Origin of the sequence: Collinsella sp. Sow4_E3 (assembly GCF_052116285.1) — a bacterium.
Taxonomy (GTDB): Bacteria; Actinomycetota; Coriobacteriia; order Coriobacteriales; family Coriobacteriaceae; genus Collinsella.
This window is the reverse complement of sequence record NZ_JBQKLJ010000002.1, coordinates 173,015-230,685: the sequence shown is the minus strand read 5'-3', so window position 1 is coordinate 230,685 and position 57,671 is coordinate 173,015. Positions and strand designations below refer to the sequence as shown.

The following is a 57,671-nucleotide window of genomic DNA, read 5'->3' as shown; positions in this document are numbered from 1 at the left end:
CTTGCCGACGAGGTTGACGACGAGGGTGAGTTCGAGAAGTTTGACGAGTTTGTCCACACGCTCTCGCCCGATGATTTCTAAATGTCGGTTGAGCACGATGCACGGCGAGCGCTGATGGGTACCAGTGTGTCGACCGAAGCAGCCGCTATCGCGCGTGAGGCCCATATGCGCGCCGAGGCATTTGAGGCCGCGCGCATTGCGTATGTGACGCAGGCTCGCACTCTTCGCGAGCGCCGTGACTCCTATATCAAGATGGTTGTTGTCTCCGCGCTTGCCGCGGTAATCTTGTCGCGGCTTCGTGGTACAGTTGGTGCGCTTGGGTTTTCGATTTCGATGGGCCTGGTGATCTGGGGCGTGGTCGATGCGGTGATGCTGACCAACCAGATCAAGGTGCTCGACAAGCGCGCGGCGGATATGGTTCGCGCCCGTGACGCTGCCGCCAGAATCGCGGCCGAGGCACAGGAGTTATAACGACGCCGAATGTGATGGGAAGGTCAAAAGATGGCACAGGATATGCAGGACGCCGGTAACGTCTCCGCCGAGCTCGACGCCATGGTGTGCGATCTGATCGGTGCGTTTTTGGACGACCTTGCCGCCGGTGAAAACCCGGGCGTTGTCGTGGCGATCGAGGATGCCGCCTCCAACCGCTATCTTGCGGCTCTCGACGAGGACGGTGAGGAGGCATGCCTGGAGGCTGCCACCAACTTTATCTCCGAGCACAAGATGGGTCTCAAGGACGAAGGCCTGGGCCGCATCGCCCGCTATGCCATCGGCTACACCGGCTGTGTGGAGATCGAGGGCGGATATCACGACGCTTTGCTCGTTAGCTTCTTCGAGACCACGCTCGAGAGCGGTTTTTCGGCATATGTGCTGTACGAGGGCATGGGCGCCGGCGATGGTTTTATGTGGAGCGACCCTGAACCTGCAGGTGAGGAAACCCCTCTCATCTAGAATCGCTAAAATAAACGAGTTTTTCGGTAAAAGGCTCAATATTCCCGCCGAGCGTTGTGTTGCTGGACGGGTCGCATACGCGTGCCGTTTGTATATAGATAGAAGATAGGGGAACTACATGCGCGTAGACAATCTGAGGAACATCGCCATTATCGCCCACGTCGATCACGGTAAGACGACGATGGTCGATAAGCTCCTGCGTGCCACGGACGCCTTCCGTGCCAACCAGCAGGTCGAGGATCGCGTCCTGGACTCCAACGACCAGGAGCGCGAGCGCGGCATCACGATTCTCGCCAAGAACATCTCTATCGAGTACAAGGACGTTAAGATCAACGTCATCGACACCCCGGGCCACGCCGACTTTGGCGGTGAGGTCGAGCGCGTGCTGCGCATGGCCGACGGCGCCCTGCTGCTGGTCGACGCCTTTGAGGGCCCCATGCCCCAGACCCGCTTTGTCCTACGTCACGCCATCGACACTGGCCTTAAGATCATGATCGTCATCAACAAGATCGACCGTCCGGGCGCCAACCCCGAGAAGGCCTACAACGACTGTCTGGACCTTATGGCCGACCTGGGCGCCACCGACGACCAGCTCGAGTTTGCCATGGAGCACGTGGTCTATGCCAGCGCCATGAATGGCTTTGCCCGCCTTGACCCCAACGACGGCAACATGGACATGTACCCGCTGCTCGACATGATCATCGACGACATGCCCGCGCCCGAGGTTGACGAGACCGCGCCGCTCGCTATGCAGTGCGTGACCATCGACCACTCCAACTTTGTCGGCCGCATCGGCATTGGCCGCGTGTACTCCGGCACCATTCGCCAGGGCGATCAGATCCTGGTCGTCAAGAACGACGGTTCCAGCGCCACCGCTACCGTCAAGCAGCTCTTTACCTTCGACTACCTGGGCCGCACCGAGTGCCAGGAAGTCGGCGCCGGCGACATTGCCGCCGTCGTGGGTATCGAGCGCACCGACATCGGCGATGTCTACACCGATCCCGAGAACCCCGTCGAACTCGAGCCTATCGAGATCGATCCGCCGACCCTGTCCATCGTCTTTGAGGCCTCGACCTCTCCGCTCGTCGGCCGCGATGGCGACATTGTGGGCGCTCGTCAGCTCAAGGAGCGCCTGTTCAATGAGGCCGAGAACAATGTGACCATGAAGATTGAGGAGCTCGAGGACAAGAGCGGCGTCGAGGTCTCGGGCCGCGGCATTCTGCACCTGTCCGTCCTGATGGAGTCCATGCGTCGCGAGGGCTTTGAGTTCCAGGTCGGCCGTCCCCGCGTTCTGTTTAAGAAGGATGAGAACGGCAACAAGATGGAGCCCGTCGAGCAGGCTGTCGTCGAGTGCCCGGACGAGTACTCGGGCAAGGTCGTCGAGGTCTTTGGCACCTCTGGCGGCATTATGACCAGCATGGACACCTCGGGCATCGTGACGCACCTTGAGTTTAAGATCCCGACCCGCGGCATCATGGGCCTTAAGAACCGCATCATGAACGTCACTCACGGCGAGGGCGTGTTCTATCACACCTTCCTGGAGTACGGTCCTTACGCCGGCGAGATCGGCAACCGTCAGAACGGCGCCATGATCTCCATGACCACCGAGAAGGCCGTTGCCTACGCTCTGGGCACGCTGCAGGAGCGCGGCCAGCTGTTTGTTGAGCCGGGTGTCGAGTGCTACGAGGGCATGATCGTGGGTGAGCGCAGCAAGGCCGGCGACATGGTCGTCAACATCGCCCGTACCAAGAACCTGGGCAACCAGCGTTCCTCGACCTCCGATATCTCCGTGCAGCTGGTGCCGCCTCGCACCTTCTCGCTGGAGGAGGCGCTGGAGTACATCGCCGATGACGAACTGGTGGAGATCACCCCCAAGAACATCCGTCTGCGCAAGCGTCTGCTCAACGCCACCGATCGCAAGAAGGCTGCCGTTCGCGCCGGTCAGGTCAACAAATAAGCGCTGCGCTCTGTAGCATTCACAAGAAAGGGCGTCGACCATCGCGGCCGGCGCCCTTTTTGTACCACCACAAAGAGGAAGGACACCTTTGCGGTGGTTGGCGGTTAGGCGGAGGGAAGGCCCGGGGTGTTGGGGGCCTGTTGCGGCTTGACGTGGGCGTTGCGCCAGATGATCTGAATGAGATAGCCCAGCGTAAAGACGAAGGCTACGCCGCTGATAAAGTTGCCCATAAGGGGAAGTGCTGTAAGGGCGCCGGCGATGGCGCCGCCCACGGCGGCCATGGCGTAGCGGTTCTGGCTGTGCCCGACCATGCGTGCGACCGCGGTGCCCGCAAAGGACGCCGAGACCAGGGCGATGCCGATGACGCCGCACATCAGGGCTCCGGCGAGCGACAGGCCGGCAATAGAGATGATGAGCAGCAAGATGGCGGGAACGGCGGCTACCGTGCCCAAAAGACCGCTCACCCACAGCGGGGCGGGGTGCTGGTGAAGCATGCCGGCCGCGCTGGCTGTTGCACGCGGAAAGACGAGCTCAAGGAGAATCGCGACAAAGCAGGTGGAAAGAGCTGCGGCAACGATGCCGCCGATGACGTCGTTGACGGTGGAGGTATCCTCGTTCTCGGTGCGGTCGATCTTGAGGGCCCCCACTTTGGCGCCGTCGGCGCGTTCGGGGTCCTGTGAGACATGAGCGTTTACGGTACCGGTGATGTTGGCGTTTTTGCCGAGCACCAGCTTGTCGGCCCAGACCTCAACATCGCCATCGACAGTGCCGTCGATGGTTACCGTATTGCCCGCGAGCGCTGCCGACTTGGCGGAGCCGCGCAGGGCAACCGTCTCACCTGCGGCATAGAAGCAATTGGCGGTACTGCCGGAGTTAAGTACGACGTGCTGAGCGGCAACTGTCACGCTTCCATCAATGGTGGTCTTGGCGATATCGATGGTGCGCGCCGCCAGGCGAACGGCGCCGCCTACGGTGCAGTCGCGAATCGACAGGCTTTCGCCGGCGGCGATGATATCGCGGTCGATGGAAGCGTCGTCCAGGCTAAGGCTTTGACCGGCCCAGTACAGATCGCCCCCGACGCCGGATGGACTGGAATCCCCGTCGGACACGAAAACATTGCCCGCGGTGTCGGTGCCGGCGAATGCCATGGAAGGCAGCGCGGTAAACGCCAGCGCGATAAGCGCGAAGGCCATAATGAGGTGTCCGCGCATGTTGTGATGTTGCGCCGCCGCGGGTTGGTTGTGAGGCATGGTGAATCCTTTGCTTGGTGATTTGCATACGCCCAATATGGTACCCATTACGCCTTCGCTCTAAAAGAAACTCGCGGTTGCAGTATTCTGCATGGGCAATTGCCTACGTAAGGCGTCGCGGGATATCGGGCCTGCGGCCGGTTGTAGATAGGCTGTCACCTAGCGATGGGCCGGGCCGTGCTATCTATTTTTTACGATGTAGGAAACGCGCGATATCGTCCTCGGTGGGGCTTTTGATGTCAAAGCGCAGCGAGAGCCAGCGCAGGCCCATGGTCACTGCGACGCAAACGACCAGCGCGACGACATTGCTGACCAAGCCGCTCATGACAAGGCAAACATAGCTTGCCGATCCAGCGATAGCCGCGATGGCATAGAAGTTGGTGCGCTGGAAAATACCCGGCACCACGCCCATAAAACCATCACGCAGCATGCCGCCGCCTACCGCGGTAAAAAAGCCCATCATGATGCACACGACCGGTGCAAATCCGTACACGAGCGCCTTATCTGCGCCGGTTGCCGCATAAATACCCACCGAGATGATGTCGAGCAGGGGGATGAGCTTGTCGGGCTTGTCGACGATGGCAGGGAAGATGTAGATGATGGCCGCCGTGGCGATGGACAGCGGCAGCGCCATGGGCTGGTTAAGGATGTAGACGTTGCCCACCTGGAGCGTCATATCGCGCAAAAGACCGCCACCCAGACCGCAGACCACGGCGAGCGCGACGGCGCCCACCAGATCGAGTTTGTGCTCGCGCGCAACCAGTACACCCGAAATCGATGCCGCGACGACAGCGAACATCTCGAGCCAAAACGGGATGGCAACCATGGCATCCGAGGCGTGTGCGGTAACGATTACAGTGGCGATGACGGGCAAGGTGGGTTCCTTTGGGTAGTTGGATTGGAAAATGCCCGTACATAGTACATGGTTGTGGGAGGTCGTGACCCCATTGCTCGGTAAACGGTCGGAACTGGGCGCGGTCACAGGTTCCAAACATGTACATCAGCATCCAAAAACGACATTTTTTGACATCTTTGGAGGGTGATGTACATGTTTGGAGATCTGGGTTGGTGTTGAACGCCCTGGCGGGTTCGAACCCCTCCTCCGCCGCCGTATTTGTTTGTAAGGGAATCAAAACAAAAAAGCTCCCTTTGCTGGGAGCTTTCTCAACCAAAATGGCGGAGGAGGAGGGATTCGAACCCTCGTGACCTTATACAGGCCAAACGGTTTTCGAGACCGCCGCATTCAACCACTCTGCCACCCCTCCGCGTGGGGTAAAAACAAAGCAGGCACAAAGGCCTGCTTTGGAATTAACTGGCGGAGAGTCAGGGATTTGAACCCTGGAGACGCTTTTGACGCCTACACGATTTCCAATCGTGCTCCTTCGGCCACTCGGACAACTCTCCGTTAAATGCGAAAGTCAGTATACACGAGGAATCGCAAAGTGCAAACCAAAAACTTGGCATTTTTTAAATTGCGTCGCTCCGTCGTTTGCCCAACCGTGCCGAAACCAATCGATGACCTGCGTAATCGGCCCAGGCGAACTGTTCAAATGAGGTAGTTACGGACGGTCGGGAATCAAGTTTAATAATTCAAAATGTCGCGTTGTACCGCTGGTATGCATTTTGCGACCGCAGCCATGCTGCGAGCGACTTGCGGTTATCTGGCAGAAAGTCGGTATGTACCCGCCCTTGTCCTCAAATCCGTCAAGCTCTTGGACGGCATTTGGTTGGAATACGCAAGAAAGGCCGTGCGAGTATGGGCATATGTGGAGGTCATGAGGTTGTAGCTGCATATTCTTGCAGCCTGGGAGGTTGAAAGATACTATTACCAAGTCTTTTCCTGCTTCAGGCGCACCTTCACGACCTGAAGCCACATTTGTCCAGAGGAGGTGACAATATGAAGGCTTATGAACTGCTGTTCTTTGTTGACCCGTCGCTCGACCCCGAGACTCGTCTCGCTGTTATGAAGCGTATCGATACCACGATCGCTGAGGGCGCTGGCAAGGTCGACTCCGTTGACGAGTGGGGCAAGCGCAAGCTCGCCTACGAGATCAACGACCTCACCGATGGTGACTACACCCTCATCAACTTCCACGCAGATCCTACCCAGATCGCCGAGCTTGATCGCGTCCTGCGCATCACCGACGCTGTGGTCCGCCACATGATCGTCCGTCGCGACGACCAGGAGTAAGACTGTCGTTTTGTACTGGGCTTGTGCCCCAAGAGGAAGTAGTGAGTAATGAGCATCAATCGAGTGAACATCACCGGTAACCTCACCCGCGATCCCGAGCTGCGCGCCACTGCCGGCGGAACCCAGGTTCTGTCCTTTGGCGTCGCCGTGAACGATCGCCGCCGCAATGCGCAGACTGGCGAGTGGGAGGACTATCCCAACTTTGTCGACTGCACTATGTTCGGCACCCGCGCCGAGGCCGTGAGCCGTTTCCTGGCAAAGGGAAACAAGGTCGCGATCGAGGGCAAGCTGCGCTACAGCTCTTGGGAGCGCGACGGTCAGCGCAGGAGCAAGCTTGAGGTCATCGTCGATGAGATTGAGTTTATGAGCTCCCGTGGTGGCCAGGGTGGCTACGATCAGGGCGGTTACGCCCCCGCAGCTCCCGCGCCCGCAGCACGTCCTGCCGCACCGGTGGCTACGCCGCCCGCGGTCGACGTCTACGATGAGGACATCCCGTTTTAAGGGTTGTTCACCTATTTTTGAGTGAGAGGCGGCTTCGGTTCGCCGAAGTTGCCAAATGAAAGGTATTTTGACATGGCTAATGATTTTTCTGCACGTCAGCCGCGTCGTAAGTACTGCCAGTTCTGCAAGGAGAACACTGAGTTCATCGACTATAAGGACACTCAGCTTCTCCGTAAGTACATGACCGACCGTGGCAAGATCAAGCCCCGTCGCGTCACTGGCGCTTGCACGCAGCATCAGCATGACATCGCCAACGCCATCAAGCGCGCCCGCGAGATGGCTCTCCTGCCGTACACCGTCCCCGTGGTTTCCTCCCGTGGCAACCGCGACCGCGGCTAAGAAGGGAGACGCATCATGAAGGTTATTCTTCTCGATGAGATCAAGGGCAAGGGCGGCGAGGGTGACGTCGTAGAGGTCGCTCAGGGTTACGCTGAGAACTTCCTGTTCCCCAAGAAGCTCGCTGTTGCCGCCACCAAGGGCAACCTCAAGCAGCTTGACGAGCGTCGCAACAACATCGCCAAGCGCGAGGCCGTCCGTCTGGCTACCGCCAACGAGACCAAGGCTGCCCTCGAGGGCAAGCAGGTCACCGTCGACGTCAAGGTCGGCGACGAGGGCATCCTCTTTGGCTCCGTCACCGCCGCTATGATCGCTGACGCCATCAAGGATCAGCTCGGTATGGACATCGACCGCAAGCGCGTCGAGCTCGGCAAGCCCATCAAGGTTGCCGGTGCCCACACCGTTGCCATCTCGCTGTACCGCGAGATCAAGGCCGAGGTTGTCGTTCTCGTCGGCGTTACCGCCGAGGAGCTCGCTGCCGAGGCTGAGGTCGAGGAGGCCGCTGAGGTCGCCGAGGCCGAGACCGCCGAGGTCGAGACCGAGGCTGCTGCCGAGTAGCATTTGCTGCAACGCAACAATCTTGTTCTAAGAAGGGCGCTCTGGGAGACCGGGGCGCCCTTTTATTTTTTTGCGCTGAGTGGGTGTCACGTCATACATTGAGATGCAGTCCCACATAAGGGACCGTTCATCCGTTTGGTTCGGTGATGATTGTTAAGGCGCGCCTCGATTTAAAGCTGTGGCTGATACTATGGATGCTCGCAAGCGATATGAATGAGGATGCTCATGGCATACGACGATAGGGAGACATGGCTGACGGTTGAGGACCGCGGCTCCAAGTTGGGTCTCCCCCAAAACCAAGATGCAGAGGCCAACGTATTGGCCGCCATGCTGCTATCGCCCGAGGTGGTCGAAGAAGCCCAGGTCGAACTGCAGCCCGACGATTTCTACCGGCCCATTCATAAGACCATCTATACCGCGATGGTCGATATGTACAACAGTCGCATCCCCATCGACTCCATCTCGCTGATCGATTACCTGCGAAGCATCAACAAGCTCGATGCCGTGGGCGGCGAGGCGTACATTTTGGAGCTGATGGGTCAGACCCTGTCGCTCGTCAACTGGCAGCACCATGCCGCCATCGTTCGTCGCGACTCGATGCTGCGTGAGCTGATTGGCGCCACCAACGAGATTAACGCGCTGGCCTATAACGCCCCCACCGATACCAAAGAGGTCGTGGAGCTGGCCGAGAGCAAGCTGCTCAAGGTTACGGCGCGCGAGGTTAAGTCGAGCTACAAGACACTGACCGAGTTTATGGTCGAGGCCTATAACGAGGCCGAGGAAGTGTGCCAGGCCGGTGGCCAGGCAGCGGGCGTTCCCACGGGCTTCCCGTCACTCGACCGCATGCTTATGGGCTTCCGCGAGGGCCAGCTCATCATTATCGGCGCCCGCCCCGCCGTGGGTAAGACCTCGTTCGCTCTAAACCTGGCGCTCAATGCCGCCGCTGCGGGCTACACCGTCGGCTTTTTCTCGCTGGAGATGTCGGGCAAGGAAATTGCCCAGCGCCTGATTTGCGCCTATGCCATGATTTCGATCAGTGATTTTCGCATGGGTCGCATTAGCCCCGAGCAGTGGGCCAATATCAACGAGGCCACGCAGACCTTGTCCAAGCTCGATATTCTGATTGACGATACGCCCGGCACCACGGTGACCGAGATTCGCGCCAAGAGCCGCCGCATGCTCCACAACAAGGAGAAGGCCATCATTATCTTGGACTACCTGCAGCTGGTGAGTCCTCCGCCGGGACGCCGTTCCGTGAGCCGCACCGTCGAGGTCTCCGAGATGTCGCGTGGCTTAAAGATTATGGCCAAGGAACTCAAGATTCCGCTGATCGCGCTGTCTCAGCTGTCGCGTCAGGTCGAATCCCGTACCGGCAAGCGCCCGCAGCTTTCCGACCTGCGCGAATCGGGCTCCATCGAGCAGGACGCCGATATCGTCATGTTCTTGGACCGTTCCGCCGACGAGGCTGAGGCCTCGCGCGACGACCGGCCCGACGAGGGCGTCACGCGTATTGTCGTGGCCAAGAACCGTTCGGGCCCGATCGGCGACGTCGACCTGATGTTCCTGCCGGCATCCACCAAGTTCTATGAGCTTGATGGGGTGCATACCGAGGAGTAGGACAGGCGCCCGTTGCACGGGTATACTGGGAATGTTTTGTGCTTCTGCCCGCCGTGTGGCGCGCAGACAGTCCATGTATGTAAGGAGTAAACATGCCGTCAACCGTTTTGGTCGGTGCCCAGTGGGGCGATGAGGGCAAGGGTAAGATCTGCGACCTGATCGCCGGCGACTTCGATGCCGTCGTGCGCTATTCGGGCGGCAACAACGCCGGGCACACCATCGTTGTCAACGGCAAGAAGTACGGCCTGCACCAGGTGCCCTCCGGCATCATGTACGCCGACCACGTGTCGGTGATTGGCAACGGCTGCGTCGTCAACCCCAAGGTTGTCCTTGAGGAGATCGACATGTTCGAGGCCGATGGCATCACCACCAAGAACCTCAAGATCAGCGGCAACGCACACGTGATCATGCCGTATCACGTCGACCTGGACGGCGCCTTTGAACAGAAGCTCGGCAAGAAGAGCATCGGTACCACCAAGCGCGGCATTGGCCCGTGCTATCAGGACAAGATGGCTCGTATTGGTCTTCGTATGCAGGACATGCTGGACGAGGAGCTCTTCCGCGACAAGCTGGAAACCGCTCTTGCCCGCGTGAATCCCGAGCTCGAGCTGCTTTACGGCCTGCCCACCTACACCGTGGACCAGATCTGTGAAGAGTACCTGCCCATGGCCGAGCGCCTGCGCCCGTACATCACCGAGACGAGCCTGCTGCTCAACAACATGATCGATGAGGGCAAGACCCTGCTCTTTGAGGGCGCCCAGGCAACATTGCTCGATATCGACCACGGCACCTATCCGTTTGTCACGTCTTCCAACTGCACCGCCGGCGGCGCGATCACCGGTTCTGGTGTTGGCATGAAAAACGTCGACCGCGTGCTGGGCGTCATGAAGGCCTACATCACCCGCGTCGGTGCAGGCCCCATGCCCACCGAGCTTTCCTACGAGTCCGAGGCCGGCCATACGCTGACCGAGGAGGGCTATGAGTACGGCGTGACCACCGGTCGCCGTCGTCGCTGCGGCTGGTTTGACGGTCCCATCGCCAACTACGCCTCGCGCGTCAACGGTCTTACCGACATCGCCCTGACCAAGCTCGACGTGCTTTCGGTCTTCGACACCATTAAGGTGTGCGTGGCCTATGACGTCGACGGCGAGCGCTACACCAGCGTGCCCGAGCACCAGGTGCGCTTTGAGCATGCCAAGCCCATCTACGAGGAGCTTCCTGGCTGGAAGTGCGATATCACCGGCTGCCGCAGCTTTGAGGAGCTGCCGCAGGAGGCTCAGGACTACGTGGCATTTGTCGAGGATCTGGCGCACACGCGCGTGACGTTTGTCGGTGTTGGCGCCGGCCGCGAGCAGATCATCAACCGATTCTGGAAGTAATCGGCGTTATTTGGTTATTGCGATATACCCCTTCGCAGCCCGGACGGGCGGCCGAGGGGTATATTTGCTTGTAATGGGCCCGCATGGTTGACGGGCCGTTAATCCATAGAGGAGGCACCCTTGAAGGCGGACACTCAAACCATCGACATCCTGTTGTTGGGCAGCGGCGGCCGCGAGCATGCTTTGGCAGCCAAGCTCGCGGCATCACCGCGCGCCGGCAGGCTCTACATCGCCCCGGGCAACGGCGGCACCGCGAGCTGCGGCGAGAACGTGGTTCTCGACGATTGCGATCCTGATGCCGTGGCGGCGTTTGCGCAGAGCCACGGATGCGGACTCGTGGTAATTGGCCCCGAGGCTCCGCTCGTGGCGGGCGTGGCCGACGCCGTGCGCGCGGCGGGTATTCCCTGCTTTGGCCCGGGTGCCGAGGGCGCTCAGATGGAGGGCTCTAAGCTGTTCTCCAAGCAGCTCATGGAGCGTGCGGGCATTCCGACGGCCGCCTACGGCTCGTTTACCGACGAGGCTTCGGCTCTCGCCTATGTGCGCGAGCAGGGCGCTCCGCTGGTCGTGAAGGCCGACGGTCTTGCCGCGGGCAAGGGCGTTATTGTGGCAACCGAGCTTTCGCAGGCCGAAGAGGCCGTGCGCGAGTGCTTTGGCGGCACCTTTGGCGACGCCGGCAACACCGTGGTTATCGAGGAGATGCTCGTTGGCCCCGAGTGCTCGCTGCTGGCCTTTACCGACGGCAAGACCGTGCGCCCCATGGCCACCTCGCAGGACCACAAGCGCGCGCTTGAGGGCGACCTTGGTCCCAACACGGGCGGCATGGGCGTCTACAGCCCGGTGCCTATCGTGACCGACGAGGAGCACGCCACCATGGTGAAGGTCATGGAGCAGACCGTGGCCGAGCTCGCCGCCGAGGGCATCGATTACCGTGGCTGCCTGTACGGCGGCTTTATGCTTACCCCCGCCGGCCCCAAGGTGCTGGAGTTTAACGCCCGCTTTGGCGACCCCGAGACGCAGGTCGTACTGCCGCGCCTTAAGAACGACCTGGTCGAGGTCATGCTTGCCTGCGCTAACTGCGAGCTCGACCAGATTGAGCTCGATTGGCGTGACGAGTGGGCGGTGGCCGTTGTCCTGACGAGCGCGGGTTATCCCGGCAGCTACGAGAAAGGCAAGGTCATCACCGGTATCGAGGATGCCGAGGCCATGGAGAACGTGACCGTGTATCACGCCGGCACCGCCGTGGTGGACGGCCAGCTCGTGACCAACGGCGGCCGCGTGCTCGCCGTGACCGCACTGGGCGACACGTTCGAGAACGCTCGCAACCTTGCCTACGAGGCTTGCGAGAAGATCGATTTTGAGGGCAAGACCCTGCGTCACGACATTGGCCTGCGCGCGCTGCGCGGCCGCGACGCCTGGGATGCTTAAAATCCGAGAGGAATGAGACGGATGGACGAGAAGAACGAAGAGCTCGTGGACGCGCAAATCGTCGAAGAGGACAGCCACATATATGGGCACGCCGAGGGCGAGCCTGGTGGCGAGGTCGCTGACGAGCCGGCGCTGGTGCTGGGCGACGACGACCCGCACGATGCCGAGCTGCACGAGAAGATTCTTTCGGAGGAGTGCGCCTGGAAGGGCAAGATCCTCGACGTCCACCGTCTTGAGGTTGAGCTGCCCAACGGTCACCGCAGCGCCCGCGATATCGTTCGCCATCCGGGTGCGGCGGCCGTTGTGGCGCTGACCGAGAGCGGCAAGATCGTACTGGTGCGTCAGTACCGCACCGCCATCGACCGCGTGACGGTTGAGATTCCCGCCGGCAAGCTCGACCCAGGCGAGGACCCGCTCGATTGTGCCAGGCGCGAGCTGCATGAGGAGACGGGCTTTAAGGCCGGGCGCATTCGCTTTTTAACGTCTATTGTCACGACCTGCGGTTTTTGCGACGAGATTATTCACATCTACCTGGCCACCAAGCTCGAGTTCGATGCGCCCAACCCCGACGATGACGAGTTTGTCAACGTTGACCTGGTGCCGCTGCACGAGCTGATCGATGCCGTGCTCGACGGCAAGATCGAGGATGCCAAGACCGTCGTGGGCGCACTTGCCTGCGACAGCATCGCGCACCGCCTTGGTGGTTCTGAGCTGTAACGAGTGGGGATAGCCCTGGGACAAGTGCTACTGATTGCTTTGTCCCAGGGTCTTACGTTGCTGATATTTCTTTGAGGATCACATGCTGAAGCGTTTTCTGTCTTACTACAAGCCCCAGATGGGGCTTTTTGTTGCCGATACCATTTGCGCCCTGGTGCTCGCCGCCATTGACCTGGCGTTTCCCATTATCCTGCGCAATCTGTGCGGCGGGCTGTTTACCCAGGGCCAGACTGCCATTATGCAGGCGCTCGGTATGATCGCGGTGGGACTGGTGCTGATGTATGCCACCCGCTGCGCCTGCCGCTACTTTGTGAGCTATTGGGGCCACGTGATGGGCGCGCGCATGGAGTCCAAGATGCGCGAGGACTTGTTCGATCAGTACGAGCGTTTTAGCTTTGCGTACTTTGATCGCAACAGCTCGGGTGACATGATGAGCCGCGTGGTCAACGACCTGTTCGATATCTGCGAGGCGGCGCACCACGTGCCCGAATGGATCATTATTTGCGGTATCGAGATCATTGGCTCGTTTGTGATTCTGTTTACCATTGCGCCGGTGCTCGCACTCGCCATGGTCGTGGTGACGGCGGTGTTCGCGGTCATTATGTTTTGGCAGAATATGCGCATGCGCGAGGTCTTTAGCGATAACCGCAAAAAGATCAGCGGCATCAATGCGCAGCTGCAGGATTCGCTGGCGGGCATGCGTGTGGTCAAAAGCTTTGCCAATGAGCAGACCGAACGCTCTAAGTTCCGTGCCTCTAACGATCGCTACCTTTCGTCCAAGGAAAACATGTATCACGCCATGGGCGTCTACACCGCGACGTATGGTCTGCTCTCGGGCGTGCTCTATGTGATCGTGGTGCTGCTGGGCGGTTGGCTCGTTGCCCAAGGCCAGCTGCAGGCGGTCGATATGGCAACCTTCGCGCTCTACATTTCGCTGTTCTGCACGCCGCTTGAGACGCTCGTCAATTCGGCCGAGACGTATCAGAAAGCCATCGCCGGCTTTAAGCGCATGGACGAGGTGCTCTCGACTGTCCCCGATATTCAGGATAAGCCGGGTGCTGCGGATCTGCAGGTGACGGCCGGCGCTGTTGAGTATCGCGACGTGTGCTTTAGCTACGAGGATGTTGAGCTGGGCGCGGGCGACGGGACGCGTCCCGTTATCGACCATATGGATCTGTCCATTAAGCCCGGTCAAACCATCGCTTTGGTTGGTCCCTCGGGCGGCGGCAAATCAACGACTTGTTCGCTGTTGCCGCGCTTTTACGACGTTGCCGCCGGCTCCATTAGCATTGACGGCCAGGATGTGCGCGACGTGACGCAGCGTAGCCTGCGCCAATCCATCGGCCTGGTGCAGCAAGATGTCTATCTGTTCGACGGAACGATTGGCGAGAACATCGCCTATGGCAAGCCGGGCGCCACGGCAGAAGAAATCGCCGAGGCGGCCCATCGCGCCAACATCGATGCTTTTATCGAGTCGCTTCCGCAGGGCTATGACACCGTGGTGGGCGAGCGCGGCAGCCGTCTTTCTGGTGGTCAAAAGCAGCGCGTCGCCATCGCGCGCGTGTTTCTCAAAAATCCCAAGATCCTTATTTTGGATGAGGCGACCAGTGCTCTGGATAACGAGAGCGAGGAGGCGGTGCAGGAGTCGCTCGAGCGCTTGGCGCGCGGCCGCACCACGATCATCATCGCTCACCGTCTCTCGACTATTAAGCATGCCGACGAGATTGCGACCGTTGAGCATGGTCGCGTTGTGGAACGTGGAACGCACGAGGAGCTTCTCGCCCGTGGCGGCACTTATGCCCGTTACTATCGAATGCAGTTCGAAGGTGCGCGTGCGCACGAGCTCGACTGATTGATATGACAGGAAGGTTATGGCTGATAAGAACCATCTGACTCCGGAAGAAGTGACGGAGTTATTCTCCGAAATCGATGCATCCGGCGTCTTGGATCCTACACTCGCCAAAAAGCGTACCGAGCGCATGCGCGAGAAAGAGTCTGCCGTCAAATGCGGTGACAAGGCGACACTGGCGCGGCTGCGCAGCGAGGATCGCGCGAGCCAGGCAAAACATATCGACCCGCTGTCCGAGGACGATCCTTCGGGTTCGCAGGTGAGCCATACCATTACGAAAACTGCCATGGTCGTGGTTATCGGCATCTTGGTGCTGATTGTGGGCATGCAGATCGGCTACGGCGTGATGCGACGCCTGAACACCGCGAACCTCTCCGAGAGCGTTTCGGTGGATACCGTCTCGACCGCGCTCAAAGGTGGACTTGAATGGGGCAACGGCTTTACGCAGTTCCCGCTCGATTTTACCGTCGACGAGGCCGACGAGGGTACGGGCACGGTTGAGGTGACGGTGCTGGACACGTCTTCTGCCAATGAACTCGAGTTGCTGTCCAACGGTCAGATTCAGGCGGCGGCGCTCGCAACCAATGCCCTGCTCAACGACAAGATTGACCGTGTGGTGTATAACGTCCACGCCTATATCGACGAGGACAGCAGGATTCAGCATGATTCCTTCTTTGGCATGTTTCCCGCCCAGGGCCACCAGAGTGCCATCATGACGTTCGTCTGGACCAAGAGCTCTTCCAACGCCACCAATATCGACTGGAAGATGCGTATCGTGAGCATGGATGACACCATTGCCGAGCGTATTCAGAAACAGGTGAACTCGGTATCGTCGCTCATCGAGGACCCGGCGGTGAGCCAGACTAAGATTGACGAGGAAAAGGCCGAACGTGACCTGGAGCACCGCCTGCACGGCCGCGAGATTTTCCGTGGCGGCAAGCTTGGCCGCACCCCGTCCGAATTACTTGAGCAGGGCAAGCAAAAGTAGTCCGCAACCACATAGGACGATGGCATCCCGCGTGAGCCGCAAGCCCACGCGGGATGATTTTTCTGGGACGGGGATTAAAAAATTATTCTGTCATGTATGCGGTTGGCGAGTAGTCAATTTGGGACGGGGCTATTTTAGCTACCCCGGCTGGTGGCACGACGGTTAGGTTGATTGACGGACGGGGTAGCTAAAATAGCCCCGTCCCAAATTGACTACTCAGCGACAAAGCTCTGCTTTCAGAATGATTTTTTAATCCCCGTCCCAGAAAAATCATTATGCATAAGAAGTCATAATTATCATTTTGTAAACAATTCTATGTAATTAACGCCATACGGCATACTTACGGTTAGAATACCGCGAGGCCTAACTACACACCTTTAAGCCGGTCCCGAGAGACCGGGAAGGAGAACTATGGCGAACAACCATATTGCGGGCGCTGCCGCCCGCACCATCGCGCCCAGCGAACTGTGCCAGCGCATGCTGGCCAAAACCAGCAAGGGTGCTTGCGGTCCCTGCATCCTGTACCTTGAGGATGGGACCATTTTTTATGGCCGTGCATGTGGTGCCGAGGGCACCGCGACCGGCGAAGTCTGCTTCAATACCTCACTCGAGGGTTACTTTGAGGTTATGACCGACCCGAGCTATGCTGGCCAGATCGTTACCATGACCTATCCGCAGATTGGCAATTATGGTATCGACGAGACCGATGTCCAGTCCGCCTTCCCCGGCGATGACGTACGCCCTGAGAGAGCTCCCGCCATGCGCGGCATGATCGTGCGCGACATGTGTGCCACGCCTTCTAACTGGCGCTCGGCCGTCAGCGTGCCGGAGTACCTGCGCGCACACGGCATCGTCGCTATCGAGGGCGTCGACACCCGAGCCCTGGTGCGCCACCTGCGCGACAATGGCTCCAAGATGGGCATTATCTCGACCGAGGTCCTCGACATCGACGAGCTTGCCGAGCGCTTGGCCTCTGCTCCCACGCTGGTGGGGGAGAACCTGGTCAAGACCGTGAGCTGCCCTGCGCCCCATTCGTTCGCCGGAAGCGATCTGCCTGCCGAGCATGGCTTTGCGCTTGCGGCCCCCGCTCCCGCCCGCCACAACGTGGTCGCGTACGACTGCGGTGTCAAGCGTGGCATCCTGGAGGGTCTGGTCCGTGCTGGCTGCGCCCTCACCGTCGTGCCGTGGGATACACCCGCGCGTCAGGTACTCGACATGAATCCCGATGGCGTCTTTTTGTCCAACGGTCCCGGCGACCCCGATGCCGTGGTAGAGACCTACGAGCAGGTGCAGCAGCTGATCGGCAAGGTGCCCGTCTTTGGCATTTGCCTGGGTCACCAGATGATCAGCTTGGCATGCGGCGCCCAGATGGAAAAACTCAAATTCGGTCACCGTGGCGGTAACCAGCCGGTTATGAACCTGGTCAGCCGCCGCGTGGAAATTACCGCGCAAAACCATGGCTTTGGCTTGCTGTTCCCTAGCTTGGGCAAGCTTGTCCCCGAACTTTCGGGCGGCGAGACCGAGCATGCGGCCGACGGCGATCTGCGCGTCTGGGTGCGCCGTGGTATCGCGCCCGTCGTGATGAACGAGCGCTTTGGCCGCATTCGCCTGACGCACGTGAACCTCAACGACGGCACCGCCGAGGGCATTCAGCTGCTCGACGCCCCGTGCTTCTCGGTCCAGTACCACCCCGAGGCCTCGCCCGGCCCCACCGATGCCCACTATCTCTTTACCGCCTTTACGCGACTCATGGACGGCGAGGAGAACTACCTGGACATCGACACCGCGAAGGACCGCCTGCAGGGCTGGAACTTTGCCGACAATGGTTCCGCCACGACCGAGACCGAGGAGAACTAACATGCCTAAACGTACTGACATCAAGCGTATCCTCGTCATTGGCTCGGGTCCCATCGTCATTGGCCAGGCCTGCGAGTTCGATTACTCCGGCGCCCAGGCCTGCAAGGTGCTCAAGGAGGATGGCTTTGAGGTCATCCTGGTCAACTCCAACCCGGCGACCATCATGACCGACCCGGGCCTGGCTGACCGCACCTATGTCGAGCCCATCACCGCCGAATTTATCGAGCGCGTGATCAAGAAGGAGCGCCCGGACGCGCTGCTGCCCACGCTGGGCGGCCAGACCGGTCTGAACGCCGCCGTCGAGCTGGCAAAGGACGGCACGCTCGACCAGTACGGCGTCGAGATGATCGGCTGCGACCTTGCCGCCATCGAGCGCGGCGAGGACCGCAAGCTCTTTAACGAGGCCATGGCTGAGATCGGCCTGGAGGTCGCGCGCTCGGGCTATGCCTACAGCGTGGCCGACGCCGAGGCCATCGCCGAGCGCGTGGGATATCCCTGCGTGCTGCGCCCGAGCTTTACCCTGGGCGGCGCCGGCGGCGGCATCGCGCACACCCACGAGGAGCTCGTCTCCATCGTGAGCCAAGGCCTTGAGCTTTCGCCCGCCCACGAGGTACTGGTCGAGGAGTCCATCGAGGGTTGGAAAGAGTACGAGATGGAGGTCATGCGCGACCACGCCGGCAACGGCATCATCGTGTGCTCCATCGAGAACCTCGACCCCATGGGCGTGCATACCGGCGACTCCATCACCGTGGCGCCGGCGCAGACCCTCTCCGACCTTGAGTATCAGCGCATGCGTGTCGCCTCGCTCGCCATTCTGGAGAAGATCGGCGTCGAGACCGGTGGCTCCAACGTGCAGTTTGCCGTGCACCCGCAGACCGGTCGCCTGATCGTCATCGAGATGAACCCGCGCGTGAGCCGTTCGTCCGCACTGGCCTCCAAGGCCACGGGCTTCCCCATCGCCAAGGCCGCCGCTCGCCTGGCCGTGGGCTACACGCTCGACGAGATCGTCAACGACATCACCAAAGCCACGCCTGCCTGCTTTGAGCCCACGATCGACTACTGTGTGGTCAAGGTGCCGCGCTTTGCCTTTGAGAAGTTCAAGGGTACCGACCCCACGCTCACAACGCGCATGAAAGCCGTGGGCGAGATCATGGCGATCGGCCGCACCTTTGAGGAGGCCTTTGGCAAGGCCATGCGCTCGCTGGAGGACGGGCATCAGGGCATTTGCGCTGGTGGCAAGGAAGGTGCCGATAAGCTGAGCGACGACGAGCTCGCTCAGGCCGTGGGCACCCCGACTGAGCACCGCATCTTCTTTGTGGTCGAGGCCCTGCGTCGTGGCTGGGATGTCGCGCGCATTCATGCCATCTGCGGCATCGATCCGTGGTATCTCAACCGTATCAACGATATGGTGCTGGTCCAGGAGAGCATTCGCGGCCTGCGCGTGGAGGACATCGACGCCGACGCGATGCGCCTGCTCAAGCAGTATGGCACGAGCGATGCCGAGATTGCCGCGCTGACCGGCTCGGACGAGCGCTTTGTTCGCGCTTACCGTAAGGGTCTGGGCGTGGTTCCCAGCATGAAGACGGTCGACACCTGCGCTGCTGAGTTCTCGAGTGCCACGGAGTATCACTACAAGACCTACGAAAACATCTACCGCACGAGCCCGGTCGCCAAGAAGTGCGTTGCCCCCGACGAGACCACGCCGGCAGATAAGCCCAAGGCGATGATTCTGGGTGCCGGCCCCAATCGTATCGGCCAGGGTATCGAGTTTGACTACTGCTGCGTGCACGCGAGCTACGCGCTGGCGGCCCGTGGCTTCGAGACCATCATGGTCAACTGCAACCCCGAGACCGTCTCGACCGACTACGACACGTCCGATCGTCTGTACTTTGAGCCGCTCACCTACGAGGACGTCATGGACGTTATCGATGTTGAGCGCCCCGACGGCGTCGTGGTGACGCTCGGCGGCCAGACCCCGCTTAAGCTGGCGCGCATGCTCGAGGAGAGCGGCGTGAACATCATGGGTACCAAGCCCGATGCCATCGATTTTGCCGAGGACCGCGAGCACTTTGCCGCCCTGCTCGACAAGCTGGGCATTATGTACCCGCCGGCGGGTCAGGCCACCTCGTTTGAGGAGGCCGAGGCTGTGGCCGCGCATATCGGCTACCCGCTGCTGGTTCGTCCGAGCTATGTGTTGGGCGGCCGCGGCATGATGATCGCCTACGATGCCGAGCATCTGCACGATTACATGGCCGAGGCTGCTCGCATTAGCCCCGACTACCCGGTGTACCTCGACCGCTTCCTGGAGGGCGCGATCGAGTCCGATGTCGATGCCCTGTGCGACGGCGAGGAGGTCTACATCGGCGGTATTCTGGAGCATATCGAGGAGGCCGGTATCCACTCCGGTGACTCCGCGACTTGCATTCCGCCGTTTAGCTTTAGCGAGAGTCTGCAGGCGAAGCTCCGCGAGACCACGCGCCGCATCGCGATGGCGCTGGGAGTTCGCGGCCTGGTCAATGTGCAGTATGCCATCAAGGGCGAGACCGTCTACGTGATCGAGGCCAACCCGCGTGCCAGCCGTACCGTGCCGTTTATCTCCAAGGCCACCGGCGTGCCGCTGGCCAAGTGCGCGGCGCGCATCATGGCGGGCGATTCCATCGCGAGCCTGGGCCTGCCGAGCGACGAGCGCCAGCTGGACTGCTTCTGCATGAAGGAAGCCGTTATGCCCTGGGGTCGTTTCCCGGGAGCCGACGTTATCCTGGGGCCCGAGATGAAGTCGACGGGCGAGGTCATGGGTGTCGCCAAGAGCTATCCCGAGGCATACGCCAAGACACAGCTGGCGATTGACTACAAGCTGCCCGATCCGAGCGCTGGCAAGGTGTTCATTAGCGTGTGCGATCGCGACAAGCGCCATATCCTTTCGGTCGCCCGTATCCTGCGCTATCTGGGCTTTGACATCTGCTCTACCGAGGGTACGGCGCGCGTGCTGCGCGGAGGCAACGTGACGTGCGAGGTCGTGGAAAAGATCAGCGGCCCGCACGACGGCGAGCGCCCCAACATCGGTGACCTTATCGCCGATGGCAAGATCGCGGTGATCATCAATACGCCGTACGGCCCGGGCTCGCGCGGCGACGGCTATCTGTTGCGCACCGAGGCGGTGCGCCGCGGCGTGACCTGTGTGACGGCGATGTCTGCCGCCAATACCTACGTGAGTGCTATCGAGGCGGTGCGCGAGGACCAGCAGGGCCACGGCAGCGCCAACGACATGGGCATGGACGTCATCGCCCTGCAGGACCTGCCGCAGTACACGGTGTAATGTGACCTGGCCGGCCGGGGCGGGAGGGGCCGAGATTTCCCCCTTTCGCTCCGGCTGCAAGCAGAGTCGCTCAGGAGGAAACTCGGCCCCTCCCGCCCCGGCCTGCGGTGACTTTGCTGCACCGTGTGCTGTCGAAGGGACTTTGCGCGATGATTAGGGCTGAATAAAAAGTGAGCGTGGGATCTGCCGTTCGAATGAACGGCAGATCCCACGTTAATATTTCAGCCAACGTACGTCATAGCAATTCCCGGTAGGTCGCAGGGCGCTTCGCGGGCGGGCCAGTCTTTATCTGAACGACTTTGCGAAGCAACCGGAGTGAAGATAAAGCCTGGCCCGCCCGCGAAGCGCCACAAAGACCGCAGGGACGGGAGCAGCTATACTACTCTCAGTAGTTAAGGGTCGCGGATTGGCCGCGTCACCGCTCTCAACAGGAGGTCTTTGTTTATGGCAGATCAAAAGCCGGTTGTCGGGATCATCATGGGTTCCAAGTCCGATCTGGGCGTTATGGAAGGCTGCACCGCCGAGCTCGAGGCGCTCGGTGTGCCCTATGAGCTCGTGATTGCCAGCGCGCACCGTACGCCGGCGAAGGTCCACGAGTGGGCTTCGACTGCCGCCGACCGTGGCATCAAGGTGATTATCGCCGCAGCCGGCAAGGCCGCGCACCTGGGCGGTGTCGTGGCTGCCTTTACGCCGCTGCCGGTTATCGGCGTGCCTATGAAGACGAGTGATCTGGGCGGCATGGATTCGCTGCTGTCGATGGTGCAGATGCCTTCGGGCGTGCCTGTGGCATGCGTTGCCATCAACGGCGCCAAGAACGCCGCCATCTACGCCACGCAGATTCTGGGTGCTTGCGATCCCGAGTATCGCGCAATTATCGAGAAGATGAAGCAGGAGATGGCTGACGCTTAAGCGGCTTGCCGTTCCGTTGTAATCATAGGGAGAGTCATGTCCGACTATCAGGGAAAACGTTTCTCGGCTTCTCAGATCACCGATCCATCCAAGTCGGGATCGGCCCGCTCCATGCAGCAGGGTCGGGCATCCTCTCCTCAACAGGCTCGTGCGCCGCGCCCCGTAATGCCGACGTCCCATCGCCGTCAGGATACGCCGGCTGCGTATCGTCCCTCGTCATATGGCACGGCAAAGAAGCAGGCCCGGTCGACGAGGCAACCGAGCGGCGCTCCGTCCAGCTACACCGAGCCGCCGCGTAAGAAGCGCCGCTCCATCATCCCCATTCTGCTCATCATCGTGGGCATCGGTCTGATCGTTGCCGCTGCCGCCATCTTTATCAATGCACAGATTGGCTACAAGCAGGCGAGCGATTCGTACCAAAAGATCGAGAAGCAGTACGTGAGCGATAAGGATGCGAGCGGCGTGCCGATTGTCGATTTTGACGCTCTTGCTAAGGCAAATCCCGAGATCGTGGGATGGATTTATGTGCCGGATACCAACATCAACTATCCCGTGGTGCAGGCCAAGGACAACTCTAAATACCTCAACACGCTGTTTGACGGTACGTCCAATGCATCGGGTGCGATTTTCTTGGACTTCGAAGATGTCGCGCCGGGCATGGTGGACCAGCAGACGACAATCTACGGCCACCATATGAACGACGGATCGATGTTTAATGTGATTTCGGACACCACCGACCAGGCGACGTTCGACAGCATCGAGTACGTGTACTACATCACGCGCGATGGCACGTATAAGCTGAGACCGCTGGCGACCAAGGTGGTTGAGGATACGTACTCCAAGGCGCGCGCGACCAACTTTGAGGGCGACGACGGGCTGACGAATTATCTGTCCGAGATGCTCGACGGTGCCTCTGCCGTGGCGAGCGATGCCACCGATCGTGCCGCTTCGGCAACTAAGGTCGTAACGCTTGTGACTTGTCGCTCACTGTCATTTAGCAATACGCGCGCCGTCATGGTACTCACGCCGGTCGAGGAATAAGCGGTTCGAGAGTAGCTAATTTGGGACGGGGCTCTTTTAGCTACCCCGGATATGCAGAATGATTTTGCTGGGTTAGGTGACGGGGGTAGCTAAAAGAGCCCCGTCCCAAATTAGCTACTCGACGACGGAAAAAAGGAAAAGCGATGCTTGAAAGTGGCAAATTGATGCCTTCGGTCGATGCGTGGCTGCGCGAAGCCAAGGCCGACGCTTCGGCGCCGGCGTGTGGCATGTACCTGACGCACAATGGCGTGGTGCGTGCGACGCCTAAGTCCGAGGCGCGCGGTGTCGAGACCGATGGCGTGGCGCCGGGCCACAAGGTGGGCGGCATGGTGTTCGGCTTCGATGCCGAAAAGGTGCAGGCTGCCATCGAGGCGACGCGCGCGATGCCCGGCATCGGCTATGTGCGCGTATGGCTGGCGAGCGGCGAGCTTGCCGTGGGCGACGATATCATGCTCGTGCTCATTGGCGGAGACATTCGCCCGCATGTGGTCGATGCCCTGCAGGCGCTCGTCGGCACTATCAAGAACGAGTGCGTGAGCGAGGTCGAGCGCGAAGCGTAACGCCTAGCCGGCAACCCGTGTACGTCTATAGCAAAAGCCCGCTGGCAGTTCAGGTAAATCTGCCAGCGGGCTTTGGTGTGTTGGGGCTGTTTTGTGCCGGCGCTCGCTACACGCGTGTGGCGTCCTTGGGGCTCATGGTCATGCTCTGGAAGCGATTTTCCATATACTCGTTATCGAAGTACTTTCCGTAGAACTGCGCAACGGGAATATCGCTGGCCGTGCCGTTGACACGCTGGTACCAGTAGTCGAGCGATTGCAGCGTCATGACGCCGTCGACCAGCATGATGATGGTAAAGATGACGGTGGCTGAGTAGCGATTCTTCCAGGGAATCATGTTAATGAGCTTGAGCAATCTGGGCAGCAGCAGCTTGATCCAGATGAGTCCGCCCAGACCCCACAGGCATGCGAAGCCCGTGCAGGTGCGACCGCCCGTAAGCACGGCGAGCGGATCGGGCATGCCAAAGAGCTTCATGTGCGAGTAGTTCCACGAGACCACACCGAACGAGGTCTGCATAAACCAGCCCACAAAGACCTCAAAGCTTGCGCCAAGCAGGGCGCTCACCAAAAAGATAATGATGGGGTTCTTTTTGTAGAAGCGGTTGAGCACCATGGTCATGAGTACGGCGCCAAATCCGTAGATGGGGCTGAAGGGGCCAAATAGCATGCCGGCGCGGTTCTGGTAGACGCCTGGATCGTCGACCGTCATGTGCCAGATGTCCTCCAGGATCAGACCGAGCACGCAGCAGACAAAGAATACCCAAAACAGGTTGAAGTAGTTGAGCTTGATGTAGCCCTCGCCGGTCTCATCGCGGCCGAGCATGCCCTCGGCGGCGGCGTCGCGATCGAGCATCTCCTGCAAGCGGCGCTGCAGTTCGCGCTCCTGACGAAGCGTTGGGTCAACAGTGGCCGAAAGCGCGACGAGGATGCCGAGCTGGATGGCGGGGCGCAGCAAGAACGGCCCGATACCCTGGAGCATCACGTCGACCAAAAGCTCAACGACGGTAAGTGCGATAAGGATATAGGACAGGCGCGCGGCGTTGCGGCGCTGGTTCTTGATGAGGTCCAGGCCAAAGATGATCAAGATGACCGCGCTCGCCGCCGAGAGCATGATGCCGGCGACGATAAGGCCGACCGCGACGAGCGTGTTGTCGCCGAGCTTGGCGGCGGCGTTGCCGTTGATGAGCGCGGTGATGACCTGCCACATAAAGGCGCCGACCGAAGGGAGCGTGCCTACGCCGGACAGGATGCACAGGACGGCGTACACCTTAATGATGAGGGGAATCTTCTTGACCTCCGTGGCGCTGGGGACGCTGGGGTCGAGTTCGTTTCGATCCATACGGAACCTTTCTCGTTTTGTTGTAGGTTACAAGGATACGCCGCCGACTTGCTTAAAGACAGGACGAATGGCCCAATTGCAGCAATGTAAGCCCTAACGGTGGGCGAGACGCGTCGCGACGGAAACATACGGGACCTTTGGCCCCGAGGGCGGGTTGCCCGATAAAATGTTTGGCCGCAAAACGGATTATAAGCTCGGTGGGCTTTTAAAAACCGCTGTTCATGCGCGGGAGTGCTTGTCTTGCCGTGCGTATAATAGGGCAAGTAACGCCAAATAACGAGGCTCTGAGGGGATGCCATGTCTCAAGAAACCATCCGCGCGGCCGAGCGTGCTACGGGACGGCTGACGACCATGTCGACGTATGATCCGGACTCCGACCAGCTGCATGAGGAATGCGGCATCTTTGGTGTGTGGGCACCCGATCGCGACGTGGCTCGACTGACGTACTTTGGTCTGCGTGCGCTGCAGCATCGCGGCCAGGAATCGGCGGGAATCGCCGTGGGCGATGGCGGCACGGTTATGGTTCGCAAAGACCTGGGACTGCTCGATCGCGTGTTCTCCAACGCCGACCTGTCGACGCTCTCCGGCCAGTTGGCTGTGGGCCACGTGCGCTATGGCACCGCCGGCGCCAAGAGCTGGGAAGCCTCGCAGCCGCATCTTTCCACCATCAACAGCGTCATCATCGCGCTTGCGCACAACGGCACCCTGGTTAACACTGACGAGCTGCGCCGCCAGCTGATCGAGCTCGGCGTGCCGTTCCTCTCCAATTCGGATTCCGAGGTCGCGACCAAGCTCATTGGCTACTTTACCCAGTGTACGGGCCACCTGCGCGAGGGCATTCGCAAGACCATGGAGCTCGTGCGCGGCGGCTACGCCATGACGCTCATCAACGAGCAGGCACTCTACGCTTTCCGCGACCCGCATGGCATTCGTCCGCTGGTGCTGGGCAAGCTCGTGGACGAGGGCCTGGACCAGGCCGACGCCGCATCCGTTTCGCAGCTACCGTCGCAAGACGACGCCGCGAGGGTCGACGCTGCCGCTCATGTCACGCGCGCTGGCGGCTGGGTCGTTGCCTCCGAGACATGTGCACTCGATATCGTGGGCGCCGAGTATGTCCGTGATGTCCGCCCCGGCGAGATCTTGCGCATCAGTGCCGAGGGCCTGGTATCCGAGCAGGGTGTGCCCGCTGCCAAAGAGCCCGCTAACTGCATCTTTGAGCAGGTCTACTTTGCCCGCCCCGACTCCATCATGAATGGCAAGAGCGTCTACGCCTGCCGTTACGACATGGGTCGTCAGCTGGCACACGAGGAGCCCGTCGATGCCGACCTGGTCATCGGCGTGCCCGACTCCGGTCTGCCGCCTGCGGAGGGTTATTCGCGCGAGAGCGGCATTCCCTTTGGCGAGGGCCTCATCAAGAATCGCTATGTGGGCCGTACGTTTATCGAGCCCACGCAGGAGCTGCGTGCCATGGGCGTGCGCATGAAGCTCAATCCACTGCGCGACAATATCGAGGGCAAGCGCCTGGTCGTCATCGACGACTCCATCGTTCGCGGCACCACCATGGTGCAGCTCGTCAAGATGCTGCGCAACGCCGGCGCCAAGGAGATTCACATCCGCATCAACTCGCCCGAGGTCATCTGGCCGTGCTTCTACGGCATCGATACCGACGTGCAGTCGCAGCTCATCAGCGCTAACAAGACGGTCGATGAGATCTGCGAGTACATTGGCGCCGATTCGCTGGCCTTCCTTTCGGTCGAGGGCCTGCTGAAGGTCATGCCCAAGGGCGGCTACTGCGATGCGTGCTTTACCGGTCGTTATCCCGTGGCGATTCCCGAGAGCTTTGGCCGCGACAAGTTTATGGAGGGCTTTAAGCCCCGCAACCTGGATAAGCCGCTGCACTTTGGCGACGACGCCGTGGTCGAGAAATACGATGACCGCAGCTGGGAAGAGAAGCACGGCGAGGCCTAAAACCTGCCATTTAGGGACAGGTTTATTTTGGCAGGTTTTATCTGCTGTTTTGTTGATATGACGGCGCGCACCGCTGCGGTGTGCGCCGATATGAACGCAACTATGAGCACTGTTTGGCGTCTGTGTGTCAAACGGTAGTGGGAGAGGAAGGCTCAGATGAGCGACAGCAAGCATGTGACGTATGAGGATGCCGGCGTCGATACCGCCGAGGGCGGCCGCGCCGTCGACGCTATTAAGCAAATGGTTAAGGATACCAACCGTCCCGAGGTTATCGGTGGCATCGGTGGCTTTGGCGGCCTGTTCTCGGCCGCCGCGCTTAAGGATATGGAAGACCCGATCCTGATCAGCGGTACCGACGGCGTGGGCACCAAGCTCGTCCTCGCCCAGATCATGGACCGTCACGAGACGGTGGGCCAGGACCTGGTCGCCATGTGCGTCAACGACATTTTGGCTTCGGGCGCCGAGCCGCTCTTCTTTTTGGACTATGTTGCCATCGGCCACATCGAGGCCGAGCACATGGCAAAGATCATCAAGGGCGTGGCAGACGGCTGCAAGCTCGCGGGCTGCGCGCTCGTGGGCGGCGAGATGGCCGAGCACCCGGGCGTCATGGCTCCCGCCGACTACGACCTCGCCGGCTTTACCGTGGGTGTCGTCGACCGTCCCAAGATGCTCGACCCCGCCAACGTCCGCCCCGGCGACGTGATTCTGGGCCTTCCCTCCACCGGCGTGCACTCCAACGGCTACTCGCTCGTGCGTAAAGTCATCGGCGTTGACGGCATCAAGCCGGGTACGCCCGAGGCCGCCGCTAAGGCCGAGGAGCTGAGCCGTCCGCTCGAGGAGCTCGGCGGCGCATCACTGGCAGACGCTCTGCTGGCCCCCACGCGCATCTACGTCAAGCCGATTCTTGAGCTGCTCCGCGGCGGCGCTCCGGTGCACGCCATCGCCCATATCACCGGCGGTGGCATCACCGAGAACCTTAACCGTGCGTTGGCCGACGACGTCGACGCCGTGGTCACCCGCAATGGCGCCGAGATGGGCTGGGACATTCCGCCCGTCATCACCTATGTTTCGCACCAGGCCGAGCTTACGCCCAACGAGGCATGCAAGACCTTCAACATGGGCGTCGGCCTGTGCTTGATTGTCGCCCCCGAAGATGAGGCCGCGGTAACCGATGCCCTGGTCGCGCTGGGCGAGAAGCCGTTCCGCGTGGGCGAATGCGTCGAGGGCTCCGGTAAGGTCGTGTACTCCGATGAGCGCTAACGAGCAGACGGCTGCCGCCGAGGGCTTGGACTTTGTGCCCTACACCCGTCCGACCGGTACCGATACCACCGAGCCGCTCAAGATCGGCGTGCTCATCAGCGGTTCGGGCACCAACCTGCAGGCGCTGATCGACCTGATCGCCGCCGGCAAGCTCAATGCTTCGATCGAGCTCGTGGTGTCGAGCCGTCCTTCGGCCAAGGGCCTGCAGCGTGCAGAGCGTGCGGGTATCCAGACGCTGACGCTCTCCAAGGATGTCTACGCCGACCCTATCGCCGCCGACGAGATTATTGCGCACGAGCTTCTCGAGCGCGGCTGCGAGTATGTGGTCATGGCTGGCTACATGCGCATGGTGCATACGCCGCTGCTGGCGGCGTTCCCCAACCGCGTTGTCAATCTGCATCCGGCGCTGCTGCCGAGCTTTACCGGTGCGCATGCGATCGACGATGCCTTTACGCGCGGCGTCAAGGTGACCGGTGTGACCGTGCATTTTGCCAACGAGATCTACGACAACGGCCCCATCATTGCCCAGCGCGCGCTGGCCGTTGAGGAAGGCTGGGATGTCGACACGCTCGAGGAGCACATCCATGCGATCGAGCACGTGCTGTATCCCGAGGTCGTGCAGATGCTCGCCGACGGCCGCGTCCACGTGCTGGAGAGCGGCAAGGTGGCAATTGACCCGGCGCGCCATCGTGCGTAAAAGGATTCGCTTGGTTTTCCTTGCAATGTAAACTATCAAAAAGCTGATTGGGGCATATGGAATCACATGTGCCCCAATCAGCTTAATACCTCTTTGATTTTGGGCTCTGGATAACGTGACGGGCACCATTCCCATTCCAAGAAATCCGATAGGGCCTCGTCCGTGTGTGGGCGGGGCCCTTTTGCGTGGCCTTTTATGTTTGCTATACTGCTAGCAAGTAGAGAGGAGCCGCTATGGGTGCAGCAACGGTGCAGCTCAACACACGAATCGATCCTATGCTCAAGGCTGGTGGCGATGCGGTCCTGACACGCAATGGATTGGGGCCGAGCGATGCCGTTCGTGCGCTTTGGGCCTATCTTGTCGAGCATCAAGCGTTGCCGGGATTTATGGTGACGGATAAGCGTGAGGCGCCCCGCGCGGAGAGCCTGGCTGAGCAGGGGTGTGGCCTAGCTTTTTCATCGCTGGGGCTAAATGCTTCGGATTTTGCGCCAGTTGGATCATCTGCGGAAGACTGGGATGCCGTACGAGATGATATGTATGACACGATGATTGTCGATATTGAGGCGAATTGTCGATGATCGAGGCAAAGCATCTCTTGGTAGATACGAACGTTTGGCTCGATTATTACCTGCAAGAGGGGGCGTTCGACGAAGCGAAGAGATTAGTTGAACTGGCCGAGGCGCGAAAGATTGACCTTCTGTACACGCCCACGACGGCAAAGGATGTGTTCTATATCCTGCCTCGGCGTCTGGCCCGGCGGAATGCGAATGGGATTAACGTTTCGTTTGCCTCGGCGTCATGGGCCTGCATCGAGCATATGATGCAGGTGGCAACTGCCTCTCCGCTTTCGTTGGCAGAGTGCGAGATGGCGCGCATGCTTGGCAAGCGCATGCCAGATCTCGAAGACAGCCTCATCATCGCTTCGGGCGAGACGGCAGATGTTGACTACGTGGTCACGAGCGATCGGCGCATGCTGGAGGCGATGCCCGAGGTGTGCTTGACGCCTGCCCGCGCACTCGAGATGATTGGGATCCTCGGCTAACCTTGCCTGTCTGGTTTCGCTATCATATGGGGCATTGTGAACCTCATGCAACTTTGGAGGACGGTATGGCGGATAACGCCGAGATGCTATTCGCGCCTGAGCTGGTGTTTTTTGATTGGGAGTGCGCGACGCCGGATGAGGTGTTTGCGCGACTCGAGGGCGAGCTCGCTCCGCACGGCTACATTGCGTCCGGTTGGCTCGATGCCGTCCGTACGCGCGAGGACATCTATCCCACGGGCCTCGCCATGCCGGCGGCCAATATTGCCATTCCGCATACCGATCCGGGGTTTGTGGCTAAGCCCTATATCGCGGTGATTAAGCCCTCCGCGCCCGTGACGTTCAATGCTATGGCGGGCATGGGTGCCCCCGTGCCGGCGCAGATCATCATCAATCTGGGTATTGCCGAGCCGGGCGGCCAGGTCGAGGCTCTGCAAGCGCTTATGAATATCTTTATGGATGCTGACGCCGCAGCCGACGTGCTCGGCCAGACTTCGTCCCAGGGCATGGTCGACGCCATCCGCCGCCACTTCTAGGGCCGGCATTTGGGGACTGTCCCTAACTGCCGGCAGAAAAGGAACGTCCCTAGCTGTCGGAGCTGTCCCCTTTGCACCAAAATGGTGCAGATTGACCTGTCTCCCATGCACCAGGTGTGCCGCGGGGCTGCGTTGTGACACAATGACGTTTGTTCGATTCGTGATGCGAAAGGCCAACTATGGCAAACAAGAAAAAGAACCCAGAGGCCGCACCGACGCCCGAGCAACGGTCCCGCGCTGCCTCCAGCTCTCGCAAGAAGCAGCGCAAGACCTATGTGTCCAAGACCGTCAAGATCGTCCTGGTGGTTATCGGCGTGCTGGCGATGCTTCTTTCCGTCTCGGCGATGGCGTGCTCCGGTTTGATGTCGCAGACCGAGAACAATAACTCGGGCTACAAGCTGACCGGCGGCGTGGCTGCTACCGTCAACGGCACCAACCTCACCGAGGACACCGTGACCAAGCAGATCATGAGCATGCGCACGTCCTATGGCTACACCAAGGACAAGGATTGGGCGCAGTACCTGGTCAATAACGACCTGACGCCCAAGAAGTACCGCAAACAGCTCATCGATTCCTATACGCAGCAGATTCTGCTCCAGCAGGCGCAGAAGGAGAACGGCGTGACGGTTTCGGACGAGGAAGTAGAGAAGGCTTGGAAGGACGCTTGCAAGAGCGCGGGCGGCGCCAAGACCTTTAAGGAGACCCTTAAGATCTACGGCTATACCGAGGACACCTACAAGGACTCGCTCAAGGAGAGCCTGGCGCAGCAGAAGCTTAAGGATGCCGTTGCTCCCACCAGCAAGCCCAAGGACAGCGAGATTGTCGATTACATTAACGAGAACCTGTCTAACTACAACGATGCCCGCCGCTCGTCGAACATCCTGATCAAGGTTGATTCCGACGCTTCGGACGAGGACAAGGCCGCCGCCAAGGCCAAGGCGCAGGAGTGCCTGGATAAGATCAACTCCGGCGAGCTGAGCTTTGAGGATGCCGTGAAGCAGTATTCCGACGACACCGGTTCCAAGGAGAAGAAGGGTGACGTGGGCTGGGATAAGCTCACCACCTTTGTCGACAGCTACCAGACGGCGCTCGAGGGCCTTAACAAGGGCGATGTGAGCGACGTGGTCGAGTCGACGTATGGCTACCACATCATCAAGTGCACCGACTACTTCCATGTCGATGGCCAGGTCGATGACATCAATCAGGTGCCCAAGGCTATTAAGAAGTACGTTTCCAATGTGGTGAAGACCCAGGCATCGGGTACGGCATACAACGAGTGGCTGGAGAAGTACACGAAGGATGCCGACATTACCGTCAACCCCATGCCCAAGGACGTGCCCTATAACGTGAGCCTGAAGGGCGTCACCAAGAGCTCGACCGACGATTCGTCGACGACTGAGTAATCAAGGGGCGGTGCTCGTGCGAGTGCCGCCCATGTTATTGAGGAGGATTTGCAGATGACCAACGAAGAGCTGCAGCAGGAAATGATTGCCGCCATGAAGGCCAAGGACAAGGTTCGCCTGTCTATCATTCGCCAGGTCAAGGCCGAGGTTAAGAACATCGAGGTCAACGAGCGCCGCGACGTGACCGAGGAAGACGTCAACAGCATGATCAAGCGTCTGATTAAGCAGACAAGCGAGACGTTGGAGATGTCCATCAAGGCCGGTACCGATCAAGATCGTACCGACAACCTGACCGAGCAGGTCAAGATTCTGGAGAGCCTGCTGCCCGCCCAGGTTTCGGGCGAGGAGCTCGAGGCGCTGATCGAGCAGGTCATCGCCGAGTTGGGCGCCACGTCCAAGAAGCAGATGGGCCAGGTTATGGGGGCGCTCGGCAAGGCCACCGGCGGCAACTTCGATAAGCCTGCAGCCGCCAAGATTGTCGGCGGCAAACTCGTGTAGGGCCGAGCGGTACATAGTTGGTGTTGAGGGGGCGTGACCATTGCGGTCGCGCCCCCTTTTTTGTTGGCCGATGAAGGGCGCCTCCCTTGGCTGGTCATTGGGCGCTCATTGGGGGGCACTCATTGGGGACAGGCTTAAATGAGTGCCCTCTCATTGGGTACTCATTTAAGCCTGTCCCCAATGAGTGGGTTAAAGGTTGCGGGTTCTTTACGGGAATGTAGTGTGGGCTGCGGAAACGTGGTTCTTTCCGTAAAATAGAGCAATTCGTGTAAGCGCAGGGAAGGGATATTCATGGCAGACATGATCGAGATCAAGCATCTCAACAAGTACTTTGGCGACCTGCATGTGCTCAAAGATATCAACCTCACCGTCAAGCGCGGCGAGAAGCTCGTAATGATCGGGCCTTCCGGCTCGGGCAAGTCCACGCTCATCCGTTGCGTCGATTATCTGGAGGAGCCCACGTCGGGCGAGGTCATCATCGACGGTACGCCGCTCACCAAGAAGAATCACCTGGAGATGGCTCGCAAGTACAGCTCCATGGTGTTTCAGCAGTTCAACCTATATCCCAACATGACGGTGCTGGGCAACCTGACGCTCGCGCCCATCAAGCTGCAAAAGAAGAGTAAGGAGGAGGCGACCGAGATCGCCATCGCCGCGCTCAAGCGCGTCGGCATGGCGCATAAGGCCGGCGAGTATCCGCAGAACCTCTCGGGCGGTCAGCAGCAGCGCATCGCCATTGCCCGTGCCCTGTGCACCAAGCAGCCCATCATCCTGTTTGACGAGCCGACCTCGGCGCTCGACCCCGAGATGGTCCAGGAAGTCCTGGACGTTATGATTGAGCTCGCGCAGGAGGATATCACCATGATTTGCGTGACGCACGAGATGGGCTTTGCGCGCCAGGTGGCCGACCGCGTCATCTTTATGGAGGACGGCCGCATTCTGGAGGAGGGCACACCCGAGCACTTCTTCGATAACCCCGAGAACCCGCGCTGCCGCGAGTTTCTGTCCAAGATTCTGCACTAGGCGCGGTGATGGACATGACGGATATGACGAGGGCGGCCGTGTCGCGCCGCCACTTTTTGCAGCTGGCGGGCGCCGGTATGCTCGCGCTGACGGGGACCGCGCTTACCGGTTGCGGCAACTCCACCGGCGGCGAGGACTCCGACAAGGGGTCTAAGCTTGCGGCCATCAAGTCGCGTGGCCATCTGAATGCCGGCGTTAAGAAGGACGTTCCTGGCTACGGCTATTACGACACCGCCAAGGGCCGCTTTGAGGGCATGGAGGTCGATTTGTGCTACCAGATCGCCGCTGCCGTCTTTGGCGTGAGCTACAAGGAGGCCCGTGCCCAGGAGCTTGTCGATTTTACCGACGTAACGCCCAAGACGCGCGGCCCGCTGATCGATAACGGCCAGCTCGACGTGGTCGCGGCGACCTACACCATCACTGACGAGCGCAAGAAGAGCTGGGATTTCTCGACGCCGTACCGCACCGACTACGTGGGACTCATGGTCAAGAAGCGTTCGGGCTTTACCTCGATTGAGGACCTGGACGGCAAAGTCATTGGCGTGAGCCAGGGTGCAACCACGCAGGGCCTGATCGAGCAGATGATCAAGGACAACGGCTTTAGCTGCAAGCCCGAGTTTAGGGCCTTTAGCGGCTACCCCATCATTAAGAGTTCGCTCGATGCCGGCAATATCGACGTCTTTGCCATGGACCGCTCCACGCTGGCCGGTTACATGAACGAGACCGTTGAGCTGCTGCAACCCGAGGTCAAGTTTGGCGAGCAGGGCTATGGCGTGGCGACCAAGAAGGGCTGTGATCTTTCGGCCGTGGTCGATCAGGTGATATGCGATCGCCTGGCCGACGGCTGGCTCGACCAAGAGGTTAAGACCTGGGGTCTTGTATAGGCGCATCGTCCAAGGAAGGAATCAAATGCTCGAAGGATTGTTTGACGCCGACCGCTGGTCGACGACATTCCAAAACATGGGGCCCTTCTGGGAGGGCTTTGGCGTGACGATGCAGGTGGTCGTTGCCGGCCTGCTGCTGTCGCTGGTGTTGGGCACGCTGCTGGGCGTGTTCTCTACCACTCGTTCTCGCGTTCTGCGCGCCATAAGCCGCGTGTACGTGGAGTTTTACCAGAACACCCCGCTGCCCGTGCAGGTGCTCTTTATGTACATGGCCGGTCCGCAGTTTTTGCAGGCCATAACCGGTGCCGACCAGCCGGTGCGTATCGCGCCGTTTGTGCTGGGCTTCTTGGGCGTGGGCCTGTATCACGCTGCCTACATTTCGGAGGTCATCCGTACCGGTATCGAGGCCGTTCCGCGTGGCCAGATGGAGGCGGCCCAGAGCCAGGGCTTCACCCGTACGCAGGCATACTGCTACATCGTGCTGCCCCAGACGTTCAAGATCATTCTGCCGCCGCTGTGTAACCAGGCACTCAACCTGGTCAAAAACACGTCGGTGCTGGCGCTTGTGGCCGGCGGCGACCTTATGTACCGTTCCGACAACTTTGTGAGTCTGTACGGGTACCTGCAGGGATACATCGTCTGCTGCCTTATGTATTTCATCATCTGCTTTCCGCTCGCCATGCTGGTGCAGTGGCTCGAGCGCCGCTCCAAGGAGCGTCCGCGCGGCGTGAGCCTGGCCGAGCTGGGGCTCGACAACGTAGAGGAGGCCTAGCGCATGGAAATCTTCAACGCGACCAACCTGCTCTACATTTGGGGCGGCTTTGTTAAGACAATCGAGATCTCGGCGCTGTCGATCTTTTTCTCGCTCATCTTTGGCACGGTGCTGGCGCTCGTTAAAAGCTACGCGCCCCGTCCATTCCGTATTTTGGTGAGCGCCTATATCGAGCTGTTCCGTTGCACGCCAAACTTGCTGTGGATCCTGTTTATCTACTTTACGGTGCAGGGTTTGGACATTGTGATTTCGACCATCGCCTTTACGCTGTTTACCAGCGCTGTTATGGCCGAGATTGTGCGTGGCGGCCTCAACTCGATTCCGCGCGGCCAGTTTGAGGCGGCGCAGAGCCAGGGCTTTGGCTTCTTTGCCACCATGCGCTATATCATTCTGCCGCAGACGTTTAAGACGATCATTCCGGCGCTGTTTAGCCAGTGCACGACCGTCATCAAGGACAGCTCGTATCTTTCGGGCATTAACGTGGCCGAGCTCATGTACACGGCAAACGTCGTGATGGCCCACGCGATCGACCTGTCGCAGGTGCTTATGCTCTACGGCCTGGTGTTTGCGATGTACTTTGTGCTCAACTTTGGTATCTCGCTGCTGGTGAGGGCATATCAACGTCGCATTGTGGCCGCATAGTCCTGCTTCCCCAAGCACGGCACCTTGCCCCTCAATCGTCGCTTGCGTACATTTAGTACGCGGCGCTCCTCTTTCGGGGCAATCTGCCGCACTTGGGAAACCAGGACGAAGGTGGGGGCAAAATGAATGTGACAAAGGGACTGTCCCTTTGTCACATAGAGAAAGGAATCGCGATGAGCGATCTGGAGAACAAGAAGAATCCTGTGGTCATTACCATCGCGCGCGACTTTGGCGCCGAGGGCCACGAGATTGGCCGCATGCTTGCCAACGAGTTGGGAATTCCGCTGTACGACAACGAGCTGCTGGTGCGCGCGTCGATGCGCGCGGGTGAGTCGCTCGATAAGATGGCCGCCTACGACGAGCGTCTGGCCGTGGAGAACATGGCGTTTCTGCCCGACCGCTACGATGCGCGTTCGTACTCGGACAAGTTGTTCCAAAAGATGAGTCAGGTGATTTTGGACCTGGGCGAGACCGAGAGCTGCATTATCGAGGGTCGCCTGTCCGATTACCTGCTGCGTAACAACCCTAATCACATTGCCGTGTTGGTGACCGCACCCTTTGAGGACCGCGTCGAGATCGTGCGCAAGAAGCGTGGGCTCAACAAAAAGAAGGGCGCCAAGCTGGTCAAGCAGCAGCAGAAGGCACGCGAGGCGTTCTATAAACGTTACAGCGCCGGAAAGTGGAAGATGACGAGCGGCAAGGATATCGTCGTCAACCGCGCCAAGCTGGGCCGCGAGGGCTGCAAAGACGTCATAGCCGCTGCCTACCGCTACAAGGTGGCTCAGCTCGAAGGCTAGCCGACCAAAAGCCATCACAAAGGGGACAGGCACCTTGGTGATGGCTTTTGTTTTAGGCGGAGGGGAAGGCCTTGGTGAGACCGGCGCGCGTCTGTGTGTCGGTCTTTTGGTAGATAGAGCTCAGGTGGCGCTGTACCATGCGCATCGAGATACCGAGCTCCTCGGCGACCTGCTTGAGCGGGCGTTCGTCTTGGGTTACAGCCATGAGCACGTCGACTTCGCGCGGGGTGAGAGCGTGGTTGGTGATGAAGGCCTGACGCTGCTCCTCGATGGTGGGGGCGGCGAGTGCTTCTTCTGCCAGCTGCTCGCGCTCGCGCTCCTGCCCGGTTTGGGGTAGACGGAACAGGCCGGCTGCCACGAATGCCGCGCAGGCGGCGACGAGCAAGACGAGTGCACCGATCATGATGAGGGCAACGTTGCCCGAGGTCACGAGGGCAAGCGAGATGCTCGATGTAGTGAACGCGCATACGTTGTTGGCCGCGCGACCCATGCCGGCCCATAAGGCGGGCGCATGCATGTGCGGCGCTAGCTGTGTAAACGTGGCGGTGAAGAACGTGACGAAAAAGCCTGAACTCAGGTAAAAGACGATGAGGCCCAAGTTGGGGTCGGCGCCGGCTTCCGCGGCCAAGATCGAAATGCTGGAAAGCACCGTGACGCCGAGCATGACGAGTCCCATATAGCGACGCTCGGCAAGGTCAAAGATGATGCCGGCAAGCAGACCGCTCGCTGCCAAAAAGAGGCGTGGCCAGGTTTGCACGGCAATGGTGCCGTGGGCGTTTGAGAACGTGACGACGTTGTCGAGGGTGGAGAACAAACAGGCGAGAATCATGACGAGTGCGATGCTCCAGCACGCCTGTTTGGCGAGGGCGCGTGAGGGCTCGGCTAAGGGATTGATGGTGCGACTGGAGCCCTTGTCTGTCGCTTGGGGAGCGGCGCTGAGGGCGGAGATGACAATCGTCGCCGCGCCAAGAACGATGAGCTCCGCGATGCCGCCGCAGTCGAGCAGGTTGATCGCGAACTGCATCAGGATGCCTGCGGCATAGGCCGCTCCGGCGCCGGTGGCGAGTTTTGGGTCATCTTGGAACGCCATCGAGAATGCGTGGTGCGCCGCGGCGCCCAGTAGGCCGAGTCCGAGGAATGCGAGACATCCCAGAATCTCGAGCGCAAGCGGGCTCGTGGGGGACTGGACCTGGGTCAATCCCAGAATGGCGATGGGAACAGCGGCGTTGGCGGCTGCCAGTGAGTGGCCTTTGCGCTGTGCGAGCCCGAGCAGCGGCGCGTACCCGATAAAGCCGAGCACGCTCGCACCCAGAATAAAGCCCTGTGCGATTACAACGCGTTCGGCATCGGCGAGCAGCCCGACGTTGACGTCGAAGCGAAACTCGGCGGCAAGGAAGGCGAAGGTGAAGAGCGCGAGTGCCAGAAGCGCGTTGATTTTAGGCTTGCTCAGGTTCAAGGACGGTCCTTTGGGTGGATGAATAATCGTGCCCTCGATTGTAGCGTTCCCGGGACGAGTGCGGCGATGGCGAAATCATATTGAATTAAATCGCAGGTAGAGGCCTAGGTTCGCATCTACGAACCTAGGTATACGGAGTCATTTGACACATCTTGGTGCTACAGGACCACCACAAAGGGGACGGGCACCTTTGTGGCGGTATGTCCCTACGACCAAGGAGGGCGTTATGTGCGGAAGCCACTTTGATAAGCAAACCCAACGCGAGCGTACCTGCTCGCTGGTTCACGGTACCTGGCGTTGTGTGGGCGTGAGGATTGCCAGCGTTGGTGCGTGTGCGCTTATGGTTGGCCAGCTGTTGCTGCCGAGCGTGGCGCTGGCGACGGAATGTGCCGATCCTGTCGCTGCGGCGGACGAGGTTGCCGCAGCTCCGGTGACGCCGACGGTTGCGGAGGATACGGCGGCTCCGGCGCCGGTACCGGTGGCCCCGGCTGCGCCGATGACTGACGCGGCTCCGGTGGCGCAATCCACGGCAGAACCTCAGCAGGCTCAGCAGGACGCATCAGCGGCAACGGCGAACGATGCGACACCCACTGAACAAAACACTCCCAGCGACAACGCCGCCACACCGGCAAGCGACGCCATCATGCCCTGTGGCGTGACCGATGTGGCAGGCGAGGGCGGCGTTAGGGTCAATACGACCGTGGTTCCCCACTACACGGACTGCGTGCTTCCGAGCAATGTCACACTCGAAAAGGGCCAGTCGTATACCTATGATTTTCCCGATGTTGAGGGCGGCATGCCGGATAAGCCGCTCCGCGAACTTGTCGAAACCAAGTACTACCGGGCCGATGCTGTTTCGGGCACCCTGGCTGAAGTCCAGGACACATCTATGTCCGATGTGACGGCTCACTTTGAGCCTGTTGGCGATCACATGAGGCTGACGCTGACCTTTACGGGTGGCGCGGCAGGCGGCTCGTATCGACTCACGCGCAATGAGGTTCTTTATATTGGCGCGGCACTGACGTATACCGGAACTGACTATGGCACCGACTATGAAGGTGACAACAGCTACGCGGGCAGCTCGATTACCCGCAACGAAACCAGGGACGACTATTACCTCCGCTACGCCATCAATAGCGAAATTACGCTTGATGCATCGGAAAACGAAGCCCTCCATAACCTGAACGTCAACGACGTGAAGACCGACTACGCGCCCGGCGAGGTACCGTGCGCGACCGCGACGATTCCCGCTGCCGATGCCGACAAGTACGAGATCGCGTATGAGTGCTGGGAGGAGATGGAGCTCAATATGGAATCCGGGGAGTCGGTACCCGTTGCCTTCTGGTATTCCGATCCTGCCAAGTATCCGACGGGCGCGAGGAGGATCGAGTACTTCGAAGAGGGCAAGTTCTACATGTACTCCGTTGAGCTGAGGTTCAAGGGCGACAATACCGTGGCCGATGACTGCAATATGAACGTCAACGGCCGTTGGGTGCCCCACATCAAGACCGTCAACGGCGTCTTCGCGCCAAACGCTGACAATATGCTATGCGAGGCTCCGATTGATGAGTGGCGGGCAATCGACCTTATCGAGATTAACGGCGCCATGACCACCTTTAAGGCGGGCGACAGGCCGGTCTTTACGGCGGGTACTCCGGCGGGTTCCGACTCTATTCTCCAGTGCGAGTTCTGGACGGGCAGCGACGGCAGCGAAGTAAATTCCGTTGAGTTTTGGGACCAGAACATCACCAATCACATCGACGCCTTTAAGCCCGGTGTGACCTATCGTTACGGCCTGTACTTTAAGCCGGCGCGCGGTTTCTACTTTACGCCGAACACCAAGCTGATGGTCAATGGCGTGGAGTGTGGATATCAGGCGAGCGAGGCAAGCGAGATCGATCCCGAGAGCGGTTGGATCTACACGCTATGGCTGAGCACCAACCTGACGTTTACGCCCGAGGCCACGCCGGCCCCGGTCGATCCCGAGAAGCCGGCGCCGCAGCCTGAGGTCAAGCCCGAGACCAAGCCTGAGGTGAAACCCGAGACCAAGCCCGCGACAAAGCCGGTCGCGACAACTACCCCGACCAAGACGGTTGAGAAAGCCACGCCGGCCAAGAAGCCCGATATAGCTCTAGTCGCCACGGGCGACACCACCGCGATGACGGTCGCTGCCCTAGGCATCGCCGGTGCAACCGTTGCCGCGGCCGGCATCGCCGCGACCAAGCGCCGCAAGCGCTAGGTTTTTGGTGGCAGCGCCCATCCTCGGCTTTTGCAAGATCTCAATCTGTAACACCAAACTACCCAAAACGGTTCTAGATGTTACAGATTGAGATGAACCGAATGGCCGCCAATCTAACGTCTTGACCTGTAACACCAAGCGGGGAATTTGACCTCTAACTGTTACAGATTGAGACAAACTGGTCGGCCAAGTCCAGAAGCGCCAAAAAGGTGCCTGTCCCCTTTTTGGTGGTTTGCGCAGGTAGAACGGTAGGTTCGTATATATGAACCTACCGTTCGCTTTGTTTTTGGACGACGATTACGCTGGATGACTTTTGGTTTGCAGGAAAGGAACGACCATGAGGTGGACTGCTGTTCGAGCGCTTTGCCGCCGCCTGACCGTTGTCGCGGTGACCCTCACCATGGTGACGGGTTCGTTGCCCGCGGGCGCGTTTGCCGAGACCCTCACCACCGACGGCACTTTTGTGCAGACGGATAACGGCCAAGCAGCCGACGCCGCCCCCGCCGATTCGGCTGACGCCCAAACGCCAGACTCTGCTTCCGCCGACCCCGCGCCCGATGCCGGCGCTGCCGACCCCACAGTGCTCGATACCGGTGACACCCCTACGCCCCCGACCTCCGAGATTGCATCGGCGGCGGGCCTGACGGGCGCCGGGCAGACCGAGAGCACACCTGCGGGTACGCTCGCCACCGATCTTGTCGAGGGCAAGGAACTCGCCGAGCAGCAGAAGCAAGAGGAGGCTTCCGGTGCCGAGGCAACCTGGAACGAGGAACTTGAACTCTGGGCAACCTCGAAGGGTGCCACGGGCGTAAAGGACGAACACGACGACGGCTACGTGGTCGGCGAGCAGACCCCCGCGCAGTACTACTTCTCGATTGATAGCCTCACCAACGAAATTTCTATCGAGTATGGCGACGCGGGCATTGCCACGTTGGAGGTGCCCTCGACCATCGACGACAAAAATGTCGTAAGCCTTACGGGTATGGGAAGCGCTGCGCTCACATCGATCACCTTCGCCCCTAATTCGCATGTCCGCTCGGTTGGAGGCTTGGGCGGCAGCAGCATCAAAGAGATCGCACTGCCCGATTCGGTCGAGGAGCTCAAGAGCTATGCATTCTACAAAAGCAAGACGCTCCAAACGGTGACCTGGCCCAACAACGCGGCCTTTACTACGATTCCCGAGCAGGCCTTTGAGGGCTGCGAGCAACTTGACGACAATGTGGTGGCAACGCTGCCGCCTTCGGTTAAGACTATCGACTATCGTGCCTTTGCCAATTGTGGCGTGCCGCAGTTCCATGTCTCGGACACAACGGTACTCACCTTTACGCAGATCAACGTGCCGGGCACGGTGGAGCGGATTGAGCGCTATGCCTTTGACGGGTGCTCGCATGTGTCGTCGGTGACGATCGGCGATGGCGTCAAATATATCGGAGCGCACGCGTTTACTTACCTCGATCCCGCGCTGGCCGGTAAGGAAATCGTTGTGCCCAAGAGCGTGCAGACAATTGATCTGGAGCCGTTCGACAACACGCGTAATACCAGCAGCGCCGGCAGCTGGACCACCAACCACAATGCGGTGACCCTGCGCGTCATGAATCCCGACATCAAGCTCGAAGAGGCGGGCCTGTACACCAACAACGTGACGATCGATGGCGTCGATTACCTGATGCCTTTTAGCGAGGGCCAGACCATCTATGCCTATGCGACGGACTCGGCGGGCAACCCCTCGATGATCAAGAAGATTGCCGATGCCGTCGCCGATCGCATGGACTCGGCCGACCCAACGCGTCCCGCCTATACCTTTGAGTGGATGGGCGAGGACGCCCAAATCACGGGCAAACTTCCCCAGGGCGCGGCGGCCGTGCTCGTGCAGGCGGGGCAGTCCACGCCGTTGACGGTTGGCGACGACGGCTCCGTTGCTGCCGACGTCCTCTCCAAGACGGCAGCAACGCTGCGCATTTCGCTCAGCGGTTACTATGATATGGTGCTGGCGCGCCCGGGCGACCAGATGACGGGCACATGGAATATCGGGGAGATTAAGGCGGAGGACTTTACCAAGATTCCGGCTTCGCGCGCGATTGAGCTCAACGTGGGCTATCTCGAACCGGTCGCAGGTCAGGATAAGGCCGAACGCATTGAGCTCGATAGTCTCGATAACATCGATCTGACGGTGAAGAGCGGCGGCAAGACGCTTAAACCCGCCAAGGGCGACAGGGAAAACGACTACCGTATCCAGGGCACAGTGCTCGTGGTGTCGCAGGCCATTGCCGACGCGGACCAGGATCTGGAGATAACGCTCGAGCCCAAAGACAGCCTCAAGCTGGGTGGGGCGACGGCGACGGTGAAGCCTTCGGCCGGCAAGGTCGATATCGACTTGAAGCCCTGGGGCACGGCGACGGTCACGACCAAGGGCGACTACCAGGGCGCCAACCGCGTGCTGGTGTTCCGTACGTCCGACGGCAGGCTAGTCGCCGACGGCGTCACCTATTTGATGGGTTACGAAGACGATGGCACCACGCCTATCATGAAGGCCGAGACGCCGCGCCTTAAGGCCGGTTCGTACACCATCATCGCCTTTAACAAGACGAGCTACGACATCCAAGCGACGAGCTATTCCACGTTTAGCCGCCTAGGGCTGACCGCGGGTAAGCATATCGCGCAAAAACAGGTGAAGATCGAGGACGGCAAGCAGCTCAACGTGACGCTCGACGTGCCGACGTTTGACGTGGAGACCTATCGTGCCGAGCGCGGGCTGACGGCAGGCTCGGTTATCGCTGATTCGTCCGCGGTCGTTGGCGTGGAGACCGAGCTGCGCATTCATTACGAGCTCAAGGACAGCCAGGCTGCCAAGATTGAGATTCCGCTTGCCAAGGATGCCGTCGAGGATGTGTCCGCAGGCGCTCGCGAAGCCGGCGCAAGCTCCGATGCCATGTGGGCTGACACAACTTGGGAGGGCGACAACCTCGTTCTCGATATGAAGAAGGGCATGGGCGCCGATGTGTTTGTGCGCTTTAAGCCCAAGTCCTCGGGCACCTATGCCATTTCGCCGCTCATTACGCTGGGCGAGGTGACATTGCCGCTGGGAAGCACCACACTCGAGGTTAGCGGATCGCGCATCGAGGTCGACAACACCGACGTTCACAGCCTGCTGGGCAATGTGGCCTACGTTTATGCAGCGCCGGGCAAGAGCGTGCAGCTCACCGTGGGGACGGGCTCGTCGGCTGCAAAGTACACCGGCAAGACCAATAAACTCGGCCGTGCCAAGATTGAATACGACCTGCCGCAGGATACGCTTGCCGCCGAGCGTGTGGCGCTCGAGGCGCGCGTGGGCTCGACCGATGTTGCCGCCGCTGCCGCAGAGGTGACGGCTCGCAACTACGTGCGCTATGTTCCGAGCGCTTCGGTCTGGAGCTTTGATGTGACGTATCGTGGCGGTACGCAAAACTTGGTCAAGGACGGCAAGGACACCGGCAAGAGCCTGTGGACCTTCCATCATCTGCCACAAAAGAAGAACGCCTACTGGACCTTTGACATCACGCTCGAGGTGGGAAACGAAGAGGCCGCCGACACGCTCGACCTGTACGTGGACTGTGTGGATGGCAAGACGGTGACGATTCCTCTGACTCAAAAGTCGCGCGAGGGCACCCGTGTGCGCTATGTGGCGGAGTATGTGGACGAGGGCTACCTTAAGCTGCTCGACGAGTTTAACAAGGCGAATGACTCGACCTATGTGAACTGCGGCAACTTTGAGCAGATCTTTATGCCGCAGACCTACCGCATCTCCAATGCCCAGCTTATGACCATGCTGAGTTTTGACGCCAAAGCTTCGGCCAAAAAGCATTCCGCCGCGGCCGAGGAGCGCCAGCAGGTGTTCTCGAATGCCGTGCAGCAGTGGCACGAGTATATGATGGATAACTCGTTTAATGATGTCGACAAGGCCTTTAACGACGCGATTGACAAGATGGTCGCCGATGCGTTTGCCGAGGAGGACGAGAACGGTAAAGAGGACGAAGCCCAAGGTGGAGCTGCCCGCAAGGCTCGTCGCGCCCCTGCCGCCAGCGACGGCGAGGGCGATGATGCTGGCAACGACGAGGCCGCGCAGTTTGCGGCCGAGCTCAAGGCCGCGGTCGGCGGGTCGGCGGCGCTGCTGACCCAGCAGGGCGACAGCTATGGCGTCAATGTGGACAAGATGATCTTTGAGGATGCTTACGGCACCAGCGAGGATTGGTATCAGGAACTCGCGGCGGCCCAGGGCGCGAACCCCGCGGATGCGGCCGCCATCAAGGAGCTCGTCGACCATGCATCGCGAGCGGAGTTTATCGCCCAGCAGGCCGAGGATCTGGTGGGCCAGTCGATGGGTATCGGCCGGCTCAACCAATACGGAAGCTGGAATGACGCAACCGCTGCGGCGCTCAACAAGTGTGCGGGCATTAAGGCCAGCGAATACAACGGCCAGTCGACGAGCGGGTTTAACGATTTGGGCCAGGCGCTCGGCAGCTCGCTGAGCTACAAGGCGGCTGACGACGATACCATCAAGGGCTTTAAGGTCGCCGCGCCCGATGGCGAGCAGACGGCCTATATAGAGTCGGAATTTATCGAGAACTCCAATAACAACAAGAACCAGGCGCTTCTGTTTAATTCGATCGCCATGCAGTGCGATATTCTGGACAACCTGTACGACAACTGGAATGTGGTCAATAGCCTCAACAACTCCAAGGTGCGCGGATGGCTCATGGCCTGGAAACGCAACGGCGACGTGAGCGCCCATATGAAGCTCATCCGCACGATCCGTTCGCTCAAGAGCTATAAGATCGAGTGCGAGATGTTCGGCCAGGTCTTTAAGACTGATGCGTGGAAGGCGGCCGGCCAGGCGTTTCCCGCTGCGACCCAGGGCATCGGCATCTTTACCGGCATTTACGGCGTGAACGATGCCAGCAAGAACTGGGAGAACGTGAACGTCCGTATGCAGAAGGTGAAGGGCGAGCGCGAGGGCTATGAGCTTCAGCATACGCGCTTGCTTGCCAAGCCCGAGAAGACCGAGGACGACTGGAAGTGCATTTACGCGCTGCGTGACGCCATGGAGAAGGCGCGTGCGTTTGAAGATCTGCTGTATCGCCAGCTCTGCCACGATAGTACCGATGTGGCAGTGGGCTCCATTATGACGATCGCCGGCGTGCTAACGGCTGGCTCGGCGGGTACTGTGGTGGGCGCCGCCTATGATGCGGCCTCGACGAGCGTGGGCTCGGAGCGCGCGGTTAAGTTGACCAATGCCGAATGCGCCTACGATGTTGCCTGCGAGCAGGTGGAGCGCGCGTGCCAGAATCGTATTACGGTCAACTGGGGCGAGCTGACCGATGCCGAGGTCTACAAGGCCAACAAGGATGGCTTGATCTCGGACGAGAAGATGCAGTCGATCTTCGAGGCGCGTTATCGCAATGTGGCTGCCAAGGCAGCACCCGACCCTGCGGGCGTGGTGTACGAGGGTCTGCTGTCCAATACGGTTGAAGGCGCAACGGTTGAGCTGTGGAGCGCCGACGATGCGGCCGGTACCAATGAAGTGCGTTGGGATGCCGAGGAGTATGAGCAGGACAATCCGCTTGCAACGGGTGCGGACGGTGCATACAACTGGAATACGCCGACCGGCTGGTATCAGGTGCGCGTGACCAAGGGCGGGTATGAGGAAGCGCGTTCGGCTTGGCTGCGCGTGCCGCCGATTCAGACTGAGGTGAACATTGGCTTGGTGTCGACGGCGGCGCCCGAGGTGGCTTCGGCCCATGCCTATACCGATTGCATCGAGGTTGAGTTTGCGCAGTATATGGATGCGAGCGACGATGCCCTGGCCGCATTGTGCGCGCAGGGCTTGGGCGACGTGACGTATACGTGGCTCGACAAGCAGGACGATCCCAATGGCAAGCCGCTGTCGCGCGTGCTGCGTATTCGCTATGCCGATGCGTGTGAGGCGGGCTCGACGGTGGCGCTTGAGCTCGACGGTGCTCGCAACTACGCCGGCACGGCCATGTCGCGCTGGGCAAGTGGCGAGCTTGTCGTGGGCGTTCGTGCCGACAAGCTCAAGCTCAACGTGGAGCAGGCCGTGACCATGCTTGATGGCAGTGACTTTGAGCTGGTGGCGCACGTGACCGATAAGGCGGGCAAGCCGTTTGCGGGCGCCAAGGTTAGTGTTGGACTGGAGTCCTCGGCCATCTGCTCTGTCGATGCCACCCAGGCCGTGACGGGCGAGGACGGCGCGGCGACGTTTGTGCTGCATGGCGCTCTGCCTGGTTTGACGACGTTGACGGCGGCGGTGGACGGCACGGCGCTGTCCAAGCAGGTCGACGTTCGCGTGTCTGCCGAGGCGGTGCGACCGGCGCGACCGGTGGCGACGATTGGTGCGACGACGTTTGGTGCATGGTCGCCCAAGGAGAACTACATTACAGTGCCCAAGGGCACGAAGCTAGAGCTTTCGGCCGAGGATGGCGCGACGATTTGGTACACCACCAACGACACCTGCCCCTGCCGTGACGAAGGCCGCGTAAAGTACACCGAGCCTATTGCGCTCGACAGCAACATGTATGTACGCATTGCGGCACAGCGACCCGGCATGTCGTACAGCGAGTATTCCGAGCGTCTGAACATTACGATTACGGTGACCGATGAGGCGGCGCCTGAGCCGACGCCCGATCCCGAGCCGACGCCCGAGCCGACGCCTGACGGCGGCGGGCAGGGCGGCGGTACGGATGGCTCTGGTGGGGCCGGGGTCCCTGCGGGCAGTTCGACTTCGACGACGACCACGGTGACGACGGACAAGTCCAAGGGTAAGGGCAAGAACGGCAAGAAGTCCGGTGGCACGGAGCTTGCCGGCACGGGTGACTCCGCCGTGATGACGGTCGCCGCCCTAGGCATCGCCGGCGCAACCGTAGCCACTGCCGGCATCGCCGCGACCAAGCGCCGCAAGCGCTAGGTTTTGGCGGCGGCGCCCATCCTCGGCTTTAACAAAATCTCAATCTGTAACACCGAGCCAGATATTTGGACTCCAAGTGTTACAGATTGAGATGAACTGTTCGGCCGCCAACCTAACGTCTCGATCTGTAACACGTTGCGAGGAATTTGGTCTCTAAGTGTTACAGATTGAGGTGAACGTCGGAATCGGTTCGCCGGCCAGGCCCTCAACCACCGCAAAGGTGCCCGTTCCCTTTATGGTGATCGAGCGGCTGGCATAGAAAAAAGTCCCCGCCGGGCGTGTGCCCGACGGGGACTTTGCCGTTTGGTGGCTAGCGCTGTAGGTGATTACTCACCCAGCAGGCTCTTGGTGATGGAAGCGGCGGCCTTCTTGCCGGCGCCCATCGCCAGAATGACCGTAGCGGCACCGGTGACGATGTCGCCGCCGGCCCAGATGCGGGGATCGGTGGTCTGGCCGGTCTCCTCGTCGGCGACGATGTAGCCCCACTTGTTGAGCTCCATCTTGCCGCCGATCTTGGCAGCGAAGGGGTTGGCGTTAGTACCGATAGCCGAGATCGCGACGTCGCAGGGGATCTCCTCGATGGCGCCCTCGATGGGCACCGGGCGACGACGGCCGGACTCGTCGGGCTCGCCGAGCTCCATCTTCTGGACCTTGACGGCGCACACGGAGCCGTCCTCGCCAGCGACAAACTCGAGCGGGGAGACGAGCGGCAGAACCTCGACGCCCTCGGCCTTGGCATGGTGCAGTTCGGCGCGACGGCAGGGCATCTCGTCCTCGGTACGACGGTAGGCGATGATGGCGTGCTCGGCGCCCAGGCGCTTGGCGGTACGGACGGCGTCCATAGCCACGTTGCCGCCGCCAAAGACGACGACGTTCTTGCCATGCTTGGTGGGGGTGTCGTACTCGGGGAACTTGTTGGCCTTCATCAGGTTCACGCGGGTGAGGTACTCGTTTGCGAAGAAGACGTTGGGCAGGTTCTCGCCGGGGACGTTGAGGAACTTGGGCAGGCCAGCGCCGGTCGCCACGTAGATGGCGTCGAAGCCCTGCTCGAACAGCTCATCGGCCGTGGCCATGTTGCCCACGACGGAGTTGTACTCAAACTTGACGCCCATGTCCTCAAGGCCGTCAATCTCGCGCTTGACGACCGCCTTGGGCAGACGGAACTCGGGGATGCCATAGACCAGCACGCCGCCGCCGGTAAAGAAGGCCTCAAAGACGGTGACGTCAAAGCCGTTACGGGCGAGCTCGCCGGCGCAGGTGATGCCGGACGGGCCGGAGCCGACGACGGCGACCTTCTTGCCGTTCTTGGGAGCCATCTTGGGCGTGGAGGCGAGCTCGGGGCGGTCACCCAGGAAGCGCTCGAGCTGGCCGATGGCCACGGGCTCGGACTTCTTACCACGGATGCACTTGCCCTCGCACTGGTTCTCCTGCGGGCAGACGCGACCGCAGATGGCGGGCAGCATGGAGTCCTCGCGGATGGTATCGAGGGCGCCGCCAAAGTCCTTCTCGCGGATCTGCTCGATAAAGCGGGGGATGTTGATGTTGACGGGGCAGCCCTCAACACAGAACGGCTTCTTGCAGTTGAGGCAGCGCTCGGCCTCGGCCAGCGCCATCTCCTCGGTGAAGCCCTTGTCGACGGGGCGGAAGTCGCAGGCGCGCTCGGCGGCCGGCTCCTCGTTATCGGGGGTGCGGGGCGACTTCATATCGGCAACGAAACGACCGTTAACTAGTGGCATGCGCAGCTCTTTTCCTCATAGGCCTTGAGGGACTCGCCCTCTTCGGAACGGTAAGCGGCCTGGCGGGCACGAAGGTCATCCCAGTCGACCAGGGTGGCATCGAAGTCGGGGCCGTCGACGCAAGCAAACTTGGTCACGCCGCCCACCTCGACGCGGCAGCAGCCGCACATACCGGTGCCGTCAACCATGATGGGGTTGAGCGACGCGGTGATGGGGGTGTCGTACTTCTGGGCGGTGAGGGTCGAGAACTTCATCATCGGAACGGGGCCGACGCAGAAGACCTGGCTCACGGCCTTGTCCTGCAGCAGGCGCTCCAGCGGAGCGGTGACAACGCCCTGCTCGCCGTAGGAACCGTCGTCGGTGGTGATGTGGATGTGGTCCTCGTCGAGGAGCTCGCGGAACTGGTCCTCCATGAGCAGGAGGTCCTTGGTGCGAGCGCCCATGATGGCGTGCACCTCGTGGCCGGTCTCGACCAGGTGCTTGGCGACCGGGAAGGCAATTGCCAGGCCGACGCCGCCGCCAATGACGGCGCAGGGGCCTTCGGCCATCTCGGTGGGAACGCCCAGCGGGCCCACGACGTCGCGCAGCGACTCGCCGGCCTCGTAGGTGGAAAGCATCTCGGTGGTCTTGCCGATCACCATGAAGATGAACTCGACCCAGCCCTCGTCACCGTTCCAGCCGGCCAGAGTAAACGGGACACGCTCGCCCGTCTCGTTGGCGCGAACCATGAGGAACTGTCCAGCGTGCGCATGCTTGGCGATTGCAGGCGCCTCGATGCGGAACTTGAACACCTTCTCCGAGAACTGCGTCTTCTCCAGGATCTTATACATAGAACCCCTCTCTTGTTAGGGCAACCGAACCGTGCCTCCACGGAAATGGACGGCAGCCCGAATAAAACCGTACGCGCACAGGCGTTGTGCAGACATACGGTGTAAATTATACCCTCATGGACATGTTGCTTACGTGTATCTTTGGCAGGCGGGAAAAGTGATCTAGCACAAAGAGACAGGTTTATTTTGGCGGGTTTTATCAGATAAAACGACAAAAGGGGCCGGCCTTGCACATCGGTGAGGCCGGCCCCTTTTGGGGTGTTGGGTATGTATGGCGGCACAGGGTTTATTGCGATGCGGCCGCTGCGGCGTTTTCGCATATAAAACCTGCCAAAATAAACGTCCCTTTTTGGTAGGTTTTAGTGCTTGCCGTTGGCAGAGGCGGAGCCGTTGACGTGGTCGCGGGCATAGATTACGCCGTGCACAATCGCCAGGCCGGCGGCGTCGGCGGCGCGAGCGCAGGTGTCCTGGAAGTCCTCGGCCTCGCGGGCGCGCAGCTGCTTGAGCACGTAGTCGGCGACAGCCATCTTGCCGGGAGGGTTGCCGATGCCGGTGCGGATGCGGCTAAAGTCGCGGCTGCCCATCTTGTCGATGATGGAACGCAGGCCGTTGTGGCCGGCGTGGCCGCCGCCCACCTTGACGCGCACGTCGCCGGCGGGAATGTCGAGCTCATCGTGGATTACGAGCAGCTCCTCGGCCTTGATTTTGTACTCGCGGCAAAGCTTGGAGATGGGGCCGCCCGAGGTGTTCATGTACGACTGCGGCTTGACCAGCACAATCTGGCGCTTGCCGCCCTCTTCCTCTGGATCGTTGATGTTGATGAGTGCGACCTCGGCGCCGGCCTGGTTTTTCCAGTACGTGACGCCGGCCTGACGCGCCAGCTCGTCGATCGCCTTAAAGCCTGCGTTGTGGCGGGTCTCGGCATACTCATCGCCAGGGTTGCCAAGTCCGGCAACCATGCGAATCTTAAGCGGCTGTGCAGCTGCCATGTGCTTCCTTTCCTCGATTTGTCGCCTGCTATGGTGAGCGACCCCGTTGCTGCTGTCAAATGGAGGGTGATTGAGGCCGCATGAGGGCGTTTGGACAGTCGTCAGAAGCCGGGATGGACAGTTAGTTCAGATTTGTATAAACCAAGAGATCTTTGACTGCCAAAATCGGGGCCACGGAATTGTCACGGCGCTTTGGGGAGCACAATTTGCGCTATTTCAGATCTTTTGAGTCTTCAAATGAGGTGATTGGCGCCGGGACGGCGGCAAACCACCTCGAAATGAGCCGTCTGTTTATACAAATCTGAACTAACTGTCCAGCCATGCTCGGTAACACTGGGTAAAAGTCTTTTAGACCGGCGCGAGGCCGATTCCGGCCCGCAGGGTGTTGAGCCAGGCGGCCTGACGCTTGCGATAACCCTTGATGCGGTAGCGGAATCGAACTCCCGCAAGTCGATGCATCGTCTGGGCGAAGGCTTCGAGTGCAACAAGGTCCTTCATTTGGTCACGGTTGATAACCAGGACGTGGATACCCATGGCCTTAAGGCCATTGTTGCGATTGCCATCGTGGATGCGAGCGTTTTGAAGCTCATGTCCAATTCCGTTGTATTCGTTGTCGACTCCGGCTGCTGGGCAATATAAGTCGCAGATGGCGTAGGGGATGCCCGAGGACATGTTGACCGCAAGGGTGTCGAAATCGACTCGATAGTTGAGCAGCAGGCCTCCCATGGGCAGGCTGCAACACCCGAATCCGCCAAAGCGCATGGGTGCGCCCAGGACGGCGAACATCAATGATTCCGCTGGGGATGCGGATCCGGCCCGGGCAAGTTTGATAGCTGTGCGAAACGAGGCGTAGGAACTACTTTTGGCAAACCGTGCGACTGCCTCGAGCTCTTCGATGGTTGTGGCGGGCTCGCATTTGTAGTGCGCCTGTTCGTAGCGGGTTTCGGCTTGCTTTTCGGGTGTCGGTTGGTCGCCCTGGCAATCGAGATCGTCCATCGTTTCGAAGCTGTTGGCCTCGGGCCACGTGTCGTCGTAGGCGATGGGGTAAGTTGCTTCGGGCGGAAGTGAGTAGGTTCCGAGCAGTTCCATGAGAAGCATCAAGGTTTTGGCAACCGATTCATTTTTGGAACAAAGCATGGCCGTCATGGCGGGAGACGTTGCGTAGATGTCGGCTTCGATGTGCATGATCGCGCCCTGGGGGAGAGGGGCGGTGATGGTGTGCTGGAGGAGCCGTCCGTCGGGTCGTCTGTTGCTGCCGCTCGCAACAAAGAGGTCTAGACGCTCGGAGTCGTCTTCGCTCCAGGCGTCAAGTATTGCAAGGGCCGCAAAGTCTATGGCGTCCTTGTTGGGAACGCAACCTACGAGGGCTTGTGTCTGTTGCTCGTCATCGATGGCGTCCCAGGGAAGGGCGGAGTACGCCCGTCGAGCGCGGCGAATTGCGCGGAGGGCGGAGAGGTGTGAAATTACGGTTGTCATAGCTATAAGGTACTAAGCCGTTGGCGAAATGATATGGCCGTGCCGTTCTTTTCGCTCAAAGGGGCGTCGCGCGCCGCGGGCGGTAACGACATCATACGGAATGCCTTGGAAAAGTGGAGAATGGAGTGATGGGTTGGCCCTGGAGGCATCTACCGAGATGGGTGCTGGACAGTTAGTTCAGATTTGTACAAGGTGACCGGGGTGTATTGCCGTTGTTGAAGGACTCGGTGGGCAAAATGGGGCCAATGGCATGGTGAAGAGATCCATAGGTGGAGGAATCGAGTGGAATTATGCCGGCAAGAGAGCTTTCGACGCATTAAATGGCCCAAACGAATGCCAAATTAATACAAATCTGAACTAACTGTCCAAGGCGGGTTGTCGAGGGGCAGAAAAAAGGGTCGGAAGTGAGCTTCCGACCCTTCAAAAACACCAAAGATGATGCGATGCGCGCTGGATTACAGCGCGAAGTCGCCGCCGACGAGCGTGGAGACGGGCTCCTCGTGGTAAACGGCAGAGATGGCCTCGGCGAACTCCTCGGCGACCGAGATGGTCTTGATCTTGCCGCCAACCTCGACGGGGATGGCATCGGTGACGAGGCACTCGACGATGGGGGCGTCGTTCAGGCGCTCGATGGCCGGGCCCGAGAAGATGCCGTGGGTGGCGCACACGTAGATGTCGCCGGCACCCATGGCCTTGAGCTCCTTGACGTTGGCGCACAGGGTGCCAGCGGTGTCGATCATGTCGTCATTGATGATGCAGGTCTTGCCCTTGATGTCACCGATGATGCCCATGACCTCGGCGGCGTTGTGGCGCGGACGGCCCTTGTGGGCGATGGCGAGGCTGCAGCCGAGCATGTCGGAGAGCTTCTTGGCAGCTTTGGCGCGACCCACGTCGGGGGAGACGACAACCAGGTTGTCGGTGTCGAAGTGCATGTCGTTGTAGTACTGGCCAAACAGCGGCAGTGCAGACAGGTGGTTAACCGGGATATCGAAGAAACCCTGAATCTGGCCCTGATGCAGGTCGAGGGTGATGATGCGGTTGACGCCAGCGCGCTCGAGCAGGTTGGCGACGAGGCGGGCGGTGATGGGCTCGCGCGGGCCGGCCTTGCGGTCCTGGCGGGCATAGCCGTAGTGGGTGATGACGGCGGTGATGGAGCGGGCGGATGCGCGCTTGGCAGCGTCGGTGGCGATGAGCAGCTCCATGAGCATGTCGTTGACGTTGCCGCCGGCCACGGACTGAATCAGGAAGACGTCGGCGCCGCGGACGGTCTCGTCGTAGCGGGCGTAAATCTCACCGTTGGCGAACTGCTTTAGCGTAAGGCCCGAAAGCTCGACCCCAAGGTACTCAGCGATCTTCTGAGCGAGGGGACGGTTGGAGGAACCGGAATACACGCGGATGGACTTGCGCATATTCTCCGACTTCTCGGGATCATTAATCGGCATTACCCTTCTCCTTTATATATCGAATGCCATATAGATGCCTTGTTGCATTGTAACCGCGTGGCGGGGTTTATCGGGTCTTGATAACGTCTTTACCGTCAACGGACACGAACCGACCACTCATCCGGTCGCGCAGGTCAGCATAGAAAAAGGAGCCATCCCCATGGGAACAGCTCCTTAGATGCTTGGTAAAACGTTATACCTCGTCGTCCTCGTGCAGACGGCGGCGATAATCGGCGGCCCAGCCCTCAATATTTACCTGACGGGCGCGGCCCAGGCCGAGTGCGTCAGCCGGGACCGGCTCGGTGATGACGGAGCCGGCGGCCACGAGTGCGCCGTCGCCGATCTGGGCAGGCGCGACCATCATGGTATCGGAACCGATGAAGGCATCCTTGCCGATGACGGTCTTGTGCTTGTGCACGCCGTCGTAGTTGCAGGTGATGGAGCCCGCGCCCACGTTGACGCCGGAACCCATGGTGGTGTCGCCGATGTAGGACAGGTGCGGTACCTTGGAGCCCTCGCCGATCGTGGACTTCTTGATCTCCACGTGTGTGCCGGCCTTGGAGCCATCGAGCATGTGGGTGCCCGGGCGCAGGTAGGCGCGCGGGCCGCAGTCGACGCCGTTCTCGATGACAGCCTCGATGGCGATGGTCTCATCGATGGTGCAGCCGCTGCCAACGGTGGTGTCGGTGAGGCGGCTGTTGGGGCCGAGCTGGCACTCCTCGCCCACGGTGACGTGGCCGATCAGGTGCGTCTGCGGCCACACGACGGTGTCGCGGCCGATGACGGCGTCGGGGCCGATCCAGGCCTGCGTGGGGTCGATGAAGGTAACGCCCTCGGCCATCCAGTGCTCGTTGATGCGGTCGCGCGCGATAGCGGTGAGTTGCGCGAGCTGGATCCGGCTGTTGACGCCCAGGCCGTCGCGGTAGTCGTCGCAGTGGAAGATGGAGACTGCCTGGCCGTGGCCCTTGAGAATCTCAAGCATGTCGGGCAGGTAGTACTCGGACTGCGCGTTGTCGTTGCCGATCTCGCTGATGTGGGCGGCGAGCTGCGCGCCGTCGAAGGCGTAGCAGCCGGCGTTGCACTCGAGCAACGTGGCGGCCTGCTCGGGCGTGCAGTCCTTCTGCTCGATGATGCGCTCGATCTGGCCGTCGGCGCCCAGCTTGATGCGGCCGTAGCCAAAGGGATCGGGCGGGGTCATGGTCATGACGGTGCAGGCGAGCTCGCCGCCGGCGACGGTCTGCGCGAACTTGGCGACGGTGTCGGCGGTGATGAGCGGCAGGTCGCCGTTGAGCACGACGACGGGGCCTTGCATGATGCCGCATGCCTCGAGCGCGACCTTTACGGCGTGGCCGGTGCCCAGGCGCTCGGTTTGTTCGACGCACTCGACCTTGGTGGCGCTGTTGGCGTAGGCGCCGTCGATAAGGGCGCGCATCTCGTCGGCGTGGCTGCCGATGACGACCACGACGCGGCTGCAGCCGGCCTTGATGGTGGCGTCGACGATCCACTGGACCATGGGCTTGCCCAGGATCTTGTGCGAAACCTTGCAGTGGTTCGACTTCATGCGGGTGCCCTCGCCGGCGGCGAGGATAATTGCGGTTGCGTCCATGTGATCTCCTGTTACGTTATAGAGACGTGTGTTTGGAAACGATACACGGCGCAATATGATACCGCAGGCATATGATGAGCGCGTAACGATTGGCGCATGGCGGCCGATGTCGGTTCCGCCGGCGTGACGTTTGCGCTGGTTGTGCATGGCAGCGGCACTGCGGCGTTGGCGTTTGAGCGAGGGGATGGGGGCGTCCGTGGATATCATGCGAGAGGAATCGGGCAACGAGCCCGTCGCGGCATTCTCGATGTCGCATCCGGCGGTGCCGGCGCTCTACATGGTGCTGACGCTGGGGCTCACCATGTTCTCGATGCAACCGGTGCTACTTGCGCTGTCGCTTGCGGGCGGGCTGGCGTATGGGTTTGCGACGCGCGGCGTCGCACGCACGTTGGGGGCGCTTCGCTGGCAGCTACCGGTGATTTTGATTATCGCGGTGCTCAACCCGTTATTTAGCGCTTCGGGCTCGACGGAACTGTTCCGTATTGGCATGCGTGCGGTGTATCTGGAGAGCATGGTATACGGCCTGTGCATGGGCGGGCTGTTTGTGGCGAGCGTGCTGTGGTTTGAGGCCGCGGCGTCCATGCTTAGCTACGACAGGGTGCTTGCGCTTTTGGGTAACACCGCGCCGGTGATCGCGCTCATGATCTCGATGTGTATGAGGCTTATCCCGCAGTTTTTGCGTCGCGGTCGCACGGTGCTGGCGGTGCAGGATGCGATTGATGTGCCGGGCCGCGCGCAGGCCGACCCCGTGCGTTCGCGCCTACGGGCATCGAGCGTGTTGATGGGCTGGGGCATGGAAGATTCGCTGGAGCGTGCGGACGCCATGCGCTCCCGTGGGTGGGGCGCCGCGGCGCGTCGCACGACGTACGCGCGGTATCGGCTGGCGCGCGGCGACGTTGCCGCGCTGGTTGGGCTTGCGCTGTTTGGCGTGGCCACGGCGGCAGTGGCGTGGACCGCGACGATGCAGTATTCGTTTTACCCGCAGCTTTCGGTGCCGGCGCCGTGGCCTGGCTATGTTGTATACGCGACCTGGATGGCGCTGCCCTGCGTGGTGCATGCGATTGACGAGAAGAGGTTTGGCTGATGGCTCGGTTGGACGGGAGCATCATGGCGGACGCGGTGTGCGGCTCGGATATACCGGCGATTGAAGTTCGGGGCCTGCGCTTTGCCTACCCCGGGGCCGAAGTGCCGGTGTTCGAGGAGCTCGATTGGCGTGTTCCCCAAGGGACGTTTGCGTTGCTTGTCGGTGGTACCGGGTCGGGCAAGTCGACATTACTCTCGTTGCTCAAGCCCGAGATTTCGCCGGCGGGCGAATGCTCCGGCGAGCTGCGCATGCTGGGCGAAAGCGTTGCCGACATGGACGTTCGCGCGTCCGCGGAGCGCGTGGGCTATGTGTTTCAGGACCCCGAGAACCAGATTGTGTGCGAAACCGTGTGGCACGAGATGGCGTTTGGCCTGGAAAACTTAGGCATGTCGCGCGACGAGATGCGTCGTCGCGTGGCCGAGACCAGTTATTTCTTTGGGGTTGAGGATTGGCTCCACCGCGATACCGATACGCTTTCGGGCGGACGCAAGCAGCTGCTGTCGCTGGCAGCCGTGCTGGCGTTGCGCCCTCGCGTGCTGCTGCTCGACGAGCCCACGTCCCAACTGGATCCCGTTGCCGAGAAAAATTTTCTGCATGCGCTGTTTCGCGTGAATCGCGAGCTGGGCTGCACGGTTGTTGTGGCAACGCACCAGCCGCGCTCGATGCTTGAATACGCGACGTGCGCGTATCGGATTGAGGGTGGGCGCGTATACGAGGTCGCTGACATCGCCTCCTTGGGGCATCGCGAAGAGCTGTTTTCTGGCGAGGTGCCAGGGTGGGGTGGCTCGTGGCGTGCAAAAAACGGAGTTTTCAGCAGCGCCAGTGGCCGGCCGGGCTATTTGGACCCGCGCGTGGGCGCTCCGGGCGCAAAAAAAAGACCGAAATCGGACAAATCGGCTGAATTTGAGGCGCAAATCCTGTTGCAAGACGACTCGGGGGCGCCGTCGTGCGCCGGTGGATGCCGAATACTCCCAAAAATGCACGCTGGGTCGGCTACCACCCTGGCAGGGGGCTGGTTTCGCTACGATCGAGCGTCCGGCTGGGTGCTGCGCGGGCTCGATGCGTCGTTTTCGGCAGGCGCGGTGCATGCTGTTGTGGGCGGTAACGGCTGCGGTAAGTCGACAATGCTTTCGGTGCTGGCCAAGACGGTCAAGTTGCAGCGTGGGCATATGGAGCGCGGGGCGGCTTCGGCGGCACTGCTGCCTCAGAATCCCAAGGCGCTGCTGGTTGCCGAGACGGTGCGCGAGGAGCTGATGGAATGGGCTTCGACCTGCGGATATGACGAGGCTATGGCGCGAGAGCGCGCGACGAGTCTGGGATTGTCCGGCTTGGATGGGCGCCATCCGTACGATCTTTCGGGCGGGCAGCGCCAGCTGCTTGCGTTGGCAAAGCTGCTGTTGATCGGCCCCGAGCTGCTATTGCTCGATGAGCCCACCAAGGGTCTGGACCTGGCCAGCCGTCGCATCATCGCCCGCGCCCTGCGCGACCATGCGGAGGCTGGCGGTACCGTCATCATGGCAACGCACGATCTGGATTTTGCCGAGCAGGTTACCGATGACATTGCCATGATGTTCGACGGTGAGATTGCCTGCATGGAG

Annotated in this window: 46 protein-coding genes and 2 tRNA genes (2 of these 48 running past the window's edge); 36 read left to right on the top strand and 12 right to left on the bottom strand. The window is 60.5% G+C overall.

Annotation, left to right across the window (positions count from 1 at the left end; all coding sequences use genetic code 11):
- From ACTQ48_RS02890 to typA, 4 genes are all read left to right on the top strand, one after another.
- Positions 1 to 81, top strand: the 3' portion of a protein-coding gene (locus ACTQ48_RS02890; RefSeq protein WP_441570080.1) for a bifunctional nuclease family protein. The gene continues 420 nt to the left of window position 1, outside the view; only the last 81 of its 501 coding nucleotides appear in the window; its start codon lies off the left edge, out of view; its stop codon occupies positions 79 to 81.
- Positions 82 to 471 carry a hypothetical protein gene (locus ACTQ48_RS02885; protein ID WP_441563905.1) on the top strand — a complete coding sequence of 130 codons (390 nt, stop codon included), beginning with the start codon at positions 82 to 84 and terminating at the stop codon, positions 469 to 471. It begins immediately after the preceding gene.
- Positions 472 to 501: 30 nt separating this feature from the next.
- Complete coding sequence (locus tag ACTQ48_RS02880) at positions 502 to 951, top strand: hypothetical protein (RefSeq protein WP_154516767.1); 450 nt, start codon at positions 502 to 504, stop codon at positions 949 to 951.
- Between the two features lie 118 nt (positions 952 to 1,069).
- The gene (gene typA / locus ACTQ48_RS02875; protein ID WP_154516764.1) at positions 1,070 to 2,908 is read left to right on the top strand and encodes a translational GTPase TypA; all 1,839 of its coding nucleotides are present in this window, start codon (positions 1,070 to 1,072) and stop codon (positions 2,906 to 2,908) included.
- A gap of 104 nt (positions 2,909 to 3,012) precedes the next feature.
- Here typA and ACTQ48_RS02870 read toward each other — a convergent pair whose 3' ends face one another.
- The 4 genes from ACTQ48_RS02870 to ACTQ48_RS02855 all read right to left on the bottom strand — a co-directional run bounded on the left by ACTQ48_RS02870 (position 3,013) and on the right by ACTQ48_RS02855 (position 5,562).
- Positions 3,013 to 4,158 (bottom strand): hypothetical protein, encoded by a 1,146-nt coding sequence (locus ACTQ48_RS02870; RefSeq protein ID WP_441570079.1) that lies wholly within the window; start codon positions 4,156 to 4,158, stop codon positions 3,013 to 3,015.
- 184 nt (positions 4,159 to 4,342) lie between these two features.
- Positions 4,343 to 5,032: a trimeric intracellular cation channel family protein gene (locus ACTQ48_RS02865; protein ID WP_229770653.1), complete on the bottom strand. Its 690-nt coding sequence runs from the start codon at positions 5,030 to 5,032 to the stop codon at positions 4,343 to 4,345.
- A 300-nt stretch (positions 5,033 to 5,332) separates the two neighbouring features.
- Positions 5,333 to 5,423 (bottom strand) — tRNA-Ser (locus tag ACTQ48_RS02860).
- 48 nt (positions 5,424 to 5,471) lie between these two features.
- Positions 5,472 to 5,562 (bottom strand) — tRNA-Ser (locus tag ACTQ48_RS02855).
- A gap of 493 nt (positions 5,563 to 6,055) precedes the next feature.
- Between ACTQ48_RS02855 and rpsF the strand changes: the two genes are divergently transcribed.
- The 15 genes from rpsF to ACTQ48_RS02780 all read left to right on the top strand — a co-directional run bounded on the left by rpsF (position 6,056) and on the right by ACTQ48_RS02780 (position 23,402).
- Entirely contained in the window at positions 6,056 to 6,349 is a 294-nt protein-coding gene (rpsF, locus tag ACTQ48_RS02850) for a 30S ribosomal protein S6 (protein ID WP_006235831.1), read from the top strand.
- A gap of 48 nt (positions 6,350 to 6,397) precedes the next feature.
- A complete protein-coding gene (locus ACTQ48_RS02845) occupies positions 6,398 to 6,850 on the top strand; it encodes a single-stranded DNA-binding protein (protein WP_006235830.1) in 453 nt (150 codons plus the stop codon).
- Positions 6,851 to 6,922: 72 nt separating this feature from the next.
- Positions 6,923 to 7,189: a 30S ribosomal protein S18 gene (gene rpsR, locus ACTQ48_RS02840; protein ID WP_006235829.1), complete on the top strand. Its 267-nt coding sequence runs from the start codon at positions 6,923 to 6,925 to the stop codon at positions 7,187 to 7,189.
- A gap of 15 nt (positions 7,190 to 7,204) precedes the next feature.
- Positions 7,205 to 7,744 carry a 50S ribosomal protein L9 gene (rplI, locus tag ACTQ48_RS02835; protein ID WP_154516756.1) on the top strand — a complete coding sequence of 180 codons (540 nt, stop codon included), beginning with the start codon at positions 7,205 to 7,207 and terminating at the stop codon, positions 7,742 to 7,744.
- Positions 7,745 to 7,963: 219 nt separating this feature from the next.
- Positions 7,964 to 9,361 (top strand): replicative DNA helicase, encoded by a 1,398-nt coding sequence (gene dnaB, locus ACTQ48_RS02830; RefSeq protein WP_441570091.1) that lies wholly within the window; start codon positions 7,964 to 7,966, stop codon positions 9,359 to 9,361.
- 92 nt (positions 9,362 to 9,453) lie between these two features.
- Entirely contained in the window at positions 9,454 to 10,740 is a 1,287-nt protein-coding gene (locus ACTQ48_RS02825; RefSeq protein ID WP_427717940.1) for an adenylosuccinate synthase, read from the top strand.
- A gap of 120 nt (positions 10,741 to 10,860) precedes the next feature.
- Positions 10,861 to 12,165 (top strand): phosphoribosylamine--glycine ligase, encoded by a 1,305-nt coding sequence (gene purD, locus ACTQ48_RS02820; RefSeq protein WP_441570078.1) that lies wholly within the window; start codon positions 10,861 to 10,863, stop codon positions 12,163 to 12,165.
- A gap of 21 nt (positions 12,166 to 12,186) precedes the next feature.
- A complete protein-coding gene (locus tag ACTQ48_RS02815) occupies positions 12,187 to 12,882 on the top strand; it encodes an NUDIX domain-containing protein (RefSeq protein WP_441570077.1) in 696 nt (231 codons plus the stop codon).
- A gap of 82 nt (positions 12,883 to 12,964) precedes the next feature.
- Positions 12,965 to 14,734 (top strand): ABC transporter ATP-binding protein, encoded by a 1,770-nt coding sequence (locus ACTQ48_RS02810; protein ID WP_441570076.1) that lies wholly within the window; start codon positions 12,965 to 12,967, stop codon positions 14,732 to 14,734.
- A 19-nt stretch (positions 14,735 to 14,753) separates the two neighbouring features.
- Positions 14,754 to 15,719 (top strand): hypothetical protein, encoded by a 966-nt coding sequence (locus tag ACTQ48_RS02805; RefSeq protein WP_441570075.1) that lies wholly within the window; start codon positions 14,754 to 14,756, stop codon positions 15,717 to 15,719.
- Positions 15,720 to 16,130: 411 nt separating this feature from the next.
- Positions 16,131 to 17,576 (top strand): glutamine-hydrolyzing carbamoyl-phosphate synthase small subunit, encoded by a 1,446-nt coding sequence (carA, locus tag ACTQ48_RS02800; RefSeq protein WP_441570074.1) that lies wholly within the window; start codon positions 16,131 to 16,133, stop codon positions 17,574 to 17,576.
- Between the two features lies 1 nt (position 17,577).
- Positions 17,578 to 20,892 (top strand): carbamoyl-phosphate synthase large subunit, encoded by a 3,315-nt coding sequence (gene carB / locus ACTQ48_RS02795; protein ID WP_441570073.1) that lies wholly within the window; start codon positions 17,578 to 17,580, stop codon positions 20,890 to 20,892.
- 444 nt (positions 20,893 to 21,336) lie between these two features.
- The gene (purE, locus tag ACTQ48_RS02790; RefSeq protein ID WP_154516732.1) at positions 21,337 to 21,801 is read left to right on the top strand and encodes a 5-(carboxyamino)imidazole ribonucleotide mutase; all 465 of its coding nucleotides are present in this window, start codon (positions 21,337 to 21,339) and stop codon (positions 21,799 to 21,801) included.
- A 36-nt stretch (positions 21,802 to 21,837) separates the two neighbouring features.
- Entirely contained in the window at positions 21,838 to 22,842 is a 1,005-nt protein-coding gene (locus ACTQ48_RS02785) for a class B sortase (RefSeq protein WP_441570072.1), read from the top strand.
- A 143-nt stretch (positions 22,843 to 22,985) separates the two neighbouring features.
- Entirely contained in the window at positions 22,986 to 23,402 is a 417-nt protein-coding gene (locus ACTQ48_RS02780) for a molybdenum cofactor biosynthesis protein MoaE (protein ID WP_441565823.1), read from the top strand.
- Positions 23,403 to 23,508: 106 nt separating this feature from the next.
- Here the strand turns inward: ACTQ48_RS02780 and ACTQ48_RS02775 are convergent, their stop codons facing one another.
- Positions 23,509 to 24,738, bottom strand: a complete 1,230-nt coding sequence (locus ACTQ48_RS02775) for a putative ABC transporter permease (RefSeq protein ID WP_441015242.1) — start codon at positions 24,736 to 24,738, stop codon at positions 23,509 to 23,511.
- Positions 24,739 to 25,035: 297 nt separating this feature from the next.
- On the opposite strand from ACTQ48_RS02775, the gene ACTQ48_RS02770 reads away from it, so the two are divergent.
- The 13 genes from ACTQ48_RS02770 (at position 25,036) to ACTQ48_RS02710 (ending at position 36,257) form a co-directional block, all read left to right on the top strand.
- Positions 25,036 to 26,706, top strand: coding sequence for an amidophosphoribosyltransferase (locus tag ACTQ48_RS02770; RefSeq protein ID WP_441048755.1), 1,671 nt, complete (start codon positions 25,036 to 25,038; stop codon positions 26,704 to 26,706).
- Between the two features lie 156 nt (positions 26,707 to 26,862).
- Positions 26,863 to 27,966 (top strand): phosphoribosylformylglycinamidine cyclo-ligase, encoded by a 1,104-nt coding sequence (gene purM, locus ACTQ48_RS02765; protein WP_427717964.1) that lies wholly within the window; start codon positions 26,863 to 26,865, stop codon positions 27,964 to 27,966.
- Positions 27,956 to 28,663 (top strand): phosphoribosylglycinamide formyltransferase, encoded by a 708-nt coding sequence (gene purN, locus ACTQ48_RS02760; protein ID WP_154516716.1) that lies wholly within the window; start codon positions 27,956 to 27,958, stop codon positions 28,661 to 28,663. Before purM ends, purN begins: the two co-directional genes overlap by 11 nt.
- Positions 28,664 to 28,896: 233 nt before the next feature.
- Positions 28,897 to 29,241 carry a type II toxin-antitoxin system RelB/DinJ family antitoxin gene (locus ACTQ48_RS02755; protein WP_441570071.1) on the top strand — a complete coding sequence of 115 codons (345 nt, stop codon included), beginning with the start codon at positions 28,897 to 28,899 and terminating at the stop codon, positions 29,239 to 29,241.
- Positions 29,238 to 29,705, top strand: coding sequence for a PIN domain-containing protein (locus ACTQ48_RS02750; RefSeq protein ID WP_441570070.1), 468 nt, complete (start codon positions 29,238 to 29,240; stop codon positions 29,703 to 29,705). Before ACTQ48_RS02755 ends, ACTQ48_RS02750 begins: the two co-directional genes overlap by 4 nt.
- A gap of 65 nt (positions 29,706 to 29,770) precedes the next feature.
- Positions 29,771 to 30,238, top strand: coding sequence for a PTS sugar transporter subunit IIA (locus ACTQ48_RS02745; RefSeq protein WP_441055422.1), 468 nt, complete (start codon positions 29,771 to 29,773; stop codon positions 30,236 to 30,238).
- A 179-nt stretch (positions 30,239 to 30,417) separates the two neighbouring features.
- The gene (locus ACTQ48_RS02740; protein WP_441570069.1) at positions 30,418 to 31,641 is read left to right on the top strand and encodes a peptidylprolyl isomerase; all 1,224 of its coding nucleotides are present in this window, start codon (positions 30,418 to 30,420) and stop codon (positions 31,639 to 31,641) included.
- Positions 31,642 to 31,695: 54 nt separating this feature from the next.
- On the top strand, positions 31,696 to 32,139 hold the full coding sequence (locus ACTQ48_RS02735; RefSeq protein ID WP_427717979.1) for a GatB/YqeY domain-containing protein: 444 nt from the start codon (positions 31,696 to 31,698) through the stop codon (positions 32,137 to 32,139).
- A 291-nt stretch (positions 32,140 to 32,430) separates the two neighbouring features.
- Complete coding sequence (locus ACTQ48_RS02730) at positions 32,431 to 33,162, top strand: amino acid ABC transporter ATP-binding protein (RefSeq protein ID WP_055251548.1); 732 nt, start codon at positions 32,431 to 32,433, stop codon at positions 33,160 to 33,162.
- A gap of 8 nt (positions 33,163 to 33,170) precedes the next feature.
- Positions 33,171 to 34,046: a transporter substrate-binding domain-containing protein gene (locus ACTQ48_RS02725; RefSeq protein WP_441570068.1), complete on the top strand. Its 876-nt coding sequence runs from the start codon at positions 33,171 to 33,173 to the stop codon at positions 34,044 to 34,046.
- A 25-nt stretch (positions 34,047 to 34,071) separates the two neighbouring features.
- Positions 34,072 to 34,818: an amino acid ABC transporter permease gene (locus ACTQ48_RS02720; RefSeq protein ID WP_441570067.1), complete on the top strand. Its 747-nt coding sequence runs from the start codon at positions 34,072 to 34,074 to the stop codon at positions 34,816 to 34,818.
- 3 nt (positions 34,819 to 34,821) lie between these two features.
- Entirely contained in the window at positions 34,822 to 35,460 is a 639-nt protein-coding gene (locus tag ACTQ48_RS02715; protein WP_055285379.1) for an amino acid ABC transporter permease, read from the top strand.
- A 173-nt stretch (positions 35,461 to 35,633) separates the two neighbouring features.
- Positions 35,634 to 36,257: an AAA family ATPase gene (locus ACTQ48_RS02710; RefSeq protein WP_427717988.1), complete on the top strand. Its 624-nt coding sequence runs from the start codon at positions 35,634 to 35,636 to the stop codon at positions 36,255 to 36,257.
- 52 nt (positions 36,258 to 36,309) lie between these two features.
- On the opposite strand, the gene ACTQ48_RS02705 is transcribed toward ACTQ48_RS02710, so the two are convergent.
- Entirely contained in the window at positions 36,310 to 37,713 is a 1,404-nt protein-coding gene (locus ACTQ48_RS02705) for a helix-turn-helix transcriptional regulator (RefSeq protein WP_441570066.1), read from the bottom strand.
- Between the two features lie 226 nt (positions 37,714 to 37,939).
- Here ACTQ48_RS02705 and ACTQ48_RS02700 point away from each other — a divergent pair, with 226 nt between their 5' ends.
- Positions 37,940 to 39,952 (top strand): hypothetical protein, encoded by a 2,013-nt coding sequence (locus tag ACTQ48_RS02700; RefSeq protein WP_441570065.1) that lies wholly within the window; start codon positions 37,940 to 37,942, stop codon positions 39,950 to 39,952.
- A 337-nt stretch (positions 39,953 to 40,289) separates the two neighbouring features.
- Positions 40,290 to 46,910, top strand: a complete 6,621-nt coding sequence (locus ACTQ48_RS02695; RefSeq protein ID WP_441570064.1) for a leucine-rich repeat protein — start codon at positions 40,290 to 40,292, stop codon at positions 46,908 to 46,910.
- A 326-nt stretch (positions 46,911 to 47,236) separates the two neighbouring features.
- Here ACTQ48_RS02695 and gltA read toward each other — a convergent pair whose 3' ends face one another.
- The 6 genes from gltA to glmU all read right to left on the bottom strand — a co-directional run bounded on the left by gltA (position 47,237) and on the right by glmU (position 54,989).
- Positions 47,237 to 48,646: an NADPH-dependent glutamate synthase gene (gene gltA, locus ACTQ48_RS02690; RefSeq protein WP_427728860.1), complete on the bottom strand. Its 1,410-nt coding sequence runs from the start codon at positions 48,644 to 48,646 to the stop codon at positions 47,237 to 47,239.
- Positions 48,637 to 49,476, bottom strand: a complete 840-nt coding sequence (locus ACTQ48_RS02685; protein ID WP_006235793.1) for a sulfide/dihydroorotate dehydrogenase-like FAD/NAD-binding protein — start codon at positions 49,474 to 49,476, stop codon at positions 48,637 to 48,639. The genes gltA and ACTQ48_RS02685 overlap by 10 nt, the downstream gene beginning before the upstream one ends.
- A gap of 359 nt (positions 49,477 to 49,835) precedes the next feature.
- On the bottom strand, positions 49,836 to 50,465 hold the full coding sequence (pth, locus tag ACTQ48_RS02680; protein WP_427717993.1) for an aminoacyl-tRNA hydrolase: 630 nt from the start codon (positions 50,463 to 50,465) through the stop codon (positions 49,836 to 49,838).
- Positions 50,466 to 50,813: 348 nt separating this feature from the next.
- Complete coding sequence (locus ACTQ48_RS02675) at positions 50,814 to 51,650, bottom strand: hypothetical protein (RefSeq protein WP_427717995.1); 837 nt, start codon at positions 51,648 to 51,650, stop codon at positions 50,814 to 50,816.
- A gap of 746 nt (positions 51,651 to 52,396) precedes the next feature.
- Positions 52,397 to 53,383: a ribose-phosphate diphosphokinase gene (locus ACTQ48_RS02670; RefSeq protein WP_154516678.1), complete on the bottom strand. Its 987-nt coding sequence runs from the start codon at positions 53,381 to 53,383 to the stop codon at positions 52,397 to 52,399.
- A gap of 193 nt (positions 53,384 to 53,576) precedes the next feature.
- Positions 53,577 to 54,989 (bottom strand): bifunctional UDP-N-acetylglucosamine diphosphorylase/glucosamine-1-phosphate N-acetyltransferase GlmU, encoded by a 1,413-nt coding sequence (gene glmU, locus ACTQ48_RS02665; RefSeq protein WP_154516675.1) that lies wholly within the window; start codon positions 54,987 to 54,989, stop codon positions 53,577 to 53,579.
- Between the two features lie 205 nt (positions 54,990 to 55,194).
- On the opposite strand from glmU, the gene ACTQ48_RS02660 reads away from it, so the two are divergent.
- Positions 55,195 to 56,073, top strand: a complete 879-nt coding sequence (locus tag ACTQ48_RS02660; protein WP_441033173.1) for an energy-coupling factor transporter transmembrane component T — start codon at positions 55,195 to 55,197, stop codon at positions 56,071 to 56,073.
- A protein-coding gene (locus tag ACTQ48_RS02655) for an ABC transporter ATP-binding protein (RefSeq protein WP_441570063.1) crosses the window boundary here: on the top strand, positions 56,073 to 57,671 show its 5' portion. It continues 45 nt past the right edge of the window; the window shows 1,599 of its 1,644 coding nt (coding positions 1-1,599); it begins with the start codon at positions 56,073 to 56,075; its stop codon lies beyond the right edge, outside the window. Before ACTQ48_RS02660 ends, ACTQ48_RS02655 begins: the two co-directional genes overlap by 1 nt.

What these genes read in the sequence shown, in the direction of transcription:
- typA (WP_154516764.1), top strand. Translation starts at nt 1,070, where the DNA reads ATGCGCGTAGACAATCTGAGGAACATCGCCATTATCGCCCACGTCGAT.
- glmU (WP_154516675.1), bottom strand. Translation starts at nt 54,989, where the DNA reads ATGGACGCAACCGCAATTATCCTCGCCGCCGGCGAGGGCACCCGCATG.
- ACTQ48_RS02845 (WP_006235830.1), top strand. Translation starts at nt 6,398, where the DNA reads ATGAGCATCAATCGAGTGAACATCACCGGTAACCTCACCCGCGATCCC.
- ACTQ48_RS02780 (WP_441565823.1), top strand. Translation starts at nt 22,986, where the DNA reads ATGCTTGAAAGTGGCAAATTGATGCCTTCGGTCGATGCGTGGCTGCGC.
- ACTQ48_RS02660 (WP_441033173.1), top strand. Translation starts at nt 55,195, where the DNA reads ATGCGAGAGGAATCGGGCAACGAGCCCGTCGCGGCATTCTCGATGTCG.
- ACTQ48_RS02825 (WP_427717940.1), top strand. Translation starts at nt 9,454, where the DNA reads ATGCCGTCAACCGTTTTGGTCGGTGCCCAGTGGGGCGATGAGGGCAAG.
- ACTQ48_RS02720 (WP_441570067.1), top strand. Translation starts at nt 34,072, where the DNA reads ATGCTCGAAGGATTGTTTGACGCCGACCGCTGGTCGACGACATTCCAA.
- ACTQ48_RS02695 (WP_441570064.1), top strand. Translation starts at nt 40,290, where the DNA reads ATGAGGTGGACTGCTGTTCGAGCGCTTTGCCGCCGCCTGACCGTTGTC.
- ACTQ48_RS02770 (WP_441048755.1), top strand. Translation starts at nt 25,036, where the DNA reads ATGTCTCAAGAAACCATCCGCGCGGCCGAGCGTGCTACGGGACGGCTG.
- ACTQ48_RS02870 (WP_441570079.1), bottom strand. Translation starts at nt 4,158, where the DNA reads ATGCCTCACAACCAACCCGCGGCGGCGCAACATCACAACATGCGCGGA.
- ACTQ48_RS02715 (WP_055285379.1), top strand. Translation starts at nt 34,822, where the DNA reads ATGGAAATCTTCAACGCGACCAACCTGCTCTACATTTGGGGCGGCTTT.
- ACTQ48_RS02750 (WP_441570070.1), top strand. Translation starts at nt 29,238, where the DNA reads ATGATCGAGGCAAAGCATCTCTTGGTAGATACGAACGTTTGGCTCGAT.
- ACTQ48_RS02700 (WP_441570065.1), top strand. Translation starts at nt 37,940, where the DNA reads ATGTGCGGAAGCCACTTTGATAAGCAAACCCAACGCGAGCGTACCTGC.
- ACTQ48_RS02730 (WP_055251548.1), top strand. Translation starts at nt 32,431, where the DNA reads ATGGCAGACATGATCGAGATCAAGCATCTCAACAAGTACTTTGGCGAC.
- ACTQ48_RS02740 (WP_441570069.1), top strand. Translation starts at nt 30,418, where the DNA reads ATGGCAAACAAGAAAAAGAACCCAGAGGCCGCACCGACGCCCGAGCAA.
- purE (WP_154516732.1), top strand. Translation starts at nt 21,337, where the DNA reads ATGGCAGATCAAAAGCCGGTTGTCGGGATCATCATGGGTTCCAAGTCC.
- carB (WP_441570073.1), top strand. Translation starts at nt 17,578, where the DNA reads ATGCCTAAACGTACTGACATCAAGCGTATCCTCGTCATTGGCTCGGGT.
- ACTQ48_RS02725 (WP_441570068.1), top strand. Translation starts at nt 33,171, where the DNA reads ATGGACATGACGGATATGACGAGGGCGGCCGTGTCGCGCCGCCACTTT.
- ACTQ48_RS02775 (WP_441015242.1), bottom strand. Translation starts at nt 24,738, where the DNA reads ATGGATCGAAACGAACTCGACCCCAGCGTCCCCAGCGCCACGGAGGTC.
- pth (WP_427717993.1), bottom strand. Translation starts at nt 50,465, where the DNA reads ATGGCAGCTGCACAGCCGCTTAAGATTCGCATGGTTGCCGGACTTGGC.
- gltA (WP_427728860.1), bottom strand. Translation starts at nt 48,646, where the DNA reads ATGCCACTAGTTAACGGTCGTTTCGTTGCCGATATGAAGTCGCCCCGC.
- ACTQ48_RS02885 (WP_441563905.1), top strand. Translation starts at nt 82, where the DNA reads ATGTCGGTTGAGCACGATGCACGGCGAGCGCTGATGGGTACCAGTGTG.
- ACTQ48_RS02755 (WP_441570071.1), top strand. Translation starts at nt 28,897, where the DNA reads ATGGGTGCAGCAACGGTGCAGCTCAACACACGAATCGATCCTATGCTC.
- dnaB (WP_441570091.1), top strand. Translation starts at nt 7,964, where the DNA reads ATGCTCATGGCATACGACGATAGGGAGACATGGCTGACGGTTGAGGAC.
- ACTQ48_RS02815 (WP_441570077.1), top strand. Translation starts at nt 12,187, where the DNA reads ATGGACGAGAAGAACGAAGAGCTCGTGGACGCGCAAATCGTCGAAGAG.
- rpsF (WP_006235831.1), top strand. Translation starts at nt 6,056, where the DNA reads ATGAAGGCTTATGAACTGCTGTTCTTTGTTGACCCGTCGCTCGACCCC.
- purM (WP_427717964.1), top strand. Translation starts at nt 26,863, where the DNA reads ATGAGCGACAGCAAGCATGTGACGTATGAGGATGCCGGCGTCGATACC.
- ACTQ48_RS02805 (WP_441570075.1), top strand. Translation starts at nt 14,754, where the DNA reads ATGGCTGATAAGAACCATCTGACTCCGGAAGAAGTGACGGAGTTATTC.
- ACTQ48_RS02735 (WP_427717979.1), top strand. Translation starts at nt 31,696, where the DNA reads ATGACCAACGAAGAGCTGCAGCAGGAAATGATTGCCGCCATGAAGGCC.
- ACTQ48_RS02710 (WP_427717988.1), top strand. Translation starts at nt 35,634, where the DNA reads ATGAGCGATCTGGAGAACAAGAAGAATCCTGTGGTCATTACCATCGCG.
- rplI (WP_154516756.1), top strand. Translation starts at nt 7,205, where the DNA reads ATGAAGGTTATTCTTCTCGATGAGATCAAGGGCAAGGGCGGCGAGGGT.
- carA (WP_441570074.1), top strand. Translation starts at nt 16,131, where the DNA reads ATGGCGAACAACCATATTGCGGGCGCTGCCGCCCGCACCATCGCGCCC.
- ACTQ48_RS02675 (WP_427717995.1), bottom strand. Translation starts at nt 51,650, where the DNA reads ATGCACATCGAAGCCGACATCTACGCAACGTCTCCCGCCATGACGGCC.
- ACTQ48_RS02880 (WP_154516767.1), top strand. Translation starts at nt 502, where the DNA reads ATGGCACAGGATATGCAGGACGCCGGTAACGTCTCCGCCGAGCTCGAC.
- ACTQ48_RS02785 (WP_441570072.1), top strand. Translation starts at nt 21,838, where the DNA reads ATGTCCGACTATCAGGGAAAACGTTTCTCGGCTTCTCAGATCACCGAT.
- ACTQ48_RS02685 (WP_006235793.1), bottom strand. Translation starts at nt 49,476, where the DNA reads ATGTATAAGATCCTGGAGAAGACGCAGTTCTCGGAGAAGGTGTTCAAG.
- ACTQ48_RS02670 (WP_154516678.1), bottom strand. Translation starts at nt 53,383, where the DNA reads ATGCCGATTAATGATCCCGAGAAGTCGGAGAATATGCGCAAGTCCATC.
- purN (WP_154516716.1), top strand. Translation starts at nt 27,956, where the DNA reads ATGAGCGCTAACGAGCAGACGGCTGCCGCCGAGGGCTTGGACTTTGTG.
- rpsR (WP_006235829.1), top strand. Translation starts at nt 6,923, where the DNA reads ATGGCTAATGATTTTTCTGCACGTCAGCCGCGTCGTAAGTACTGCCAG.
- ACTQ48_RS02810 (WP_441570076.1), top strand. Translation starts at nt 12,965, where the DNA reads ATGCTGAAGCGTTTTCTGTCTTACTACAAGCCCCAGATGGGGCTTTTT.
- ACTQ48_RS02745 (WP_441055422.1), top strand. Translation starts at nt 29,771, where the DNA reads ATGGCGGATAACGCCGAGATGCTATTCGCGCCTGAGCTGGTGTTTTTT.